General features: G+C 74.8%; 48 protein-coding genes, 1 tRNA gene and 1 pseudogene. 26 read left to right on the plus strand and 24 right to left on the minus strand.

Annotated features, from left to right (window positions below):
- Positions 1-223: 223 nt before the first annotated feature.
- Positions 224-373: a hypothetical protein gene (locus AB0F18_RS11540; RefSeq protein WP_362057808.1), complete on the minus strand. Its 150-nt coding sequence runs from the start codon at positions 371-373 to the stop codon at positions 224-226.
- A gap of 71 nt (positions 374-444) precedes the next feature.
- On the opposite strand from AB0F18_RS11540, the gene AB0F18_RS11545 reads away from it, so the two are divergent.
- Both AB0F18_RS11545 and AB0F18_RS11550 read left to right on the plus strand, forming a co-directional pair.
- Positions 445-915 carry a DUF5919 domain-containing protein gene (locus AB0F18_RS11545; protein WP_362057811.1) on the plus strand — a complete coding sequence of 157 codons (471 nt, stop codon included), beginning with the start codon at positions 445-447 and terminating at the stop codon, positions 913-915.
- Positions 902-1,057: pseudogene (locus AB0F18_RS11550) on the plus strand (NUDIX domain-containing protein); the annotation flags it as partial. The gene AB0F18_RS11545 and the pseudogene AB0F18_RS11550, both read left to right, overlap by 14 nt.
- Before the next feature lie 41 nt (positions 1,058-1,098).
- Here the strand turns inward: AB0F18_RS11550 and AB0F18_RS11555 are convergent.
- From AB0F18_RS11555 to AB0F18_RS11570, 4 genes are all read right to left on the minus strand, one after another.
- On the minus strand, positions 1,099-2,166 hold the full coding sequence (locus AB0F18_RS11555) for a MerR family transcriptional regulator (RefSeq protein WP_362057814.1): 1,068 nt from the start codon (positions 2,164-2,166) through the stop codon (positions 1,099-1,101).
- Positions 2,167-2,212: 46 nt separating this feature from the next.
- Complete coding sequence (locus tag AB0F18_RS11560) at positions 2,213-3,118, minus strand: LysR substrate-binding domain-containing protein (protein ID WP_362057817.1); 906 nt, start codon at positions 3,116-3,118, stop codon at positions 2,213-2,215.
- Between the two features lie 9 nt (positions 3,119-3,127).
- Positions 3,128-4,042, minus strand: coding sequence for a DMT family transporter (locus AB0F18_RS11565; RefSeq protein WP_362057967.1), 915 nt, complete (start codon positions 4,040-4,042; stop codon positions 3,128-3,130).
- Positions 4,043-4,240: 198 nt separating this feature from the next.
- On the minus strand, positions 4,241-5,170 hold the full coding sequence (locus tag AB0F18_RS11570) for an EamA family transporter (protein WP_362057820.1): 930 nt from the start codon (positions 5,168-5,170) through the stop codon (positions 4,241-4,243).
- A 166-nt stretch (positions 5,171-5,336) separates the two neighbouring features.
- On the opposite strand from AB0F18_RS11570, the gene AB0F18_RS11575 reads away from it, so the two are divergent.
- A complete protein-coding gene (locus AB0F18_RS11575; RefSeq protein WP_362057823.1) occupies positions 5,337-5,849 on the plus strand; it encodes a MarR family transcriptional regulator in 513 nt (170 codons plus the stop codon).
- Positions 5,850-5,979: 130 nt separating this feature from the next.
- Here AB0F18_RS11575 and AB0F18_RS11580 read toward each other — a convergent pair whose 3' ends face one another.
- Genes AB0F18_RS11580 through AB0F18_RS11590 form a run of 3 tightly spaced genes read right to left on the minus strand, consistent with a single transcriptional unit; the run spans position 5,980 to position 8,488 of the window.
- Positions 5,980-6,219, minus strand: a complete 240-nt coding sequence (locus tag AB0F18_RS11580; protein ID WP_362057826.1) for a hypothetical protein — start codon at positions 6,217-6,219, stop codon at positions 5,980-5,982.
- A gap of 20 nt (positions 6,220-6,239) precedes the next feature.
- Positions 6,240-8,240 carry a 4-alpha-glucanotransferase gene (locus AB0F18_RS11585; RefSeq protein WP_362057829.1) on the minus strand — a complete coding sequence of 667 codons (2,001 nt, stop codon included), beginning with the start codon at positions 8,238-8,240 and terminating at the stop codon, positions 6,240-6,242.
- Positions 8,241-8,257: 17 nt separating this feature from the next.
- Positions 8,258-8,488 (minus strand): hypothetical protein, encoded by a 231-nt coding sequence (locus AB0F18_RS11590; protein WP_362057991.1) that lies wholly within the window; start codon positions 8,486-8,488, stop codon positions 8,258-8,260.
- Between the two features lie 217 nt (positions 8,489-8,705).
- On the opposite strand from AB0F18_RS11590, the gene AB0F18_RS11595 reads away from it, so the two are divergent.
- Entirely contained in the window at positions 8,706-11,711 is a 3,006-nt protein-coding gene (locus AB0F18_RS11595) for a beta-N-acetylglucosaminidase domain-containing protein (RefSeq protein WP_362057832.1), read from the plus strand.
- 25 nt (positions 11,712-11,736) lie between these two features.
- On the opposite strand, the gene AB0F18_RS11600 is transcribed toward AB0F18_RS11595, so the two are convergent.
- Positions 11,737-12,285 (minus strand): HNH endonuclease, encoded by a 549-nt coding sequence (locus AB0F18_RS11600; protein WP_362057835.1) that lies wholly within the window; start codon positions 12,283-12,285, stop codon positions 11,737-11,739.
- 248 nt (positions 12,286-12,533) lie between these two features.
- On the opposite strand from AB0F18_RS11600, the gene AB0F18_RS11605 reads away from it, so the two are divergent.
- The 11 genes from AB0F18_RS11605 to AB0F18_RS11655 all read left to right on the plus strand — a co-directional run bounded on the left by AB0F18_RS11605 (position 12,534) and on the right by AB0F18_RS11655 (position 28,414).
- Positions 12,534-13,610: a mechanosensitive ion channel family protein gene (locus tag AB0F18_RS11605; protein WP_362057838.1), complete on the plus strand. Its 1,077-nt coding sequence runs from the start codon at positions 12,534-12,536 to the stop codon at positions 13,608-13,610.
- A gap of 119 nt (positions 13,611-13,729) precedes the next feature.
- Positions 13,730-14,932 (plus strand): ROK family protein, encoded by a 1,203-nt coding sequence (locus tag AB0F18_RS11610; protein WP_362057841.1) that lies wholly within the window; start codon positions 13,730-13,732, stop codon positions 14,930-14,932.
- Positions 14,933-15,005: 73 nt separating this feature from the next.
- A complete protein-coding gene (locus AB0F18_RS11615) occupies positions 15,006-16,271 on the plus strand; it encodes a 6-phospho-beta-glucosidase (RefSeq protein ID WP_362057844.1) in 1,266 nt (421 codons plus the stop codon).
- Positions 16,262-17,251 (plus strand): BadF/BadG/BcrA/BcrD ATPase family protein, encoded by a 990-nt coding sequence (locus AB0F18_RS11620; protein WP_362057847.1) that lies wholly within the window; start codon positions 16,262-16,264, stop codon positions 17,249-17,251. Before AB0F18_RS11615 ends, AB0F18_RS11620 begins: the two co-directional genes overlap by 10 nt.
- 215 nt (positions 17,252-17,466) lie before the next feature.
- A complete protein-coding gene (locus tag AB0F18_RS11625; protein ID WP_362057850.1) occupies positions 17,467-18,852 on the plus strand; it encodes a hypothetical protein in 1,386 nt (461 codons plus the stop codon).
- Between the two features lie 5 nt (positions 18,853-18,857).
- Positions 18,858-19,883: a glutamate ABC transporter substrate-binding protein gene (locus AB0F18_RS11630; protein ID WP_362057853.1), complete on the plus strand. Its 1,026-nt coding sequence runs from the start codon at positions 18,858-18,860 to the stop codon at positions 19,881-19,883.
- A 44-nt stretch (positions 19,884-19,927) separates the two neighbouring features.
- Positions 19,928-21,190, plus strand: a complete 1,263-nt coding sequence (locus tag AB0F18_RS11635) for a hypothetical protein (protein WP_362057970.1) — start codon at positions 19,928-19,930, stop codon at positions 21,188-21,190.
- A complete protein-coding gene (locus AB0F18_RS11640; RefSeq protein WP_362057856.1) occupies positions 21,187-24,087 on the plus strand; it encodes a tetratricopeptide repeat protein in 2,901 nt (966 codons plus the stop codon). The genes AB0F18_RS11635 and AB0F18_RS11640 overlap by 4 nt, the downstream gene beginning before the upstream one ends.
- 3 nt (positions 24,088-24,090) lie before the next feature.
- Positions 24,091-25,998, plus strand: a complete 1,908-nt coding sequence (locus AB0F18_RS11645) for a protein phosphatase 2C domain-containing protein (protein ID WP_362057859.1) — start codon at positions 24,091-24,093, stop codon at positions 25,996-25,998.
- Positions 25,999-26,058: 60 nt separating this feature from the next.
- On the plus strand, positions 26,059-27,384 hold the full coding sequence (locus tag AB0F18_RS11650) for a VWA domain-containing protein (protein WP_362057862.1): 1,326 nt from the start codon (positions 26,059-26,061) through the stop codon (positions 27,382-27,384).
- Between the two features lie 46 nt (positions 27,385-27,430).
- Positions 27,431-28,414, plus strand: coding sequence for an FHA domain-containing protein (locus AB0F18_RS11655; protein ID WP_362057973.1), 984 nt, complete (start codon positions 27,431-27,433; stop codon positions 28,412-28,414).
- 4 nt (positions 28,415-28,418) lie between these two features.
- On the opposite strand, the gene AB0F18_RS11660 is transcribed toward AB0F18_RS11655, so the two are convergent.
- Positions 28,419-29,381 carry a methyltransferase domain-containing protein gene (locus AB0F18_RS11660; RefSeq protein ID WP_362057976.1) on the minus strand — a complete coding sequence of 321 codons (963 nt, stop codon included), beginning with the start codon at positions 29,379-29,381 and terminating at the stop codon, positions 28,419-28,421.
- Between the two features lie 178 nt (positions 29,382-29,559).
- Here AB0F18_RS11660 and AB0F18_RS11665 point away from each other — a divergent pair, with 178 nt between their 5' ends.
- Positions 29,560-29,964: a globin gene (locus AB0F18_RS11665; protein WP_362057865.1), complete on the plus strand. Its 405-nt coding sequence runs from the start codon at positions 29,560-29,562 to the stop codon at positions 29,962-29,964.
- A 55-nt stretch (positions 29,965-30,019) separates the two neighbouring features.
- On the opposite strand, the gene AB0F18_RS11670 is transcribed toward AB0F18_RS11665, so the two are convergent.
- From AB0F18_RS11670 to AB0F18_RS11705, 8 genes are all read right to left on the minus strand, one after another.
- A complete protein-coding gene (locus AB0F18_RS11670; RefSeq protein WP_362057868.1) occupies positions 30,020-30,736 on the minus strand; it encodes a hypothetical protein in 717 nt (238 codons plus the stop codon).
- On the minus strand, positions 30,733-31,212 hold the full coding sequence (locus tag AB0F18_RS11675; RefSeq protein ID WP_362057871.1) for a thioesterase family protein: 480 nt from the start codon (positions 31,210-31,212) through the stop codon (positions 30,733-30,735). Before AB0F18_RS11675 ends, AB0F18_RS11670 begins: the two co-directional genes overlap by 4 nt.
- Before the next feature lie 8 nt (positions 31,213-31,220).
- On the minus strand, positions 31,221-32,885 hold the full coding sequence (gene ettA, locus AB0F18_RS11680; protein ID WP_362057874.1) for an energy-dependent translational throttle protein EttA: 1,665 nt from the start codon (positions 32,883-32,885) through the stop codon (positions 31,221-31,223).
- A gap of 178 nt (positions 32,886-33,063) precedes the next feature.
- Complete coding sequence (locus AB0F18_RS11685) at positions 33,064-34,581, minus strand: phosphatase PAP2 family protein (RefSeq protein WP_362057877.1); 1,518 nt, start codon at positions 34,579-34,581, stop codon at positions 33,064-33,066.
- Positions 34,582-34,640: 59 nt separating this feature from the next.
- Positions 34,641-36,065, minus strand: a complete 1,425-nt coding sequence (locus AB0F18_RS11690; RefSeq protein ID WP_362057880.1) for a thioester domain-containing protein — start codon at positions 36,063-36,065, stop codon at positions 34,641-34,643.
- A 68-nt stretch (positions 36,066-36,133) separates the two neighbouring features.
- The gene (locus AB0F18_RS11695; RefSeq protein ID WP_362057883.1) at positions 36,134-36,541 is read right to left on the minus strand and encodes a single-stranded DNA-binding protein; all 408 of its coding nucleotides are present in this window, start codon (positions 36,539-36,541) and stop codon (positions 36,134-36,136) included.
- 101 nt (positions 36,542-36,642) lie between these two features.
- On the minus strand, positions 36,643-38,703 hold the full coding sequence (locus AB0F18_RS11700) for a GTPase (RefSeq protein WP_362057886.1): 2,061 nt from the start codon (positions 38,701-38,703) through the stop codon (positions 36,643-36,645).
- Positions 38,704-38,707: 4 nt separating this feature from the next.
- Positions 38,708-40,330, minus strand: coding sequence for a dynamin family protein (locus AB0F18_RS11705; RefSeq protein WP_362057889.1), 1,623 nt, complete (start codon positions 40,328-40,330; stop codon positions 38,708-38,710).
- Between the two features lie 322 nt (positions 40,331-40,652).
- Between AB0F18_RS11705 and AB0F18_RS11710 the strand changes: the two genes are divergently transcribed.
- A tRNA-Arg gene (locus AB0F18_RS11710) sits at positions 40,653-40,725 on the plus strand.
- 154 nt (positions 40,726-40,879) lie between these two features.
- Here AB0F18_RS11710 and AB0F18_RS11715 read toward each other — a convergent pair.
- The gene (locus tag AB0F18_RS11715; protein ID WP_362057892.1) at positions 40,880-41,362 is read right to left on the minus strand and encodes a phospholipase; all 483 of its coding nucleotides are present in this window, start codon (positions 41,360-41,362) and stop codon (positions 40,880-40,882) included.
- Positions 41,363-41,607: 245 nt separating this feature from the next.
- Here AB0F18_RS11715 and AB0F18_RS11720 point away from each other — a divergent pair, with 245 nt between their 5' ends.
- Positions 41,608-42,150, plus strand: coding sequence for a hypothetical protein (locus tag AB0F18_RS11720; RefSeq protein ID WP_362057895.1), 543 nt, complete (start codon positions 41,608-41,610; stop codon positions 42,148-42,150).
- Positions 42,151-42,154: 4 nt separating this feature from the next.
- On the opposite strand, the gene AB0F18_RS11725 is transcribed toward AB0F18_RS11720, so the two are convergent.
- Positions 42,155-42,925 (minus strand): alpha/beta hydrolase, encoded by a 771-nt coding sequence (locus AB0F18_RS11725; protein WP_362057898.1) that lies wholly within the window; start codon positions 42,923-42,925, stop codon positions 42,155-42,157.
- An 82-nt stretch (positions 42,926-43,007) separates the two neighbouring features.
- Between AB0F18_RS11725 and AB0F18_RS11730 the strand changes: the two genes are divergently transcribed.
- The 5 genes from AB0F18_RS11730 to AB0F18_RS11750 all read left to right on the plus strand — a co-directional run bounded on the left by AB0F18_RS11730 (position 43,008) and on the right by AB0F18_RS11750 (position 48,895).
- Positions 43,008-43,709 carry a 4'-phosphopantetheinyl transferase superfamily protein gene (locus AB0F18_RS11730; protein ID WP_362057901.1) on the plus strand — a complete coding sequence of 234 codons (702 nt, stop codon included), beginning with the start codon at positions 43,008-43,010 and terminating at the stop codon, positions 43,707-43,709.
- A gap of 96 nt (positions 43,710-43,805) precedes the next feature.
- Positions 43,806-45,017 (plus strand): S8 family peptidase, encoded by a 1,212-nt coding sequence (locus tag AB0F18_RS11735; RefSeq protein WP_362057904.1) that lies wholly within the window; start codon positions 43,806-43,808, stop codon positions 45,015-45,017.
- 203 nt (positions 45,018-45,220) lie between these two features.
- Positions 45,221-46,516, plus strand: coding sequence for a hypothetical protein (locus tag AB0F18_RS11740; protein WP_362057907.1), 1,296 nt, complete (start codon positions 45,221-45,223; stop codon positions 46,514-46,516).
- An 89-nt stretch (positions 46,517-46,605) separates the two neighbouring features.
- The gene (locus AB0F18_RS11745; protein WP_362057910.1) at positions 46,606-47,631 is read left to right on the plus strand and encodes a DUF916 domain-containing protein; all 1,026 of its coding nucleotides are present in this window, start codon (positions 46,606-46,608) and stop codon (positions 47,629-47,631) included.
- 61 nt (positions 47,632-47,692) lie between these two features.
- Positions 47,693-48,895: a hypothetical protein gene (locus tag AB0F18_RS11750; RefSeq protein WP_362057913.1), complete on the plus strand. Its 1,203-nt coding sequence runs from the start codon at positions 47,693-47,695 to the stop codon at positions 48,893-48,895.
- A 66-nt stretch (positions 48,896-48,961) separates the two neighbouring features.
- Here the strand turns inward: AB0F18_RS11750 and AB0F18_RS11755 are convergent, their stop codons facing one another.
- Genes AB0F18_RS11755 through iolC form a run of 4 tightly spaced genes read right to left on the minus strand, consistent with a single transcriptional unit; the run spans position 48,962 to position 54,131 of the window.
- The gene (locus tag AB0F18_RS11755) at positions 48,962-50,461 is read right to left on the minus strand and encodes a CoA-acylating methylmalonate-semialdehyde dehydrogenase (RefSeq protein WP_362057916.1); all 1,500 of its coding nucleotides are present in this window, start codon (positions 50,459-50,461) and stop codon (positions 48,962-48,964) included.
- A gap of 10 nt (positions 50,462-50,471) precedes the next feature.
- A complete protein-coding gene (gene iolD / locus AB0F18_RS11760; protein WP_362057919.1) occupies positions 50,472-52,358 on the minus strand; it encodes a 3D-(3,5/4)-trihydroxycyclohexane-1,2-dione acylhydrolase (decyclizing) in 1,887 nt (628 codons plus the stop codon).
- Positions 52,355-53,197 carry a 5-deoxy-glucuronate isomerase gene (iolB, locus tag AB0F18_RS11765; protein ID WP_362057979.1) on the minus strand — a complete coding sequence of 281 codons (843 nt, stop codon included), beginning with the start codon at positions 53,195-53,197 and terminating at the stop codon, positions 52,355-52,357. The genes iolD and iolB overlap by 4 nt, the downstream gene beginning before the upstream one ends.
- A gap of 7 nt (positions 53,198-53,204) precedes the next feature.
- Positions 53,205-54,131: a 5-dehydro-2-deoxygluconokinase gene (gene iolC, locus AB0F18_RS11770; protein ID WP_362057982.1), complete on the minus strand. Its 927-nt coding sequence runs from the start codon at positions 54,129-54,131 to the stop codon at positions 53,205-53,207.
- A gap of 128 nt (positions 54,132-54,259) precedes the next feature.
- Here iolC and AB0F18_RS11775 point away from each other — a divergent pair, with 128 nt between their 5' ends.
- The 3 genes from AB0F18_RS11775 to AB0F18_RS11785 all read left to right on the plus strand — a co-directional run bounded on the left by AB0F18_RS11775 (position 54,260) and on the right by AB0F18_RS11785 (position 56,645).
- Complete coding sequence (locus tag AB0F18_RS11775) at positions 54,260-55,174, plus strand: sugar phosphate isomerase/epimerase (protein ID WP_362057922.1); 915 nt, start codon at positions 54,260-54,262, stop codon at positions 55,172-55,174.
- An 18-nt stretch (positions 55,175-55,192) separates the two neighbouring features.
- Positions 55,193-56,203 (plus strand): Gfo/Idh/MocA family oxidoreductase, encoded by a 1,011-nt coding sequence (locus AB0F18_RS11780; protein ID WP_362057925.1) that lies wholly within the window; start codon positions 55,193-55,195, stop codon positions 56,201-56,203.
- A 241-nt stretch (positions 56,204-56,444) separates the two neighbouring features.
- The gene (locus tag AB0F18_RS11785) at positions 56,445-56,645 is read left to right on the plus strand and encodes a MerR family transcriptional regulator (RefSeq protein ID WP_362057928.1); all 201 of its coding nucleotides are present in this window, start codon (positions 56,445-56,447) and stop codon (positions 56,643-56,645) included.
- Positions 56,646-56,819 lie beyond the last annotated feature (174 nt).

A 56,819-nucleotide genomic window follows, 5' to 3' on the forward strand; every position in this document is an offset into this window, starting at 1 on the left:
GCGCTCCCTTCGGTCGCGTCGCTTCGCGATGGCCTTCGGCCACCCTTGACAGCCCGACCCGCCCCGGAAAGACAAGGACTGCCGGGAAACCCCCAGAAGAACGGGCCGGTTCTTCCTTGGGCGTGCGGCTCCCTCCGCGAGCAGGCGAGGTGGTCGGGGGCTGCCGGGTCGGGCATCCGGCCCCCTTGGCCTGCCCAGCGGGGCCTTCGTACGCGTCAGATCGCTACGCGCTGCCCTCGTTGCGGCGTGTGCGGCCGGTCTGGGGCGGGTCATAGGCGGGCAGGACGTTGGCGGCGGCAGTGGTGAACTCGCGGCCCGAGGCGGCGCGAATGTAGGCCAGTTCCATCCAGGCCTCCGATTCAGTCGGCGTCAAGCCGATCGTGGGCCCCACGTGTGGGCGTTACCACTCCGTTTGTTGCTCCTTCCAGCCTGTGGCGCTCCCTGGTGACAAAGGCTCAGCACGATCTCGTGTTCGCCGGATACACCAATTACTTCCTGTGGCTGGAGCAGGCCAACTTCGCTGGCGCCCTGCGCCGGAAGGCCTTGAGCGGGTGCCGCGTCCGATTCCTCATCGGAGATCCTGCCAGCCCCGTGACCGCAGCCCGCGAAGCAGAGGAAGGAGTACCACTGACGCTCTCGACTCGCATCGCTGTGACCTTGGACGAGCTGGCGAAGCTGAGCGATGTCGCGGTAATCGAGAGCCGGTTTGAGACGGGTCATGTGAACCTCTCGGTGTTCAGGTTCGATGACGAGATGATCGTGACACCCATCCTGGCCCGCCACGTGGGGCACGATTCCCCCATGCTCCATCTGCGACGCCGCCAGGCGGACGGCATGTTCGACCGGTTCTCCGAACACGTCGAGGAACTCTGGGGCCGTGGCCGTGACATCAGGGAGGGCAATGCCCAGGCGTGATGACGAAGACGACCCCAGCGCACCGCCGGCCAACAGCCTCGTGCCCGCCGCCTCCGCTGTCGTGGTGGACGGCGACGGGCGAGTGTTGCTCCAGCGCCGCACCGACAACGGGATGTGGGCCCTTCCCGGCGGCAGGATCCGGTGAGGGCCGGCAGCGCCTGACGGTCCTGGGCCGGGTGGTGGTCAGTCCGTGAGGCGGACCGGCATCAGGAGGGAGAAGGCCGTCTCGTCGTCGGGGCGGCGGACGGCCAGGGGGGCCGTGGGGGTGCCGAGTTCCAGGAGCAGGCGGTCCGTGGCCCCGGCGGTGAGGGCCTCCAGGAGGTAGGCGCGGTTGACGGCGACCCGGTCCGGGTCGCCGTCACCGTCGCCGTCCTCGCAGAGGACCAGTTCTCCGTCGGCCACCGTGAGCAGGCTGAGGTCGCAGGGGCTGCCGGTGTGCGTCTCCCCCGCCACCACGGGCCCGTTCTCCAGGGCGGTGCGGAAGGCCGGTACGTCGACGAGGGCACGGCGGCCTTCGGGCAGCCGGACCAGGCGCCGGTAGTCGGGGAAGTCGTGGTCCGGGCACGTGCCGGCGGTCTGGCGGTCCCCGGCCTCCAGGGTCACCCGGTCGCCGTCCACGGTGAGGAGCGCGGTGGTGCCGTCGGTGAGCAGCGCCCGCATCGCGTCGGCGAGCGGGGAGGGGACGACGAACCGGGTGCGGGGCCCCTCGTGCCCGGCGGTGCGGAGCTGTGCGAGGGCCATGCGGTGGCGGTCGGTGGCCACCAGGTGCAGGGTCTCCCCGTCGAGGTCGAAGAGGACTCCGCCGAGGGCGGGCAGTTCGGGGTCGGTGCCGGCGGCGAAGCGGACGGAGTCGAAGGCGGCGGCCAGTGCGGGGGCCGGAACGGACACCTGGGCGTGCGGGGTCATGGGGTTCTCCTTGCGGTCGAAGAGCGAGCGGACCGTGGAGAACTCGCTGCGCGCCTCGGCCAGGCCGCGTTCGAGCCGGCGCAGGTGGGCCTCGAACAGCTGCCGTACGAGCCCGCTGTCCCGGCCGGGCCAGCCGGCCAGGACGAGCCGGATGTCGGCCAGCGGCATGCCCGCCCGGCGCAGCCGGGCCAGCAGGCGGGCCTCCTCCACCTGCTCGGGGCCGTACCAGCGGTAGCCGCTGACCGGGTCCACGCGGGCCGGAACGAGCACGCCGGCCCGGTCGTAGAACCGCAGGGCGCTCACGCCCAGGCCGCTGTCGCGGGCCGTCTCGCCGATACTGCGCATCGCGTTCTCCACGCCCGTCACTGTGGTCCCTGCACCAGGTCGAGGGTCAACATCCGCCCGGTCCGGCGGCCTCGCGCAGGGCGTCGAGGACGCGGGAGACGGCGGGGGCCGTGTCGCCGCCGCGGCGGGTGGCGGCGATGACGTGGCGGGTCGGGCGGTCGTGCGGGAGCGGGCGGACCGTGACTCCGGTGGCCCGGCCCACCGCCATGCGGGGGATCAGCGCGACGCCCATGCCCGCTTCGACGAGGGCCAGGATGGCGGTCCAGCCGGCGGCCGAGTGGGCCTGTTCGGGGACGAAGCCGGCCGCCTCGCACGCGGCCTGGGTGATCTCCGACCAGGGGCCGGAACCCCCGTAGATCCACGGTTCCGCGGAGAGGTCCGCCAGGCGCAGGCCGGGGGCCGCGGCCAGCCGGTGGTCCGGCGGGAGGGCCACGTCCAGCGGGTCGGCCAGCAGCGGGATCCGGGTGAAGCGCGGGTCCCGGGCCGTGGGGGCGTGCGCGGCCAGCGAGACGGCGAGGTCCACCGCCCCTGCGGACAGCAGCTCGTAGGACTCCGCCGCCTCGGCCTCCCGTACGCGCACCTCCACGCCGGGGTGGGTCCGTCGGAGGGCGGCCACGGCGGGGACGACGAGGGCGGGCACCGCGGTGGAGAAGGCACCGACCCGGACCTGCCCGGTCTCGCCCGCCCGGTACCCCGCCAGTTCGGCGCCGGCCCGCTCCAGCTGCGCGAAGACGGCCTCGGCGTGGCGCAGGACGAGGTGGGCCGCGTCGGTGAGGCGGACGCCCCGGCCCTGCGCCTCCAGCAGCACCACGCCCAGCTGCCGGGAGAGGTTGGTCAGTTGCTGCGAAACGGCCGAGGGCGTCATGTGCAGCGCCTCGGCCGTGGCGGTCACGGTGCCCCGGTCGGCCAGGGTCCGCAGGATCCGCAGCTTCTTGATGTCCCAGTCGGTCACACGGTGAAACTACCGGCGGACCGCGCTGCCCAGAGCGACCCCGCCCAGGATCAGGGCCATGCACAGGAGCTGGGTGGGGCTGGTGCGTTCGCCGAGGAGCAGGAGGCCCAGGGCGGCGACGCAGACCGGCTGGAGGTAGTAGACGACGCCGGCGCGGGCGGCGCCGATGACGGAGACGGCCTTGTTCCAGGCGAAGAAGGCGACGGCGGAGGAGAAGACGCCGACGTAGAGGAGCGGGCCGACGGTGCCGGCGGTGGCCTCGAAGCCGCCCTGGACGGTGAGGGAGACCGCGTAGGCGGGGGCCAGCATCAGTGCGCCGAGCACGAAGGTGGTGAGCAGGAACGCCAGTCCGCCGATCTCGGCGGGCTTGCGCTTGAGGAGCGCGCTGTAGGTGGCGAAGGAGAGGGCGGCGGCGAACATCCACAGGTCGCCGGCTCCGAAGTCGAGGCTCGGGGAGCCGTCGCCGACCAGCAGCAGGACGCCCAGGGCCGCGAGCAGCATTCCGAAGACGCGGCGGGCGCCGAGCCGTTCGCCGCCGAGGCGGGCGTACAGGGCCATGATGACCGGCGAAGCCGCCATGATCGTGCCCATGTTGGAGGCGGAGGTGGTCAGCCCGGCCTGGTGGACGAGGGTGTTGTAGAGGGTGACGCCGAAGAGGGTGGCGAGGCCGATGTAGCCGATGTGCCTGCGGATCAGTGTCCGCTGCTGCCAGGCCTGGCGGGCGGCGAAGGGGGTGACCGCGAGGGCGGCGATGATCCAGCGCCAGAAGACGGCCTGGACCGGGGGGACGGTCCCGGCCATACCGCGGGTGGCGACGAAGCTGCCCGACCAGACGACCGTGGCCAGCAGGGCGAGGAGGACGCCGAGTCCTACGGCCCCCTTCTTCCCGGTGCCGGCCGTGGGCTGCCGGTCCTGCTGTGACATGGTCCGGGCGCGGTCCGTGACGGCCACTTCTGGTGTCCCCCTCCGGGATTCGTCGGTTGTGGTGCGCTTACCGTCGCATCCCTCGACCTTCCAGGTCCATCGAAAGATTTCGATGGGTTGGTTCAGTAAAAACGAAAGGTCCTCGGGGTCGGATGTCCGACCTCCCGAGGACCGGGGGAGCTGAGGGGGCTGGGCGGCTCAGGCGAGCTTGACCTTGGGGGCCTCGACCGGCGGCAGCTCCGCGGGGGCCTCCGCCGCGGCCGGCTCCGTCTTCGCGGCCCGGCCCGGGAGCTGGCCGAAGACGGTGGCTCCGAAGGCGATCGCCATGCCCAGCACCTGGACGGGGGTCAGCGCCTGGCCGAGTGCGGCCCAGCCGATGACGGCGGCGGTGAGCGGGGAGAGCGGGCCGAGCAGGGTGACCGAGGTGGCCGAGAGCTTGCCGATGCCGCGGAACCAGAGGAAGTAGGCGGCGCCCGTGTTGATCAGCATCATGTAGCCGTAGCCGAGGAAGGCCTTGCCGTCGAGGGCGGGCGGGGCGCCCTCGACCAGGGCGGCGATCGGGATGATGACCAGTCCGCCCGCGGTGAGCTGCCAGCCGGTCACGGCCAGCGGGCCGACACCCTCGGGGCGTCCCCAGCGCTTGGTCATCACGGTGCCGGCGCCCATGGAGGCCGAGGAGACGATGCCGGCGATGACGCCGACGAGGTCGAGCCGGGCCTGGGAGGTCAGTACCACCATGCTCACGCCGAGGGCGGCGACGATCGCGGCGAGGACGTTGCGCAGCTTGGCCCGCTCCCCCAGCAGCAGGGCGGCCAGGCCGACGACGAACAGCGGGCCGGCGGCGCCGAGTACGGCGGCGACACCGCCGGGGAGGCGGTAGGCGGCGAGGAAGAGGAGGGGGAAGAAGGCGCCGATGTTGAGGGTGCCGAGGACCGCCGACTTCCACCACCAGGCGCCCTTGGGGAGCGTCCGGGAGAGCGCGACCAGCAGGAGACCCGCGGGCAGGGCCCGCATCGCGCCGGTGAAGAGCGGCCGGTCCGGCGGCAGCAGCTCACTGGCGACGAAGTAGGTCGAGCCCCAGGAGACGGGGGCGAGTGCGGTCAGGACGATCGTGGTGACACGGTTCACGGTCACTCCTCGGGCAGGTGAGGTAGGGCGGGCGGCGGGCTTTGAGCGCGACCTACCCGGGGATCTCGCCTCCCGAGTAGGTCGCTCGTAAGTAGCTTAGCACTAAGCTACTTGTTGGCAAGCTACTTTCTTGTGGGTGAGTAAACGGAAGCCGATACTTGTGGGTATGACCGCTCTGAAGAAGGACACCGACAAGGACGCCGTCGACGCGATCACCGACCAGTGGCACGCGGTGCGCCCCGACCTGGACACCACGCCGATGGCCGTCTTCGGCAGGATCTACCGGATCTCCAAGGCCATGGGCGACGCGGTGGAGCGGGCGTACAACCGCCACGGGGTGTCCCGCGGGGAGTTCGACGTCATCGCCACCCTGCGGCGATCCGGAAGCCCGTACACGCTCTCCCCCCGCGAGCTGTCGGCCACGCTGATGCTCACGACGGGCGGGATGACCGGGCGCCTGGACAAGCTGGAGAAGGCCGGGCTGCTGACCCGCAGCCCCGATCCGCACGACCGGCGCGGGCTCCAGGTGACCCTCACCGACCGGGGCCTCGCCCTCGTGGACGAGGCCGTCTCCGCCGGCATCGAGGTGAACCGGGCCGGCCTGGCGCACCTCGACCCCGAGGAGGTCGAGGCGCTCGGCGGGCTGCTCCGCAAGCTCCTGGCCGACATGCCCTCCTGAGGCCACCGGCCGGGCGCCCCGCCTGCGGGTACGCCAAGGCGCCGGAGGCCGCTACGGGACCGGCTCACGCCGGCTCCGCGGACCTCCGGCGCCCGGAAGTGCTGGAGTTGTGGGACCGCCCGGGGGCGGGTCAGCCCTGCTTCGGCTGCTTGCGCGACTTGTCGCCGACCATCACGAGACCCGCGATGACCAGGAAGATCACGATCGGCAGGGCCACGTACAGGCCGAGCGTCTCGCCGATGCCCAGTCCCTTGCCCGGGTCGTCGCCGTCGTCGCGCGTGAGCGCGAGGGCGGGAGACGTCATCAGCAGCATCATCAGCGTCGTTCCGGCCGAGACGGCGCCGGCGCGCAGAGCGTTCTTCTTGTCCACGGTGCAAACGTAGCGAACACCTAAAGCGGGCGCGCGCCCGGGGGTGCCGTACGGGTCCGCGCGCCCTCCCGCACCGCGCCCAGCAGGGCGTTCGCCCGGGGCGAGGCCGTCAGGGCCTCCAGGGTCAGCGGCCGGCCCGACGCGTCGGCCACCGGAAGCCGCCAGTTGGGGTACTGGTCCCAGGTGCCCGGCAGGTTCTGCGGCCGCCGGTCCCCCACCGCGTCCGGCAGCCACACCCCGACCAGCCGGGCGGGCGTGCGCAGCAGGAAGGCGTACAGGGCCCGTACGGCGCCCTCCTCGTCCTTGGCCTCCAGCCCCAGCCCGTCCAGCACCCGCAGCCACTGCGCGGTGTCGGCGGCGTCCTCGGCCCGCTCCTCCTCCACGGGGCGGGTCAGCAGGCCCAGCCGGTCGCGGAGTTCGACGTGGGTGCCGGCCAGCTTCGCGGCGGTGGGCGGCAGGTCGTGGGTGGTGGCGGTGGCCAGGCAGTCGGCCCGCCAGGCCCCGGGGGCGAGCGGCTGCCCGTCCCCGGACCAGTCGCGCTCGAACCAGAGCACGGAGGTGCCGAGGATCCCGCGCCGGGCCAGCGCGCGCCGGACCCGGGGCTCGACCGTCCCGAGGTCCTCGCCGACGACCAGGGCGCCCGCCCGGTGGGCCTCCAGGACCAGCACGGCGAGCATGGCCTCGCCGTCGTAGGAGACGTACGTGCCCTCGGCGGGCGGGGCCCCCTCCGGGATCCACCAGAGCCGGAACAGGCCCATGACGTGGTCGACGCGGACCGCGCCCGCGTACCGGAACACCCCGCGCAGCAGCGCCCGGAACGGGGCGTACGCGGCGGCCTCCAGGGCGTCGGGCCGCCAGGGCGGCAGCCCCCAGTCCTGGCCGCGCGCGTTGAAGGCGTCCGGCGGGGCGCCGACGGAGACCCGCCGGGCGTGGAAGGGGCCGGTACGGGCGTCCGAGCCCTCCGGATGCACGCCGACGGCCAGGTCGTGCACGATGCCCACCTCCATCCCGGCCTCCCGGGCGGCCCGCTGGGCGGCGGTCAGCTGGGTGTCCGTCAGCCAGACCAGCCAGGCGTGGAAGTCGGCCCGCTCCTCGGGGTCCTCCCCGACGGCGGCCGCGCACCAGGCGGCGTGCAGGTCGAGCCCCTGCCCCTGGGCGGCGCGGAACGCCCGGTACGCGGCCTCCCGGGCGGGGGTGCGCGGAACGGAGTACAGCAGCTCCAGGGCGGCCCGCTTGAGGGCCCACACGGCGTCCCGGTCGATCAGGGCGCCCTTCTCCAGCACCTCGCGGCGCAGCTCCCCGCCCCGCGCGGCCAGTTCGGCGAGGGCCTCGCGGTCCGGGCAGCCCTCCCACTCGGGCAGGTCCTCGACGCGCAGGTACACCGGGTCGGGGAAGCGGCGGGAGGACGGCCGGTACGGGGAGGGGTCGGTGGGGGTGCCGGGGACGGCCGAGTGCAGCGGGTTGACCTGGATGAACCCGGCGCCGTGGGTGTCGGCGGCCCAACGGGCCAGTTCCGCGAGGTCGCCGAGGTCTCCCATGCCCCAGGAGCGCTCCGAGAGCAGCGAGTACAGCTGGACGAGCAGCCCGTGGGCCCGGTCCGGGGCCGCCGGGGCCCGCTCCGGGGCCACGATCAGGGTGGCCCCGGCGGTGCGGCCGTCGGGCGTCTCGGCGGTCAGCCGGTGCACCCCGTAGGGCAGCCGGAGGTCCCACGCGGCCTCCCCCGCCCCGTCCTCCAGGGTCACCCGCAGCCGGGTCCCGGCCGGCAGCGCGGCCAGGGCCGCGGGCGCGGGCTCGTCCCGCCACTGGACCAGGGTCGGCGGGAGCAGCCGCCCGGCCGCCTCCCGTTCGGCGGAGGCGGCCGTCTGCCGTACGTCCTCGGGGGTGTCGACGGGGACGCCCATCAGGCCGAGCACGGCGCGGACCGTCGCCGGGGGCACCGGGACGGTGACGTCCTCGGCGGGCTGGTAGGAGGTGGCGACGCCGTAGAGGGCCGCGAGCCGGGCGAGGTCGTCCATCTGCATCCTTGGGGCTGAAGGGGCTAGGAAATCGCCTCGCTCGTGAGCGGGGCCTCGTGCACGAGCGGGGTCTCACTGGTCAGCGGGGCGTACGCCGCACCGGGCAGCGGGGTCTCACTGGTCAGCGGCGCGTCCGCGCACCCGGACAACGGGGATCCACCGGCGGGGGGCACGTCCGCCGGGCCCGACTGCACGGGCAGATGGGCGAGCGGGGCACGGCTACGGGCGGCGGGCGGGGCGGTGCGGGGGTTCATGGGGGCTCCCTCGTGCGGTGCTTCGGGCCTGGGGCTGCCGGTCGGATCCGCCCATGCAACACCTGCGTCGAACACCGCAGCCATACCCAGTCCGGGGCACCGCATTCCTGGCCGATCTTGGTCAGATCACCCCACCCGCATTGACACTTCAGCCGCACGGGTGGTGGGCTCGGGGTCATTCGTACGGGCGGGGGACGACTCGGGACGGGGAGGCTCCGTGCAGCTCAGGGGCAGGAAGCGGAGCACGGCCGCGGCGGTCGCCGTCATAGGCTCGCTGCTGGGCGGGGCGGTGGCCTCGGTCCCCGAGGGCATGCTGGCCGCCACGCCCAAGTCCCCGGCCGTGCCGCGCCCCGACGGCGGGTCGGCTCCGGTGGCCTCCGGTGGCTCCGGACCGCTCCTCGACCCCGCCTACGACGTTCCGCGAGCCCCCGCCGAGGGTCCGGCGGTGTGGCCCCGGCCGCAGTCGGCGTCGGCGGATCCGGCGCGCGAGGTGCCGGTGGCGGCGGAGGCGGTGCTGGTGGCGCCGGGCGGCGTGGACCCGTACGCCGTGGACGTCGTGCGCACCGCCCTGCGCGCGGCCGGCGTACGGACCCTGCACGACCGGCCGCCGGGGGCGGTGCTGCCCGAAGGGGCGCTGGTCGTACGGCTCCAGGGGCCGGACGCGGAGGTGGCGCTGCGGGCGCTCGGCGCGGCCCCGGCCGGGGACCTGCCCGAGGGCGGCTACCGGCTCGCGGTGGGCAGGACCGGCGGCCGGGACACGGTCGCGCTGGCCGGGGTGGGCGGGGACGGGCTGTTCCACGCCGCGCAGACGCTGCGTCAGCTGCTGGCGGCCGGGGGCGGCAAGGTGCCCGGGATGCTGGTGCGGGACTGGCCCATCGCGCCGGTGCGCGGGGTCACCGAGGGGTTCTACGGGCAGCCGTGGAGCCATGGGCAGCGGCTCGCGCAGCTGGACTTCCTGGGCCGCACCAAGCAGAACCGGCTGCTGCTGGCGCCCGGTGACGACCCGTACCGGACGACGGCCTGGCGCGAGGAGTACCCGGCGGCGGCCCGCGAGGAGTTCCGGGCGCTGGCCGAGCGGGCCCGCGCCAACCACGTGACGCTGGGCTGGGCGGTGTCCCCGGGGCAGTCCATGTGCCTGGCGTCGGCGGAGAACCGGGCGGCGCTGCTGCGCAAGGTGGACGCCATGTGGGAGCTGGGCTTCCGGGCGTTCCAGCTCCAGTTCCAGGACGTCAGCTACGCCGAGTGGGGCTGCCGGGCCGACCGGGTGCGGTACGGGACGGGGCCCGCGGCGGCCGCGAAGGCGCACGCGGAGGTCGCGGGCGAACTGGCGGTGCACCTGGCCGGGCTGCATCCGGGGGCGGCCCCGCTGTCGCTGCTGCCGACCGAGTACTTCCAGGACGGCGCCACCGCCTACCGGACGGCCCTGGCCGGGGCGCTGGACCCGCGGGTGGAGGTGGCCTGGACGGGCGTGGGCGTGGTGCCGCGCACCATCACCGGCAAGGAGCTGGCCGGGGCGCGGTCCGCGCTGGGGCACCCCCTGGTCACGATGGACAACTACCCGGTCAACGACTGGGACCCGGACCGCATCTTCCTCGGCCCGTACGCGGGGCGCGATCCGGCGGTGGCCGGCGGTTCGGCGGCGGTGCTGGCCAACGCGATGCCGCAGGGCACCCTGTCGCGGATTCCGCTGTTCACGGCCGCCGACTACGCCTGGAACCCGAGCGGGTACCGGCCCGGGGAGTCCTGGGCGGCGGCGGTGCGCGACCTGTCGGGCCCCGACCAGCGGACCCGGGCGGCGCTGGCCGCGCTGGCCGGGAACACGGCCTCCTCGGGGCTGAAGCTGGAGGAGTCGGCGTACCTGAAGCCGCTGATCGAGGAGTTCTGGCGGGCCCGCGCGGCCGGCGACAAGAACGCGGGGGACAAGCTGCGCGCGGCGTTCACCGTGCTGAAGGAGGCCCCGGCGCGGCTGCCGTCCCTCTCCGGGGAGGCGGGCCCGTGGCTGGAGCGGCTCTCCCGGTACGGGGCGGCGGGCGAGCTCGCGGTGGACCTGCTGCGGGCCGAGGCCCGGGGTGACGGGGCGGCCGCCTGGCAGGCCTCGCGGAACCTGGCGGCGGCGCGGAGCGCGCTGGCGGAGCAGGACGGGGTGCGGGTGGACACCTCGGTGCTGAACCCCTTCCTGGAGAAGGCCGCGGCGGAGTCGGACGCCTGGACGGGTGCGTCCCGGCCGGCCGGGACGGTGCGGCAGGATCCGGGGGCGTGGACCGTGTGGCTGGAGGAGCCGCGCCCGCTGGCGACGGTCACGGTGATGACCGACCCGCTGACGGCCGGCTCGCGGGGCGCGGCGGTGGAGGTGCACGTACCGGGCGAGGGCTGGCGGCGCGTCGGCGAGGCGGCGGGGTCCGGGTGGACCCAGGCCGACGCGGGCGGCGTACGGGCGGACGCGGTCCGGCTGTCGTGGGCCGGGGAGGCCCCGGTGGTCCACCAGGTGGTCCCGTGGTTCGCGGACGAGCCGCAGGCGGGGTTCGAACTGGCCGACGGGGGCCGGGTGGACGTGGAGATCGGCGGGGCCGCGCGGACGGTGTCGGCGCAGCTGTCGGCGCTCCGGCCCGGCGAGGTCCGCGGCACGCTCTCGCTGTCCGGGCCCCCTCCGGCGGGCGTCGAGCTGCGCCTCCCGGGCGAGGTCACGCTCCCGCGCGGGACGCGGCTGTCCCTCCCGGTGGAGGTCCGCCTCCCCGCCTCCACGCCGCCCGGCACCTACGCGATCCCCCTCGCCTTCGACGGCCAGGTGCGCACGCTCACGGTCCGGGCGGTCCCCCGCACCGGTGGCCCGGACCTGCTGCGCACGGCCCGGGCCACGTCCTCGGGGGACGAGTCGGCACGGTTCCCGGCGTCGGCGGCGGTGGACGGCTCGGACGCCACCCGATGGTCCTCGAAGCCGGTGGACGGGGCGTGGTGGCAGGCGGAGCTGGCCGCTCCGGCGCGGGTGGGACTGCTGAACCTGCACTGGCAGGAGGCGTACCCGTCGGCGTACCGGGTGGAGACCTCGGCGGACGGCGTCACCTGGCGGCCGGCCGCCTCGGTCTCCTCCCGGGGCGGCACGGACACCGTCCGTCTGGACCCGGCCGCCGCGGACACCCGTTTCCTCCGTGTCACCTGCGACCGGCGCGCGACGCGCTACGGCTGCAGCCTGTGGTCCGCGACGGCCTTCGCGGTGACGCCGTAGCCGGCGGACATCCAGGCCGCCCGCGTCAGGAGGCGGCGGCCGCGGCCGGGGCTCCGATCCGCTCCAGCGCGTCGTCCGCCCCGTACGGCTGCAGATACGGCATCCACCGCGGATCCCGGTGCCCCGTGCCGATGATCCGCCACGCCAGCCCCGACGGCGGGGCCGGCTGGTGCCGTAGCCGCCACCCCAGTTCCAGCAGGTGCCGGTCCGCCTTCACGTGGTTGCAGCGCCGGCACGCGGCGACCACGTTGTCCCAGACGTGCTGGCCCCCGCGGCTGCGCGGGATGACGTGGTCCACGCTGGTCGCGACGGCCCCGCAGTACATGCAGCGGCCGCCGTCGCGGGCGAACAGCGCGCGGCGGGTGAGTGGAACGGGCCCCCGGTAGGGGACCCGCACGAAGCGCTTGAGCCGGACCACGCTGGGAGCGGGGACGGCCTGCGTCGCGCTGTGCAGGAAGGCGCCGGATTCCTCCAGGGAGATGGCTTTGTTCTCCAGGACGAGGACGAGCGCGCGGCGGAGCGGTACGACGCCGAGGGGCTCGTACGACGCGTTGAGGACCAGGACGTGCGGCACGGACTGCCTCCTTGTACGCCGGCGGCGCGTGGCTCGCGCCGGGACGATCTGTTCTCCAGTCTCCCCTTACGGCTGGTCGAAACGCCACCACGCGCCGGTAACGGGCCCGAGGTGTTTTCAACCACACTCCCTTCATCCCCAGGTGAGCGCGGTCTCTCCCTCGAACACGGCAACGAGGTCGGGCCCGCGCCCCGTTAGTGTGGAAGGCCTGCCCGCACACCCCGTTCCGTTTCCGCGGGCAGGACGCTATGCCTGGAGGTTCCCCCGTGCCCTCGCCCGCCACCCTGCTCCCGTTGGCAGCGACGACAGACGACGCCGCCGAGAGCGTGACCAACGCCGCGAGCTTCATCGAGGAGAACTGGGCCACCTGGCTGAGCGTCGGCCTGCGGATCCTGCTGATCGTGGTGATCGCGGCCGCGCTCCGCTCGGTCGTCCGCAAGGCCCTGACCAAGCTGATAAGCAGGATGAACACCAGCGCGGAGGCCGTCGAGGGCACCGCGCTCGGCGGGCTCCTGGTCAATGCCGAACGGCGGCGCCAGCGCTCCGAGGCGATCGGCTCGGTGCTGCGTTCGGTGGCCTCGTTCCTGATCCTCGGCACGGCCGCGCTGATGGTGCTGGCGGCTCTGAAGATCGATCTGGCCCCGCTGCTGGCGAGTGCCGGTGTGGCCGGTGTGGCGATCGGTTTCGGTGCCCGCAACCTGGTGACGGACTTCCTGTCCGGCGTGTTCATGATCATGGAGGACCAGTACGGCGTCGGCGACAAGATCGACGCGGGCGTGGCCTCCGGCGAGGTGATCGAGGTCGGTCTGCGCGTGACCAAGCTGCGCGGCGACAACGGTGAGATCTGGTACGTCCGCAACGGCGAGATCAAGCGCATCGGCAACCTCAGCCAGGGCTGGGCGACCGCGGGCGTGGCCGTGCAGGTCAAGCCGGCCGAGGACCTGGCCCGGATCCGCGCGATCCTGCAGGAGGTGGCCGACACCTTCGCCAAGGAGTCCCCGTGGGACGAGCGCCTGTGGGGCCCGGTGGAGGTGCTGGGCCTGGACGAGGTGCTGCTGGCCTCGATGACCGTGAAGGTGTCGGCGAAGACGATGCCGGGCCAGCAGTTCGCCGTGGAGCGCGAGCTGCGCTGGCGGATCAAGGAGGCCTTCGACGCCGCCGGCATCCGGATCATCGGCGGTCTGCCGGCCGCCGACGAGGCGGAGTCCCCCGCCGACCCGTCGGCCTCGGTGGCCCCGATGTCGGCGCTGGCCAATCCCGCCTCGCCGCAGTCGCTGGCGACGACCCCGATCCCGCCGCCGGTCACGCCCCGGCTGCCCAAGTAGCCCCAGCGGTTCCCCGCTCCCGCCCCGCCGGTCTTCCGGCGGGGCGGCTTCATTGACAGGGCTCAGCCGATGATAGGAAACTTACCTAACAGTTCGCTTCGGTGAGGGAGAGCCCCGCCATGCCCGCCGCCACGCCCGGAACGCCCAGCCTGCTGCGCGCCATGAACGACCGCGCCGCCCTGGAGCTGCTGCTGACGCACGGCCCCCTGTCCCGGACCCGCATCGGACAGCTCACCGGTCTCTCCAAGCCCACCGCCTCCCAGCTGCTGGCCCGCCTGGAGGCCGCCGCGCTGGTCGTGGCCACCGGAACCGACCCCGGACGGCCCGGCCCGAACGCCCAGCTGTACGCGCTCAACGCCCGCGCCGCCCACGTCGGCGGCCTCGACGTGACCCCCGGCCGGGTGCTCGCCGCCGTCGCCGACCTCACCGGCACCGTCGTCGGCCGCTTCGAGCTCCCCTACACCGAGGGCGCCGACGCCGTCGGCCAGGTCACCGGCGCCCTGGCCGGAGCCGTCGCGGACGCCGGACTCCGCCCGGACGACCTGCACCGCCTGGTCATCGCCACCCCCGGCGCCTTCGACCCCCGCTCGGGCCGGCTGCGCTACGCCGGCCACCTCCCCGGCTGGCACTCCCCCACCCTCCTCGACGATCTGGCGGCGGCCCTGCCCGTACCGGTCGAGTACGAGAACGACGTCAACCTCGCCGCCGTCGCCGAGCAGCGCCTCGGCGCGGCCCGCGGCCACGAGGACTTCGTCCTGCTGTGGAACGAGGAGGGCCTGGGCGCCGCCCTGGTGCTCGGCGGCCGCCTGCACCGGGGCTGGACCGGCGGTGCGGGCGAGGTCGGCTTCCTCCCCGTGCCCGGCCACCCCCTGGTCCGGCAGGTCACCCGGGCCAACGCCGGCGGATACCAGGAGCTGGCCGGCGTACAGGTGCTGCCCGCGCTCGCCGCCGACGCCGGGGTCGACACGTCCGGCATCCCCGGCGACGCGCCGGTGGCCGCCGCCGTCGCGCTGCTGCGGCGCGCCGCCGCCGCGCCCGAGGGGGCCCGCCTGGACTTCCTGCGCTCGTACGCCACCGCCCTCGCGACCGGTCTGGCCTCGCTGGTCGCCGTACTGGACCCCGAGCTCGTGGTCCTGGCCGGGGAGGTGACCGCCGCGGGCGGCGAGCCCCTGCGCGCACTGCTGGAGGACGAGCTCGCCGAGCTGGCCCCCAACCGGCCCCGGCTGGTCTCCGGCGGGGTGCGCGAACGGCCCGTGCTGCGCGGCGCCCTGGAGAGCGCGCTGGCCGCCACCCGCGAGGAAGTCTTCGACACCTCCCGCTAGCCCCCTCTTCTTGTTCGCCGCAGAAGGCGTTCGTCGAGGGCGTCACCCTGACCGGAGTGAAAGGCTGAGCCCGATGAAACTCGCAGTGGTGGGCGGCGGTTCCACCTACACCCCCGAACTGGTCGACGGGTTCGCGCGGCTGCGCGACTCCCTGCCCGTCACCGAACTCGTCCTGATCGACCCCGCCGCCGAGCGGCTGGAGCTGGTCGGCGGGCTGGCCCGGCGGATCTTCGCCCGGCAGGGGCATCCCGGCCGGATCACCACCACCTCCGACCTGGACGCGGGCGTGGCCGGCGCCGGTGCGGTGCTGCTCCAGCTGCGGGTCGGCGGGCAGGCGGCCCGGCTCCAGGACGAGACCTGGCCGCTGGAGTGCGGCTGCGTCGGCCAGGAGACCACCGGCGCGGGCGGGCTGGCGAAGGCCCTGCGCACCGTCCCGGTGGTACTGGACATCGCCGAACGGGTGCGGCGGGCCGCCCCCGAGGCCTGGATCATCGACTTCACCAACCCCGTCGGGATCGTCACCCGGGCCCTGCTGCAGGCCGGGCACAAGGCCGTCGGGCTGTGCAACGTCGCCATCGGCCTGCAGCGGAAGTTCGCCGCGCTGCTGGGCAGGGCGCCCGCCGAGGTGCACCTCGACCACGTCGGCCTCAACCACCTGACCTGGGAGTTCGGCGTACGGCTCGGCGGCCCCGGCGGCGAGGACGTACTGCCGCGGCTGCTGGCGGAGCACGGGGAGGCCATCGCCGCGGACCTGCGCCTGCCGCGTACGGTGCTGGACCGGCTCGGCGTGGTGCCCTCGTACTACCTGCGCTACTTCTACTCCCACGACGAGGTGGTCCGGGAGCTGGGCGAGAAGCCCGCGCGGGCCGCCGAGGTCGCCGCGATGGAACGGGAACTCCTCGCCCTGTACGGGGACCCCGCGCTCGACGAGAAGCCCGCGCTGCTGGCCCGGCGCGGCGGGGCCTTCTACTCGGAGGCCGCCGTGGACCTCGCGGCGGCGCTGCTGGGCGGCGGCGGGCCGTCCGTCCAGGTGGTCAACACCCGCAACGGCGGGACCCTGCCCTTCCTCCCGGACGACGCGGTCGTGGAGGTCCAGGCGACCGTCGACGGCTCCGGACCGGTACCGCTGGCCGTGCCCCGCCCGGACCCCCTGTACGCGGGACTCGTCGCGCACGTGACGGCCTACGAGGACCTCGCGCTGGACGCGGCGCTGCGCGGCGGCCGCGCACGGGTCGCCAGGGCGCTCCTCGCGCACCCGCTGGTCGGGCAGTTCGACCTGGCCGAGGCGCTGACGGACCGGCTGCTGGCGCACAACAAGGAGCACCTGCCATGGGCGTGAACCGCCCCCGCCCCGCCGCGGTGCTCGCACTGGACGCGGGGAACAGCAAGACGGACGCGGCCCTGGTCGGCGCCGACGGAACGGTCCTGGGCACCGGCCGCTCCGGTGGCTTCCAGCCGGCCCGGACGGGGACCGGGGCCGCGGTGGACGTGCTCGGGGAGGCCGTCGCGGAGGCCGCCTCGGCCGCCGGCCTGGACGCGCCGCCCTTCGCGTCGGTGGTCTCGGCCTGTCTGGCCAACGCCGACCTGCCGGTGGAGGAGCGGCGGCTGGCGGAGGCGGTCGGCGCGCGGGGCTGGGGCGCGGCCACCGAGGTGCGCAACGACACCTTCGCGGTCCTGCGGGCGGGGGCGGACCGGCCGCGCGGGGTGGCCGTGGTGTGCGGGGCGGGCGTCAACTGCGTGGGGATGCTGCCCGACGGGCGCACCGCCCGCTTCCCCGCGCTCGGCCGGATCTCCGGTGACTGGGGCGGCGGGGCCGGCCTGGCGGAGGAGGCCGTGTGGTGGGCGGCGCGGGCCGAGGACGGGCGCGGCGGGCCCACCGCGCTGGCGAAGGCCCTGCCGGGGCACTTCGGGCTGGCGCGGATGGCGGGGCTGATCGAGGCGGTGCACCTGGGCGGGATTCCGCGGGGGCGGCTGCACGAGCTGGTGCCGGTGCTGTTCGAGGTGGCCGCGGCGGGGGACGCGGTGGCCTCGGCGATCGTGGAGCGGCAGGCCGAGGAGGTGGTGGCGCTGGTGTCGGTGGCGCTGGCGCGGCTCGGGCTGCTGGGGGAGGAGGTCCCGGTGCTGCTGGGCGGCGGGGTGCTCGCGGCCCGGCATCCGCAGCTCAACGGCCGCGTCGAGGAGCTGCTGGCCGTCCGGGCGCCGCGCGCCCGGGTGTCGGTGGTGACGGCGCCGCCGGTGCTGGGCGCGGCCCTGCTGGGGCTGGACGCGGTGGGCGCGCCTGCCGGGGCGTACGAGAGGCTCCGTGCCACGTTCGGGTGAAACGGCGTGGTGGGGGCGTGCGCGCGGAACCGTGGGGGCGGTCCCGGCGTATTCACGGTGAAGGGGTGGCGGGGGGAGCGGGCGGGGAGGCCGGGGGGGAGGGTGGTCGGCGCGGTCCGGGGAGGGGATCGTCCAAGATCGAGCACCGGGTGCTGTGGTCCGGCGCCACTACGGCCATACTGCTGCGGAGCAGAGGGACCGAGGGGGAGGTCAGGGTGGCCATCACGACACGCCCGTCCGCGCCCGGGGGCGGTGCCCCCGGGGCACCCGCCGGGCCGGCCGGGCGGGGTACGGCCTGGGCCGAGGGTGTGGAGCGGCTGCGCGCGGCGGCGACGACCGAGCCGGGCCGGCTGCGGATCATCGGCGCGGTACTGGCGGCGCTGGTGCTGCTGTTCGGCGCGGTGGCGGTGTGGGAGGTCTCGGTCCGGGTCACCGCCGCGCAGGACGTGGTGGGCCGCAGCCAGCCGCTGAGCGCGGACGCGGCGAGCATCTACCGTTCCCTGGCGGACGCCGACACGGCTTCCTCCAGCGGGTTCCTCGCGGGCGCCCAGGAGCCCCGCGAGGTCCGCCAGCGCTACGAGAAGGACATAGCCAACGCCTCCCGGCTGCTGGTGAGCGCCGCCGCCAACACCGGGGCGGGCGGGGAGTCGCGCAAGGAGATCGCACTGCTCGGCGAGCAGCTGCCCCGCTACACCGGCCTGATCGAGCAGGCCCGTGCCACCAACCGGCAGGGCCTGCCGCTCGGCGGCGCCTACCTGCGTTTCGCCAACGAGCAGATGAGCACGGTGCTGCTGCCCGCCGCCCAGCGGCTGTACGAGGCGGAGACGGGCCGGCTGTACACGGACTACGACGAGGCCCGGGGCTGGCCGCTGGCCGCGACCGGCGCGGGACTGCTGGCGCTCGCCGGCCTGGTGTGGGCGCAGCGACGCAACTACCTGCTCACCAACCGGGTGTTCAACCACGGTCTGCTGGCGGCGACGGCGGCGGCGGCCGTGGTGCTGCTGTGGCTGACGGTGGGGCAGACGGTGGCCCGGTCGGGGCTGGGCGAGGCCCGGGCGGACGGGCAGGAGTCGCTGAAGGTGCTCAACGACGCGCGGATCGCCTCGCTCCAGGCGCGGGCGAACGAGAACCTGACGCTGATCGCCCGGGGCGCCGTACTGGCCGAGGACAAGAAGTCCGACAAGTACGACGTGGACTACGCGAAGAACATGAAGCAGCTCGACGCGGGGCTGGCGCGGGCGCTGGAGCTGGCCGACGACGCGAGCGGCCGGGATCCGGTGTCGAAGGCCGTCGCGGGTGTGGCGCAGTGGAAGCAGCGGCACGCGGCGGCCCGGGACGCGGACGTGAAGGGCGACTACGAGCTCGCCCTGCCCCAGGTGATCGGGGGCAGGGGGCACGAGAACAGCAGCGGGGCCTCGTTCGACACAGTCGACGCCTCCCTGGAGCAGGCCGTGGCCCATGAGCAGAAGCAGTTCACCCTGGCCGCCCGGGACGGGCTCGGCGCGCTCGGCGGGCTGGTGACGGGCTCGGCGGCGCTGGCGGCGGTCGGCGCGGGCGCGGCCCTCCTCGGTATCGGTCGCAGGCTTTCGGAGTACAGGTGAGTGCGATGCGGATACGGCGGACACGGGCGGAGCGGCCCGGCCGGCTGCGGCGGGCGGCGGGGCGGCTGCGCGGCTGGGGCGGGGTGAGCGCGATGGCCGCCGCCTGTGCGGTGACGGCCGCGGCCGTGCTGCTGCCGCTGGGCCACTCCTCGCCGGGCACCGGGCACCCCGGCGGCGTGGTGCACGAGCCCGCCTCGGTGGCGGCGGCCCCGTTCACCCTCACCGACACCTGTCAGGACCCGGAGGCCAGCCTGCGGCCGTCCGCCCTGGACGGGCCGACGATCGAGCGGATCCGCAAGGCGGGCAAGCTGGTCGCGGGCGTGGACCAGAACAGCTTCAAGTGGGGCTACCGCAATCCGGACGGACACCTCGACGGCTTCGACATCGACCTGGTCAAGGCCATAGCCAAGGACATCCTGGGCAACGAGGACGCGGTCATCTACCGGGCCATCCCCACCAGCCAGCGCGTCCCCGCGCTCCAGGAGGGCCGTGTCGACATCGTCGTGCGGACCATGACGATCAACTGCAAGCGGCTGGAGGACGTGGCGTTCTCCACCGCCTACTTCGAGGCCGGCCAGCAGGTCCTGGCGCCCAAGGGCTCCCCGATCACCGGGTACGACGCCTCGCTGAAGGGCCGCCGCGTCTGCACGGCCGCCGGGTCCACCGGGGAGACGGCCCTCAGGTCCCAGGGGTACGGGTCGGTGGCGGTCTCGGTGCCGAACCAGCTGGACTGCCTGGTGCGCCTCCAGCTGGGCGAGGTCGACGGGATCATCACCGACAACGCGCTGGCCGCCGGGCAGGCGGCGCAGGACCCGTCGGTGCAGCTGGTCGGTGCGCCGTTCACCCGTGAGTTCTACGGTGTGGCGATGAACAAGGACGCCTCGGACCTGGTGCGCCGGGTCAACAAGGTGCTGGAGAACTACCGCGCGGGCGGTGACCAGAGCCCGTGGGCGACGTCCTACCGCAAGCACTTCGAGGACGTGCTGCCGAAGGCCGCCGTGCCGCCCGCGCCCAAGTACCGGGAGGGCTGAGGCCGGTGGCGGGATCGGAGCCGTACGTGAGCAGTGCGGGGCTGATGGACCGGGACGACGTCGACCGCGCGCTGGCGCGGCTCGGGGCCGAGCACGAGGCCGTCGAGACCTCACTGCTCGCGCTCCAGGACCACGCCGGGCGCCGGCTGCTGGAGGGCGCCGCGCTGAGCGGGGTCACCAAGGAGCGCTGGGCCGCCGCCGACGCGTCCGTGACCCGGCTGTGGACGTACTTCGACGCCTACAGCGGGGCACTGGCCGCCGCGCGGGAGATCCGTGAGCGGCGCCGCTGGCCGAGCCGCGAGGACCTGGCGGAGCTGACGGAGCGGCTGCGCGGGCCGGGCGTGACCATCGCCGGGGCCGGGGCGGAGGGTGCCGCGCTGGCGGAGCGGTTCTCGCTCGCCGAGCTGGTGGCCCGGATGAACGAGCTGTACGCCGCTTCCCTGGACGTGGTGGTCGCCGCCGACGCCGTGTGGTCGGCGCTGCCCGCGCGGATCGACCTGCTGGCGGCCGAGCTGCACCGGACGCGTTCGCTGGCGCACTCGGTGGGGGTCCGGCCGGGTGAGCACCCTTCGGGGGACGACCTGGAGGAGATCACCGCCGAGCTGGCGCAGCTGCGCGAGGCGGTGATCGCGGATCCGCTGGCCTTCTGGGTGCCGGCGGCGGGGAGTTCCGCCCCGGGCGGCGGCCGGCCCGACACCGCCCGCTACGACCGGGCGGCCCGCGCGCTGGACGACGTACGCCGTGAGGTGGAGGCGGTGCTGACCGTGCGGCAGGACGCGGAGGCCCGGCTGATCGCCCTGCGGGACGTGCTGTCGCGGGCCGACCGGACCCTGGCGGAGGCGCGTACGGCGCGCGGCGAGGTGCTGGCGAAGATCCTGGCGTCGGACGTCCCGGCCGTCAGCGGTCCGCCGACGGCCCTGCAGGAGCAGCTGGCGGCGGCGGCCGAGTACCGGCGGCAGTCCCAGTGGCACCGGCTGTCCCCGCTGCTGGACTCCCTGGAGGACCGGGCCGACGAGGAACTGCGGCGGGCCCGCGAATCGTTGACAGCGGTGACGGCCCCCCTGGCGGTACGGGCCGAGCTGCGGGGGCGGCTCGACGCGTACAAGGCGAAGGTGGCCCGGCTCGGCCTGGCGGAGGATCCGCTGCTGATCGAGCGCTACGACGTGGCCCGGCGGATGCTGTGGAGCGCGCCGTGCGACCTGCGGGCGGCGGAAGGGGCGGTGCTGCGCTACCAGCAGGCGGCGGCCGAGGCGCTGGCCCCGCCGGAGGACCACCGGCCCGCGGGGCCGGGGGAGGAGGACGCATGAGCCTGATCGGAACGGCCTGCCTGCGCTCCGGCTGCCCGGGCGCGTACGAGGACATGGGCGGCGGCGAGGTGTACTGCGACACCTGCGGGCTGGCCCCGGTGGGTGCGGTCGCGGCGGGTGCGGAGGAGCTGGTGTCCCCGCCGACGGGGATGACGAGCGCCGCCCGGCACGGCGACTCGCGGGGTTCGGCGGGCTCGCACGGTTCCGGCCGGTCCTCGGCGTCGGCCCGTTCGGCGTCCTCCCGGTCCTCGTCCTCGCGCCGCTCGGTCTCCGGGCGGCTGTCGCGGTCCCTGCAGGGGGCCGGGTCCAGCCGGTCGGTGTCGGTGCGCAGTTCGGGCTCGGCGCCCGCCTCCTCGGGGCGCAGCCGGCTGGGCGCGGGACTGGTCAGCGTGCCGGAGGTGCCGCGTCCGGATCCTTCGGCGGCGGTGCTGGAGAACCCGGAGGTGCCGGAGCGCAAGCGGTTCTGCTCGCGCTCCGACTGCGGGGCCCCGGTGGGCCGCGCGCGGGGGGACCGGCCGGGCCGCACGGAGGGGTTCTGCACCAAGTGCGGGCACCCGTACTCCTTCGTGCCGAAGCTGCGCGCGGGTGATGTGGTGCACGGCCAGTACGAGGTGGCGGGCTGCCTCGCGCACGGCGGTCTGGGCTGGGTCTACCTGGCGGTGGACCGGGCGGTCGCGGACCGGTGGGTGGTGCTCAAGGGCCTCCTGGACACCGGGGACCAGGACGCGATGGAGGCGGCGATCTCCGAGCGGCGGTTCCTGGCGGAGATCGAGCACTCGAACATCGTCCGCATCTACAACTTCGTGGAGCACCTGGACCAGCGGACGGGCTCGCTGGACGGGTACATCGTCATGGAGTACGTGGGCGGCAAGTCGCTGAAGGAGATCGCGAACGAGCGGCGGCGGCCGGACGGGCGGCGCGATCCGCTGCCGGTGGAGCAGGCGTGCGCGTACGGGATCGAGGCCCTGGAGGCGCTCGGGCACCTGCACAGCAGGAACCTCTTGTACTGCGACTTCAAGGTCGACAACGCGATCCAGCAGCAGGACCAGCTGAAGCTGATCGACATGGGCGCGGTGCGGCGGATGGACGACGAGGAGTCGGCCATCTACGGCACGGTGGGCTACCAGGCGCCGGAGGTCGCGGAGCTGGGGCCGTCGGTGGCCTCGGACCTGTACACGGTGGCGCGGACGCTGGCGGTGCTGACGTTCGACTTCCAGGGCTACACCAACGTGTTCGCGGACTCGCTGCCGGATCCGGAGCACATCGAGGTGTTCCAGCGGTACGAGTCCTTCTACCGGCTGCTGGTCCGGGCCACCGACCCGGATCCGGGGCGGCGGTTCGCGTCCGCGCAGGAGATGGCGGACCAGCTGACGGGCGTGCTGCGGGAGGTGGTCGCGCTCCAGACGGGCCGGCCGCGGCCGCAGCTGTCGACCCTGTTCGGCCCGGAACTGCGGGTCCCGGACACGGACCTGTACGAGGACGCCCCGGCGGAGGTCTCCCGCCTGGGCCCCCGCCCCCTCCCCCGCCGCGGCTTCGCCCTGGGCCACCGCCGCGGGGCTGCCGCCGGGGTCGGGCCGGCCGGTTCGGCGGCCGGCGTGCCCGGCAGCGGGGTTCCGGGAGCCCGGACCCACGACCCCTCGGGTACGGGACCCGGAGCCCCCGGACCTGCACCCTTCGCGCCTGCGGCCCCGGGGCCGGGCGTGCCGGGGGCGGGAACCTCGGCGGCGGCGGGCTTCGGCCCCGGAATGCCGGGGGCCGGCATGCCCGGGAGCGGGGTGCCGGGGGCCGGTGGAGTCGGGGGCTTCGGTGGCGGCGGGGTGCCCGCGGCGGGCGGGGGCGGGGTTTCCGTGCTCGGGACCACCGCCACGCGCGTGGGGCGCGCCGGCGTGCCCGGGCCCCGGCCGGCACCGGCGGCTCCCGCGGCCGGGACGGCCCCCGCCTCCCCCGTGCCCCTCCCCGCGGCAGCGGCGGGGCTGGCGGCGCTCGACGCGTGCGACTTCGCGCTGGCCCTGCCCGTACCGCTCGTGGACCCGGCCGACCCGAACGCCGGGTTCCTGGCCGGACTCCTCGCCTCCGCCCCCGCCGACCTGCTCGGCGCGCTGGGCGCGGCGCACACCGACTCCGCCGAGCTGCGGCTGCGGGAGCTGCGCGCCCGGCTGGAGCTGGGCGAACTGGCCGTGGCCGCCCGGGCCCTGGCCGAGCTGGAGGCCAAGTACCCCGACGACTGGCGGGTGGTGTGGGCGCGCGGGATCGCCTCACTGGCCACCGGGGACGACGAGATAGCGGCCCTGTCCTTCGACGCCATCTACGACGCCTTCCCGGGCGAGCCCGCGCCCAAGCTGGCGCTCGCGCTGTGCGCGGAGATCCTGGGCCAGCTGGACAACGCCGCCGAGTACTACCGGCTCGTCTGGATCACCGACCCGGGCTTCGTTAGCGCCGCCTTCGGGCTGGCCCGGGTCCAACTGGCGTCCGGCGACCGGGCGGCGGCCGTCCGCACGCTGGAGTCCGTACCGGAATCCTCGATCCACTACACCGCCGCCCGGGTGGCTGCCGTACGGGCACGCCTGCGCGACCGGTCCCCGCAGGAAGAGCTGCTGGCCGACCTCGGAGCGGCTTCCGACCAGGTGGAGGCCCTGCGGAGGTTCGGCCTGGATCCGGAGCGGCAGGAGCGGCTGGCGACGGAGGTTCTGGGCTCGGCCCTGGACTGGGTACTGTCGGGTAGTCGGGGTGCCGACCCCGGCCGGAGCTCGTTGCTCGGCAGTCAACTGGACGAGCGGGGGCTGCGCTTCGGCCTGGAGCGCTCCTACCGCGTCCTCGCCCGGCTGGCACAGCGGGGCGAGGAGAGGATCGAACTGGTGGAGCGGGCAAACCGTTTCCGTCCCCGGACGTGGGTGTGAGTGATGTCGATGCATCGGCTGTCGGGCTGCCCCAGCTGCGCGGAGCCCCTGGAGGAGGGTGACCGTTTCTGCGGCGTGTGCGGTTACGCCCTGTCCGCCCCGGCCCCTTCCCGGGACCGCACGCCGACCCTGCCGGACCCGACCCGGTCCGCGGACGGCGGGACCCCGGCGCCGCGGGCCGAGACGGCCGGTGTCCGGGCCGCCGGACGCGCAGCCGGTGCGGCGCCCGAGTACCCCGGCTACGGCGGCCCCGTGGGTGCGGCCCCGGCGTGGGCGGGCACCGCGGGCGGCGCCGCCGCCGGCCACGCGTCCGGGTACCCGGGCTCCGGCTCGGGGAGCGTCGCAGGCGACACCCCGGCCTGGCCGGGTACCCCGGAGGAGGGCTCCGACGCCCCTGCGGCCCGGCCCGCCGAAGGCCGCACCGCCCGGGGTGTCACGGGCGACCCCGCCCCGGAACCCGGCTACGGCGGCCCGGCCGGCACCGCGTACGGCACCGGGGGCCCGGGCCGGGCGGGCGACGCCGCCGCAACCGCGGGACCGGGCACGGGCACGGCCGCTCCCGGCGGCTTCGGCGCCCCGGCGGACGGCTACTCCGAAGCTCCCGCGCAGCAGGGGGCCCAGGGCTTCGGCTCCACCCCCGGGGTGCCGGCCCCCGGCTGGGAGGGCACCCCGGCCACCCCCGGCGCGGCGGCCGGCCCGACCCCGCCGGACTCCCCGGGCTCCGCGACCGCCGCCGGCACCCCGGCCACTCCCGCCCACCCCGCGACCGCCGCCGGCTCCCCCGGCCCGGGCTCCGGGGCGGCCTCGGGCTCCCCGAACCCCCCGGGCGCCCCCGCCACCCCCGGCCATCCCGTACCCGCACCGGCCGCCGGGGACCCGTACGGCGCCGCCCCGCAGGGGGACCCGTACGCCGGCGCCCCGCAGGGGAGCGGGGGTCGGACGTGCGTCGCCTGCCGGACCGGGTACGTGGACACCGACGGGTACTGCGAGCACTGCGGGCACGCGCAGCCCCGCGAGCGCGACCACCTGGAGGAGGAGCTGTGCAGCGTCGCCGCCGTCAGTGACCGGGGGCTGCGCCACCACCGCAACGAGGACTCCTTCGCCGTGGCGGCCACCGCCCTGCCCGACGGCTCCGCCGCCACCGTGGCCATCGTCTGCGACGGCGTCTCCTCCGCCAGCCGCCCCGACGACGCGTCAGCGGCCGCCGCCGGCGCGGCCAGCGAGGTGCTGCTGGACGCGCTGCCCCGGGGCGCGCACCCGGTGGACGCCATGCACGAGGCGATCCTCGCGGCGGGCGCGGCCGTGAGCGCCCTCGCCCCGCAGCCGCCCGGCGCGCAGAACGCCCCCGCCTGCACCCTGGTCGGAGCCGTCGTCAGCGGCGGCGTGCTGACCATCGGCTGGGTCGGCGACAGCCGTGCCTACTGGGTGCCCGACGACCGTGGCGCCCTCCCCCGCCGGCTCACCGAGGACGACTCCTGGGCCGCCCAGATGGTCGCGGCGGGCCTGATGGGCGAGGCCGAGGCCTACGCCGACGTCCGGGCGCACGCCATCACCGGCTGGCTCGGGGCCGACGCGTACGACCTCGACCCGCACACCGCCAGCTTCAGACCGGACCACGCCGGTGTGGTCGTCGTCTGCACCGACGGCCTGTGGAACTACGCCGAGTCGGCGACGGACATGGCCCGGATCCTGCCTCCGGACGCCGCCGAACGGCCCCTGCACTGCGCCCAGGTACTGGTCGGGCACGCCCTCGACGGGGGCGGGCACGACAACATCACCGTCGCCGTCGTGCCGTTCACGGCCGAGGCGCCGGCGGCCGAAGCGGAACAGGAAGCGGAATCCGTGGCGGAAGCGGCGGACCGGGGAGCGCCGGCCGCCGTCGCGGCCGGGGAGCCGCACCCCCTGGCCTGACGCCCGCCTGACCGGCCATCCGCCCGACGCCGCCCCGACAGCCCCCGAGGAGTCACCCCGATGGCGAACTTCGCCAAGCCGCGCGCCCCGCGCTTCAGCGTGGAGGTGTACCAGAACGAGTTCCTCCCCGAGGGCGGGCGGGACGTGCACGCCATCGTGACGGTCACCTCCACCGGCGGCGCCACCGCCACCGCCGCGCGGGCGCTCGGCCAGGACGCGGCCGTCGTGATCATGGTCGACTGCTCCGGCTCCATGGAGTACCCCCCGGAGAAGATGCGCGGCGCCCGCGAGGCCACCGCCGCCGCGATCGACACCCTGCGCGACGGCACGGCCTTCGCCGTCATCGCGGGCACCCACGAGGCCCGCGAGGTCTACCCCGGCCAGGGCCTCCTCGCCACCGCCGGACCGGCCACCCGCGCTCAGGCCAAGGAGGCCCTGCGTGGCCTGAGCGCCGGCGGCGGCACCGCCATCGGCACCTGGCTGCGGCTGGCCGACGGCCTGCTGCGCCGGTCCCCGGCCGCCATCCGGCACGGCATCCTGCTCACCGACGGCCGCAACGAGCACGAGGACCCGGCCGTGCTGCGCGCCACCCTCGACGCCTGCGCCGGCCGCTTCACCTGCGACGCGCGCGGCGTGGGCACCGACTGGGAGGTCAAGGAGGTGACGGGCATCGCGAGCGCCCTGCTCGGCTCCGCCGACATCGTCGCCGATCCGGCCCACCTCGCCGAGGACTTCACGCTCATGATGGAGAAGGTCATGGGCAAGGAGGTCGCGGACGTCGCGCTGCGCGTGTGGACCCCGATCGGGGCGGAGATCCAGTACGTCAAGCAGGTCTCGCCGTCCGTCCAGGACCTCACCGGCCGGCGCACGGAGGCGGGCCCCCGCGCCGGGGACTACCCGACGGGCTCCTGGGGCGACGAGTCCCGCGACTACCACCTGTGCGTACGGGTGCCGGACGCCTCCGTCGGCCAGGAGATGCTGGCCGCCCGCGCCTCGCTGGTCCTGCCGGGTCCGGACGGCGCGCCGCGGCCGCCGCTCGCCCAGGGGCTGGTCCGGGCGGTGTGGACGAACGACCTCGCCGCCTCGACCGCGATCAGCCCGCAGGTGGCGCACTACACGGGGCAGGCGGAGCTCGCGCAGGCTATCCAACAGGGCCTGGAAGCCCGCAAAATGGGCGATGTCGACGGTGCGACGGCCAAGCTCGGCCGTGCCGTGCAGTTGGCGAGCGCCTCCGGTAACGCCGACACCGCCAAACTGCTCGCCAAGGTGGTGGACGTCGTCGATGCGGCGGCGGGTACTGTGCGCCTGAAAGCCAAGGTCGCCGATGCCGACGAGATGACCCTTGAAACGCGTTCGACCCAGACCGTCCGAGTGAAGAAGACCTGAGAAGAAGCCTGCCGCGATGACGCAGGGAGAAGGGGGAAGCGCCGCGATGCCGACCTGCCCGAACGGGCACCAGTCCGCCTCCGACGACTGGTGCGAGGTCTGCGGCCACCGTATGGCTGCCCCTGTGAGCCCCCCTGCGGCGCCCTCCTACGGCTACGGCTACCCTCCCACCACCGGTGAGCCGACCGCCCAGGCGGAGCTGTGCCCGCAGTGCCGGACCCCGCGCGAGGCCATGGCCCCGTTCTGCGAGGAGTGCCGGTACAACTTCCTGACCCGGACGGCGACCCCGTACACCCCGCCGCCCGTCCCGGAGGCGGGCCCGGCGGGTCCGTCGGGTACGGGTGCGCAGCCCGTGGGGGGCCCGGCCGGCGGCGGAACCCCGCCGCCCCCGGCCCCGCCGCAGCCGGTGTACTCCCAGGACCACTTCGAGTACCAGGGCTCGCGGCCCTCCCGGGTCAACCGCCCGGCCGAGCCGCTCCAGGCCGACGACGACTGGCTGCTGCAGCCTCCCGTCCAGGCGGAGCCGCCCGCGCCGCCCGCCCCGCCGGTGCAGCCGCCGGTCCAGGCGGAGTACGTCCGGCAGCCGGAGCACCCGCAGGCGGTCCTCCCGGAGCAGCAGGGCAGTGCCTCCTGGACGGCGACGATCGGCCCCGACCGCTCGTACTTCATGGCGATGATGCAGCGCAGCGGCCCCGAGGCGGCCGGGCTCAACCTGCCCGCCTACTCCCCGGAGCTGCACCTTCCGCTCTCCGGCGGCCAGATCACCATCGGACGGCGCCGCGCCTCGACGGGCGAGTCCCCGGACATCGACCTGTCGGTGCCGCCGGAGGACCCGGGCGTCTCCCACAGCCACGCGGTGCTCGTCCAGCAGCCCGACCTCAGCTGGGCGGTGGTCGACCAGAACTCCACCAACGGCACCACCGTCAACATGGGCGAGGAACCGATCCAGCCCTACGTTCCGGTTCCGCTCGCCGACGGCGACCGGGTCCACCTGGGCGCCTGGACCACCATCACCATCCGGCGCGGCTGAGCGGCTAGCCGGCGGATTCCCCCAGGGGCCACACATAGGGTCCCTGGGGGTCGTCGAGCCAGGCCCACTGCCCCTCGGCGGTGACGGTGACGCCGAACCGCTCGCGCGGGGGCCGTCCCTCGCCGCGCCACAGGTCCAGCGCCTCCCGGGGGCGCAGTACGCCCGCGGTCAGGATCAGCAGGAACTGGAACCGCTCGTTCTCCACCAGCTCGTACGGGACCCCGTGCAGCGGGCCCCCCATGCCCGGGGGCGGCGGCCCGGCCGTGGCCCCGCGCAGCGGGACGAAGTAGGCGGAGGTGTGCAGGAATCGGCCCTCCGCGAAGTCGGCGTCGCGGACCGTGAGCGCGATCAGGCCGGTCGACAGCGGGGCCAGGATCCGCGCCCCGGGGTTGCACTGGCCGAGCCAGGCGTGCGGGATCAGCGGCAGGGTGCAGGTCACCAGGATCCGGTCGAAGGGGGCGCGGGAGGGGCAGCCGCGCGCCCCGTCCCCGGTGACGACGGCGGGCCGGTAGCCGAGCTGCGCCAGGTGCGCCCGCGCCGACTCGGTGATCTCCTCGTCCAGGTCCACCGTGGTGACGAGGTCCTCGCCGAGCCGGTGGCAGAGCAGGGCCGCGTTGTAGCCGGTGCCCGCGCCGATCTCCAGCACGTTGTCCCCGTCGCGTACGTCGAGCGCCTCCAGCATCCGAGCCATCAGGGAGGGCTGGCTGCTGGAGGAGACCAGTTCGCCGTCGCGCAGCCGGGTCGCTAGCGGGGCGTCGGTGTAGACCCCGCGCAGCCAGCGGGCGCGGCGCTCGGGGTCCGGGTCCTCGGCCCACAGCCGTTCGTGGCCGGCGCCGCGGCCGGTCCAGAAGTACGGCACGAAGACGTGCCGGGGCACGGCCGTGAAGGCGGCCCGCCAGGCCGGGTCGTCCAGCGCCCCGGCGGCGGTGAGCTCCCGCACCTGGGCGGCGTGCGCGATCTCCCGCAGATCGCGTGCCGGCTCCTTCGGTTCCCGCGGAGTGTGCGGGGCGTGTACGCCCCTGCCGCCCGTGCCCATGTCTCCACTGTGCGGCGGGCGGGCGTGAGGTGCGAGCCCTCCCGGACCTCCGCCGGAGAGTGGTCCTAGGACCGGGGTCCTCCGTCCGGGTGTCTGAGACGATGGTCGGGTGAATGACGATCCGCAGAGCAACGTCCAGGAGACGACCTTCTTCGAGCAGGTGGGCGGCGAGGAGACCTTCCGCCGTCTGGTCCACCGCTTCTACCAGGGTGTCGCGGAAGACCCGCTGCTGCGTCCGATGTACCCGGAGGGGGACCTCGGGCCCGCCGAGGAGCGGTTCGCGCTGTTCCTGATGCAGTACTGGGGCGGCCCGGGCACGTACAGCGAGAACCGGGGGCACCCGCGGCTGCGCATGCGGCACGCCCCGTTCCAGGTGGACTCCGCCGCGCACGACGCGTGGCTGAAGCACATGCGGGAGGCGCTGGACGAGCTGGGCCTGGCGCCGGAGCACGAGGCGCAGCTGTGGCGGTACCTGACGTACGCGGCCGCCTCGATGATCAACACCGCCGGCTAGGGCGGTGCGTGCCCGCAGCCCCGGGCGGGGCTGCGGGCCGCAGGACCAGCCGGTCCTAGAGCGGCCGTACCTGGAGGGCGCCGAGTCCGCCGCCCGGTCCGGGCAGGCGGGTCGCGACGGAGCCGTACGGGGTGCTGAGCCGCAGCCATCCGCCGGAGGCGAACAGGGAGGCCGGTGCGGGCGCCGCGGCGGACGCGGGGGCCGGCACGGTGGCCCGTACGGGCCGCAGGAAGCCCAGGGACTGCGCGGCGTGCACGGCGCGCAGCGGGAGCTCGGTGTCGCCCAGCGTCCGCGACCAGATCTCGCGGCCGATGCGGTCGCGTTCGGAGCGGGTCCGGTGCTGCGGGGGCAGGGCCTCGTCGCGGGCCCGGAACTCGGCGACGGCGTCGGCCAGGGCCGCCCGTACCGCCTCGGGGCCGGGCAGTCCCGGCACGGGGCGCCAGCCGCCCTGGGGCGGCAGGACGCCCGTCCAGGGCGGGCCGGTGACGGCGCCCGGCACACGGGCCGCGGCGCCGGTCTCGTCGACCGACTCCAGCAGCTCGCCCGCGGACACGGTCACGTCCAGCGGCGTCGCGAGGGGTGCGGCGAGCCGCACCGCGCGGACGGCCAGGACCTCGAAGGAAGGCGGCCGTCCGAAGACGGCGAGCGCGCCGCCGCCCGCCCGCGCCTGCAGGCGGACCGCGGCGGCGCGGTCGTAGTGCACCAGCCGGCCCAGGAAGGCGGCGAGGTCCGCCGCCTCCCCGGAGTCGGCGAAGTGCAGCTGGCCGGTCATGCCGCGAGGCGCCCTTCCGCACCCTTGGTGCGGTCCGTGACCCGGCCGGCGGGCTCCTCCAGGTACTCCTGGAGGAAGACCCGCTCCTCGTCCGTGATGCGGCGGGGCCGCCCCTCGGCGAGGTTGTAGGGCACGACGACCGTCTCGGCCCGGACGTAGACCGTCTCGGGCGCGTCCTCGGTCGCCTCGTCCTTGACCTCGTAGCGGATGGTCAGGGACGCGGCGCCTATCCGGGTGACCCAGGACTCGATGAGCACCGGCTCGTGCCGGTGCACCAGGGGCAGCTTGTAGTCGATCTCATGACGGGCCACGACGGAGCCGCCCGTGAAGGACTCGCTGCCCTCCCCGGGCGCCAGGCGGAACATGAAGTCGATGCGCGCCTCCTCCAGGTAGCGGAGGAAGACCACGTTGTTGACGTGGCCGAAGGCGTCCATGTCCGCCCAGCGGAGGGGGCACCGGTAGTGGTGTCTGGCCATGGTGCGACCTAGCCCCGCGTGAGCTTCTTGTAGGTGGCGCGGTGCGGACGGGTGGCGTCCGGGCCGAGCCGCTCGACCTTGTTCTTCTCGTAGGACTCGAAGTTGCCCTCGAACCAGAACCACTTCGAGTCGCCCTCGTAGGCCAGGATGTGCGTGGCCACCCGGTCCAGGAACCAGCGGTCGTGGGAGACGACCACGGCCGCACCGGGGAACTCCAGCAGCGCGTTCTCCAGGGAGCCCAGGGTCTCGACGTCGAGGTCGTTGGTGGGCTCGTCGAGGAGCAGCAGGTTGCCGCCCTGCTTGAGGGTGAGCGCGAGGTTCAGGCGGTTGCGCTCACCGCCGGAGAGCACGCCGGCCGGCTTCTGCTGGTCCGGGCCCTTGAAGCCGAAGGCGCTGACGTAGGCGCGGGACGGCATCTCGACGTTGCCGACGTTGATGTAGTCCAGCTCGTCCGACACGACCGCCCAGAGGGTCTTCTTGGGGTCGATGTTGGCGCGGCCCTGGTCGACGTAGGAGATCTTGACGGTCTCGCCGACCTTGATCTGGCCGGAGTCCGGCTGCTCCAGGCCCTGGATCATCTTGAAGAGCGTGGTCTTGCCGGCGCCGTTCGGGCCGATGATGCCGACGATGCCGTTGCGCGGCAGCGTGAAGGACAGGTCGTCGATGAGGACCTTGTCACCGAAGGCCTTCGAGAGGTTGTTGACCTCGACCACGATCGAGCCCAGGCGCGGGCCCGGCGGGATCTGGATCTCCTCGAAGTCCAGCTTGCGCATCTTGTCGGCCTCGGCCGCCATCTCCTCGTAGCGGGCGAGACGGGCCTTGGACTTGGCCTGGCGGCCCTTGGCGTTGGAGCGGACCCACTCCAGCTCTTCCTTGAGGCGCTTGGCGCGCTTCTCGTCCTTCTTGCCCTCGACCTTGAGGCGCTCGGACTTCTTCTCCAGGTAGGTGGAGTAGTTGCCCTCGTACGGGTGGGCGCGGCCGCGGTCGAGTTCGAGGATCCACTCGGCGACGTTGTCGAGGAAGTAGCGGTCGTGGGTGACGGCCACGACGGCGCCCTTGTACTGGGCCAGGTGCTGCTCCAGCCAGTTCACGGACTCGGCGTCGAGGTGGTTGGTGGGCTCGTCGAGGAGCAGCAGGTCGGGGGCCTCCAGCAGGAGCTTGCAGAGGGCCACGCGGCGCTTCTCACCACCGGAGAGGTTGGTGACCGGCCAGTCGCCGGGCGGGCAGCCCAGGGCGTCCATGGCCTGCTCCAGCTGGGCGTCGAGGTCCCACGCGTTGGCGTGGTCCAGGTCGTCCTGGAGCTTGCCCATCTCCTCCATCAGCTCATCGGTGTAGTTCGTCGCCATTTCCTCGGCGATCGCGTTGAACCGGTTGAGCTTCTGCTTGATCTCGCCGACGCCGTCCTCGACGTTCTCCAGGACGGTCTTGCTCTCGTCGAGCTTGGGCTCCTGCATGAGGATGCCGACGGAGTAGCCGGGCGAAAGGTAGGCGTCACCGTTGGACGGCTGCTCGATGCCCGCCATGATCTTCAGAACGGTGGACTTGCCGGCGCCGTTCGGGCCGACCACGCCGATCTTCGCTCCGGGCAGGAAGTTCAGGAAGACGTCGTCGAGGATCACCTTGTCGCCGTGCGCCTTGCGCGTCTTGCGCATGGTGTAGATGAACTCAGCCAAGAGAAACCGTCCGGCAGATCGATGGTGGGCAGATACACCCCATACTGCCGTACGTCCATAGCCCGGGGGAAACCCGAATGGTGAGGGCCTGGTCAGGGCCCTGATCTGCGCATCGTCGACACGGCGTGCGGCGAACCCCGGCGGGAGGGGGCGGAGGGGCGGCAGGATGGCGGCCGGTTCAGCGGGGGCGGTAGACGGAGAGGACGTCGGGGAGGGCGTCGAGGACGAGGGCGGGCGGGGACTGGGCGTACTCGCCGTCGTAGGCCAGGGGGGTGCCGGGCGGGATGTCGCCGATGTGCAGGCGGCGCAGGCGGGTGGCCACGTGGACCGGGGAGCGGGTCAGCGGTCCGGCGAGGGCGGCGGCGAGGAGGCTGGGTCCGGGGCGGCCGCCGCCGTGGACGAGCCGCAGGTCGAGCAGGCCCTCGCCGAGGCCGTCGCGGCGGCGCGGGGTGGGGCCGGTGCCCTGGTAGGTGCCGTTGCCGGCGAAGAGCAGCCAGGCGCTGCGGGGCCGCCCGGCCAGGGTCAGCCGCACGGGCCGCTCGGCGCGCAGCACCCGCCAGGCGGCGACGAGCGCGGCCGGCCCGCCCCCGATCCTCGGCGCCCACCGCAGGCGGTGCCGCAGCAGCTCGGGGTACACCCCGATGCTGAAGGTGTTCAGGAAGTACCCGCCCTCCCCGCCCTCCCCGCCCTCCCCGCCACCACCGGCCCCCGCCGGCCCGGGTGGGCTGAAGCGGCCCACCGCCACGCGGACCGCCTGGCCCGCGGTGATCGCCCGGCAGGTGTCCTCCGGGCCGGTGAGGCCGAGGTCGAGGGCGAAGTGGTTCAGGGTGCCCCCGGGGAACACCGCCAGCGGTACCCCGGCCCGTAGTGCGGCGGTCGCGGCGGCGTTGACGGTGCCGTCGCCCCCGCAGACGCCGAGCACGGCCGAGCGGGCCGCGGCCGCCTCCAGCTCGGCCTCCAGCTCGCCGCCCGCGCACGCCACGACCTCCGCCCGCGGCAGCCGGTCCAGCAGGACGTCGAGGACCGCGCCCCCGGCCGTGCCCGCGCCGGTGTTGACCACCACCGTCAGCCCGGCGCCGTCCGGCAGCGCGGGCACGCCGGCCGCCGGCCGTTCGTCGCCGGGGACGGCCCGGGCCTGCCGGGCGCCGCGCGCGAGCTCGCGTACGGCGAACCCCGCCGCCACCCCGATCAGCGCGCCCGCCGCCACGTCGGACGGGTAGTGCACGCCGGTGTAGACGCGGGAGAACGCCACCGACGCGGCCAGGGGCGCCACCGCGGCCCCCCAGACCGGGGACTCCAGCGCCATCCCCGCCGTGAAGGCGAAGGCCGAGGCCGAGTGCCCGGAGGGGAAGGAGGTGGTCCACGGCTGCACGGCCGGCTGCCGCACCAGGGGGACCCCTTCCAGCAGGGGCCGGGGCCTGCGTACCGTCCACTTGCCGACGGTGTTGACGGTCGCGGAGGCCAGCGCGAGGGAGGCGGCCGCCCGCAGCGCGGCCTTGCGGGTGCGCGGCGCGCCGAGGGCGGTGAGGGCCGCCGCGATCCCGCCCCACAGCACTCCGTGGTTGGCGGCCCGCCCGAGCGCGGGCAGTGCCCGCTCGGCCGCGGGCCAGTGCCGCCGGGCCACGGCGTCGAACAGCCACCGGTCCCAGTGCGCGGCCGTGCCCCGCCAGGTCAGTTGCGGATTCCGATCTGCCATTTCCCGCGCTTACCCGGGGCGTGGGGCCATGAAGCCCCTCGCCGCCCGATCAGCCCCGGTCAGCCCTCCATCTCCCCTTCCTCTCCCTCCTGCGGCCGCTTGCGCAGCAGGAGGACCACCATGCCGCCCAGCACCACCAGGCCCACCGCCAGCGAGGCGATCACCGGGGTGGCGGCGGAGCTGCCGCTGACCGCGAGCCGCTCCTCCTCCGGGGACTGCGCCTCCGGGCCGGCGTCGGGGGCGGGGGCCACCTCGGCGCTGCCCGCCAGCGTGCCCACCTTCCCGGCCGGGCCGGCCGGGGGCTGCGGCCAGACGGCCGTGGCGGTGGCGGCCGTCGCGGACTCGCTGGAGCCGGCCACGACCTGCGCCTCGGCCGGGATCCCGCTACTGAAGACCCGTCCGACCGGTACCTTCGTCGACCCCTGCACGATGACCGAGGCCGTCCCGTCGGGGGTGCCCGCGGGCACCTCGAAGTACAGCCGGCTGCCGTTGGCGGCGGAGTTCACGGGCTGCCCGTCGGCGTCGACCACCCGCACCCCCATGGCCACGGCCGCCGCGTCGGGGGTGACGGTCACGCTCTGCGCCCCCGTACGGACGGTGACCGGGCCGAGCCGGGTGCCGGTGGGCCCCGTCACCGGCCCGGACACCCGGCCGGGGTCCAGCCCCAGCGAGGCCGGCGGCTCCGGCAGCCGGCCCGCCTCCCGCTGGAGGTAGTCGGCCAGCTTCTCGGCCGCCTGGTCGGCGGCCTCGACCTGCACCCCGTCCGCCAGCCGCCAGATCGCCACCTGGGTCCCGGCGGCCGCGCTCTCCGCCGTCAGCGCCCCGGCCCCGGCCGCCTTCGCCAGCCCGGCCAGGTCGTTGTGCTGGGGGTAGGAGTGCTCCAGGATCCAGCGGATCCGGCCGCCCGCCTCGCTGTTCCCGGCGAGGGGGCTGCCGCCCCAGCCGCTCTCGGTGTAGCGGGCCTGGGGCTGCGCGTTCCCCGCGACCCCGACCCCGTACGTCTGGAGCATGCCGCCGCCGTCGACCCGCATCTCGTACAGCCCGGCCGGAATCTGGCGGACCGAGCCGTCCCGGGCGTGCAGGACCGCCTGGCCGTAGGTCTTCAGGCCGTCGAGCACGGCGCTCGCGCCCCCGGCCGGCGCGCTGGCCGGCGCCGGGCCGGAGTCGGCCGAGGCACGGGCCCCGGGTGCGGCGGTGAGGGCCGCGGCCAGCAGGGCCACCGCCAGCGGCCGCCGCGCGGAGCCCCGTACGGCACCCGCGGCAGCGGGGGCGGCGGGGGCGCCCACGGCGGCGGAGGCACCCGTACCGGGATCGGGATCGGAGCCCGGCGCAGGGCCCGCGGGGGCGGCGGGGACGCCCGGAAGCGGAACCGCATGCGGGGCCGCTCCGGCGGCCGCGGGGGCAGCCGGGGCGGAGGCCGGTCCGTCTGTGGACGCGGCGCGGGACTCGAAGGACGCGCAGGACGCGGGAACAGCAATCGACACAGTCTTCCCCTTCGGGCCATAGACCCAGGTGCCCGTGAGTACCGGGGAATCCTAGCCTCATCGAACACTCAGACCACCGCCGCCTTCTGAGGGCCCATCAGCGGGGTGTCCGTCTTGACCACCCTGCGGAAGGCAGCAGTTCCACGGTTCAGGTCGTGTCCGACGGCGATCGCGTCGATGTCCGCGGAGAACCAGCGGACCCCTTCGCCGTCGGGCGGCCCCTCCCGGACCCGCAACCGCCCGTGCACCACGAGCGGTTCCCCCACCGACACGGAACTGGCCAGGTTCACCGCCAGTACCCGACGCGCCCACACGGTGTAGAAGCTGGTGGCGCCGTCCGTCCAGGCTTCGGTCCGCCGGTCGAAGTACCGCGGGGTCACCGCGAAACGGAACCTCGCCGACGGACCGGTCACCGTCTCCTTGAAGTCGATCTGCGTCGCCACGTGCCCCACCAGCGTCACCAGGGTGTCGTTCATCCCGGCCGCCCTCCCCACGTTCCGTACGGCCCGTGCGGACCGTCCGCACGGGGTACGGCCATGCTGGCCCGGGCCCCCGGCCGCCCGCCGCGGCCTGTGGACTACTGGCGGGTTGTGGACAACCGCGTCCCCCCTGCGGAGACGGTCGCGTACTGTTCCCGGACCTCCCGGTAGCGCAGCAGCTCCGCCGCGACCGGCTCCAGCACCCGCGCCCGCCCGCAGCCGGCGGCCGCCTGCCGCAGGCGCCGCTCGGCGTCCTGCCCGTACCTGCGCGCGGGTCCCCGCGCCGCGATCGAACAGGCCCACTCCACCAGCGGCCCGCCGACGATGCCCGCCACCATGAACAGCACGGGCGGCAGCAGCCTCGGCTCCAGGACCCCGACGATCTGCCCGACCAGCCACAGTCCGCCGAAGATCTGCACCAGCGTCATGGCGGCCTGCGCGAGTACGGCCGCCGGCCACCACGCGGGCCTCGGCGGCTTCGTGCCGGGCACCGGGACGGCCGCGCCCAGGGTCACCGCCAGTTCGTCCAGCGCCTCCGGCAGCCGGGCGGCGCCGCGTACGGCCGTCTCCCGTACGGCCTGCGCCCAGGGTTCGGGCAGCCCGACGGCCGCCTCGTCGGCGACGGTCCGTACGGCCTGCTCCACCCGCTGCCGGGCGGTCACCTCCTCCTCGACCGGCGCGGGGGCGGCCGCCGCGGACCGGCCGATCACGGCCAGGGCGGACAGGCCCGCCAGCGAGCGGGGGGCGCGCCGGCTCTCGTACCAGCGCCACAGCCGCAGCCAGGGCGTCCCGCAGGCCTTGCCGGCGTTGCGCCGCCAGGCCCGTTCGGCGGCGAGCCCGGCCGCGTACGCACCGACCGCCTCGGCGAGCCGGTCCTCGAACTCGGCGCGCGCCGCCTCGCCGATCTCGGGTCCCGAGGGGCCGCCCCGCCCGTCGGCGACGTACAGCGGGCGCAGGCGGGCGGCGGCCCGGTCGACGTCGGCGGCGATCCGCCGGGTCGCGGCGCCCTTCTCCTGGGTGAACTGTCCGAGCAGCTCGCGCAGTTCCCCGACCCCTTCACCCGTCAGGGCGGACAGTCCGAGCACGGTGGCACCGGGCTCGCCGTGCTCGCCGAGCGCGATGCCGTCCTCGTCCAGGAGCCGGCGCAGGTCGTCCAGGACGAGGTCGGCGGCGTCGCCGGGCAGCCGGTCCACCTGGTTCAGCACGACGAACGTCACCTCCGCGTGCCCGGCCAGCGGCCGCAGGTAGCGCTCGTGCAGGACGGCGTCCGCGTACTTCTCCGGGTCCACGACCCAGATGACGGCGTCGACGAGCGCCAGCACCCGGTCGACGTGCTCGCGGTGCACTCCGAGCGCCGAGTCCAGGTCGGGCAGGTCGACGAGGACCATCCCGCGCAGCGCCTCGGCCTCGGGGGTCTCGCGGGGCCTGCGCCGCAGCCGGCCGGGGATCTCCAGCCGGTCCAGCAGGCCGGCGGCGCCGTCGGACCAGCTGCAGGCGATCGGCGCGGCGGTGGTCGGGCGGCGCAGTCCGGTCTCGGAGATCTGCACGCCGGCGAGTGAGTTGAAGAGCGTGGACTTGCCGCTTCCGGTGGCTCCGGCGACCGCGACGACCGTGTGCTGGGTGGACAGGCCCCGGCGCGCGGCCGCCTCGTCGAGGACCCGGCCGGCTTCGGCGAGGGTCTTGCCGTCGAGGCGGGTGCGGGAGAGGCCGACCAGCTGGCGGAGCGCGTCGAGGCGGGTGCGCAGGGCCTGGGCCTCGGGGCTGAGCGGGGGTGCGGGGGCCTTGCCGCCGTCGCTCCCGGCGCCGGACACGGCCCGGATGAGGGCCTCGTCGCCCTCGTCCGCCTCCTCGTCCGCCTCCGCGTCGAGCTCCTCGGCCAGGGGTTCGTCCTCGGTCCCGTGGGAACGGGCCCTGCCGAAGACCCCCTTGCGGGTGGTCCGGTGGCGCGAGCGGGCGATGAACCCGTCGTCCCAGCGGTCGGCCGCGCGGTCGGCGGCGCGTTCGCCCGTACGGCCGTCCGCACCGCCGTCCGTACGGCCCTGCGCGCCCTCGGCGGTCCGGCGAGCGGCCTCGCGGACCCGTGCCCCGTCCCCGGCCTGGTCGCGGACGTGGTCGCGGTCTCCGGCCTGATCGCGGTCGCGGTCGGTCAAGGCGGTCACCCCCTCACCTCTCCTTCTGCAGTACGGACAGGGCGGCGATCAGCTCGGCCTGGGGTTCCGGGGTCACTTCGAGCGCCTGGAGCGGGGCGAGGCGGCGGTCCCGTTCGGTGCGCAGCACCTCGTCGAGGTGGTCCCGGACCAGCTCTCCGCCCCGGTCGCGCAGGCGTACGGCGGCCTGTACGCCGATCCGTTCGGCGAGCTTCTCCCCCGCCGGGCGGGCGCGTCTGCCGCCCAGGAGGGCGGCGACGAGGAGGGCGGCGATGCCGTCGGGGTCGGGCGCCGGCTGTTTGCCGAGCTTGGCGACCTCCTCCTCGGCGAGTTCCTCCAGTACGCGCCGCCAGCGCCGTACGGCCATGCCGATACGTTCCGCCGCCTCCCGGTCGGGGCCGGGCAGCGGCACCGCCCCGGCGGCCGGCTCGCGCCGCCACACCTCGGCGATCCGCTCGTCGGCGGCGGCGACGGCGCACTGGAGCAGCGCGGCCAGCGATTCCGCGAGGGAGTCGAGGAGTTCGTCGGCGCTGGTGTCGAGGGGGTAGCCGCGCCAGCGGGTGAGGGCGTCACCGGCGAGGACGGCTCCGCCGTCGAGGCGGCCCTGCACCCGCTTGCCCTCCCTCCGGTACGCGTCCTCGACGGCGGAGGTCAGCCGGACGGCGGCGGCGTGCTGGGCGGCGACGGCGGAGGCGAGCTCCGGCATGCGGCGGCCGAGGGAGTCGAGCGCGCCCAGCGCGGTCCTTCCGACGGCGTACTGCCGGGCGGCCGGGTCCTGGACGTGGTGGCTGAGCCAGGCGAGCAGCGGTGCGACGGCGCTGGCCGGCAGCAGTCCGCCGCCGCCGGCCGACTCGGGCAGCTCGGGCACCGTGAACCGCGGTACGTCGCCGAGCCCGGCCCGGGTGAGCAGGGCCCCGTACTGCCGGGAGACCTCGGCGAGCACCTGGTGCGGGACCCGGTCGAGGACGATGATCAGGGTGGCCTTGTACTGCTTGGCGGTGCGCAGCAGGTGCCAGGGGATGGCGTCGGCGTACCGCGAGGCGGTGGTGACCATGACCCAGACGTCCGCGGCGCAGATCAGCTGGGCGGCGAGGGTCCGGTTCTCGACGACGAGGGAGTCGATGTCGGGGGCGTCGAGGAGGGCGAGGCCGCGCGGGAGGGTGGAGACGGTCTCGATCCGCAGTTCGCGGGGCGTGGGGCGGTGGTGCGCGCCGGGCGGGCGGCCCTTGCGGGAGGCGGGGAGCAGGTCGTCCTCGTCCTGGGGGGCCCAGACGCGCATGAGGTCGGGGAGCACGCGCATCCCGGCGAACCAGTGGTGGTCGTCGGGGTGGCAGACGAGCACCGGGGTGCGGGTGGTGGGGCGGAGCACTCCGGCTTCGCTGACCTGGCGGCCGACGAGGGAGTTGACGAGGGTGGACTTGCCGGCTCCGGTGGATCCGCCGATGACGGCGAGCATCGGCGCCTCGGGCGCCTTAAGCCGGGGTACGAGGTAGTCGTCGAGCTGCGCGAGCAGCTCGGCTCTGGTCTGGCGGGCGCGCGGGGCGCCGGGCAGGGGCAGCGGCAGACGCACGGACGCGACCCGGTCGCGCAGGGCGGACAGGGCATCGAGCAGCTGAGGCCGAACATCCAAGGTCACCACATGCGAAGAATGCCCAATTTGGGACCATTTTTGAAGCTTATACGCCCTCTGCGCGCCGACCGCGACTCCAGTGGGACATCATGGACACGGCGGACGAGTGGGACGCAGGCATAACGAGTGCACAACACCCAGGCCGCCGCGGCGCAAAAGCGGTGCGAGAATCGCACCTGCCTGCGATTATCGGGACCGCTTCACCGAACCTCCACAACGTGGCACGCGAGCGAAGCAACCGGGACAAGGCAACCGGAGCCCTATCCTTGACCCGGCACGGACCGCAGTCCCACCCCCACCAAGGGGCTCCAGGCCACCACGGTCACCACCGGCCCCCGTAGCTCAGTGGATAGAGCAGGCGCCTTCTAAGCGCTTGGCCGCAGGTTCGAGTCCTGCCGGGGGCACTCTTCCTTCCCCTTCCCGGGAGGTCCCGCGCGGCCGTCCGGAAGGGACGCCGTCCACCTCTGGCGGAAAATCACTCGACCGGACCCTTGCAGGCGCAAAAGGGCCGTCGCCCGGACGGGCGGCTTCGTCCCGTACGGGGCGCGTCGCGGCAGCTCAGGCCGGCGGGCGCGCCGGGGCGGGTTCCGCGGATGTGCCGAAGGCCCTGACCGCCTGGTAGTAGGTCCAGGCCGTGCCGTCGCAGGAGGTCTTCCTGCCGCCCGAGTACCGCGCGCAGACCCGCTTCAGATCCGCGTGGAAGGCTTCGTCCAGCCGGGACTTGTTGGCGCGGAAGGCGCCCGCCGCCCCGTAGTTGCGGTAGCCGAAGTCGTGCCGGGCGCAGGCCGCCTTGAAGGGGAAGCCGAAGGGGTTGTCCGGGGAGGACGTGCAGTGGTCCGTCGACCAGTCGAATCCGTACGCCGCCCAGTCGGCCGGGTGCGCGCGGGCCGCGAGCCAGGCGTCCTGACTGGCCGCGCTGGTCTGCGTCCAGCGGCCGAGCACCTGCGGCTTGTCCGCGGGGACCGCCGTCGCGGGGGCGGCGAGGACGAGCAGGACGGCGGCGGCCGTCGGCGCGAGGACGGCAAGGGGGCGTGGGCGCATGGGATTCCTGCGGGGCGGGGCGGCGGGCGGACGGCCGCTCCGGGGGTGAGGGTCCGTCGCCGTACCGGGAGTTGACCGGGACTGCCCCTATAACGCGGCCCGGGCGCGGGCGTTCCTGTCCGGAGCGGGTCGAGGGCGGCCGGGCACCCCTCTCAGGTATGACTCCGTGTGCGACTTCCGGCAGATTCGAAGTTCGTACCGGGGAGGGACGCGCCGACGGCCCCCCGCCGCGAACACTTGTCGGTATGAACCGCCGTCCGCTCGTCATCGCCGCCGCCATCGTGGGAGCCCTCGCCACCGCCGCCTTCGCCCTGCCCAACCTCCCGCCGAACCCGGTCACGAACGCCCTCAACGACCGGTTCTTCAAGGAGAAGGGCAGGCACTTCGCCACCGCCTCCACCGCCGAGGCGCACACGCGCGGGGACCGGACCCTCGCGCTGCCCAGCTGGATGCCGAAGGACGCCAAGGACATACGCATACAGGCGCGCACCGACGGCAAGGCCCGGCTCATCCGGTTCACCCTCGGCAAGACACCCCTCGACGGACCGCAGTGCGCCGCGCAGCCCCCGAAGAAGGCGGGCGGCCCCAGGCTGGGCGCCCGTTGGTGGCCGCGCGACACCCGGGGCGAGGAGCGGCCCGAGTGCCGGGACCGCTACCAGTACCAGGTGTCGGTGCGCGGCAAGAAGGTCTACGCCTGGACCGACGGGACGCCCTCCCCGGGGGCGCTCATACCGGAGGGCATACCGGCCGTCCCCCAGCCGGGGGCCGTCCCGACGGTGCGCCGCTGACAGGTCAGTCCCGTACGAGGGCCTCGGCCGCGGCCCGGGCGAAGCCCTCGGGGTTGTCCAGCATGATGTTGTGCCCGCAGTCCGCCACGGGGACCACGGCGACTCCGGCGGCCTCCAGGGCCTCCGCCCCGGGGACGGAGCCGTCCGCCTCCGGGTAGAGGAAGCTGCGCGGGACCTTCAGCTCCAGCAGCAGCTCCCGCATGGTGGGCGTCGTGCCCGCGGCGAGGTTCACGGCGCTGCGGTACAGGCCGGTACGGCCGGCCAGCCGCATGGTGGACCACCAGTGGGCGCCGGCCCGGTCGCGCACCTCGGCCCAGCCGCCGGCGAGGAACTCCTCCTCCGTGTAGGAGGCGATCCCGCTGCTGCCCGCCGTGCCCGGGGCGGGCGGCAGGGGGTCCAGGTTGGCGTCGACCAGGACGAGGCGGGAGACCAGGTGCGGGTGCCGGGCGGTCAGCACGATGGCCACCGCCCCGCCCATGCTGTGGGCGATCACCTCGGCCGCTTCGACGCGGGCGGCGGTGAGCGCCTCCGCAACGGTGTCGGCGTGCGCCTCAAGGGTGTACGGGAACGTCTCGGGCCGGTCGCTGTGCCCGTGTCCGAGGAAGTCGAGCAGCAGCGAGCGCCGCCCGGCCAGCGCGGGGTGCACGGCGCTCGCCGCGAAGTAGGCGGGGGCGGTGGAGCCCAGCCCGTGCAGGTAGACGCGGGCCGGCTCCTCCCCCGGCAGCTCGACCCAACGGATCCGGTCGCCTTCCGGCGTCACGACGGCACTGTGCACGGTGTGTTTCCCCCTGAGTTGTCCACGGTGAATCCGGCATGAGGTTAACCGGGACTCCAACCACCCCCACTACTCTCGTGAGGTGATCGATCAACTGAACCAACTGGACGGCGGGGAACCCGGCTTCGGGGCCCTCCCGACGGGATCCGACGTGGCGGTGTGGTCGCTGGACACCACCCTCGGGGTGATCGGCGGGCACGAGACCGGCGGGGCCACGGCACTGCTGGACGCCGACGAGCGCGAGCGGGCGGCCCGGCTGCTGCGCCCCGGCGACCGCCGCAGCTACCTGGCCTCCCACCTGGGGCTACGGGTGCTGCTCGGCGGGTACCTGGGGCTGGCGCCCGAGGAGGTCCGGTTCGTGCGCGAGGACTGCCTGCACTGCGCCGGCCCGCACGGGCGGCCCGCGGTGGCCGGGGGCGGGGTGCACTTCTCCCTGTCCCACAGCGACGGCCTGGCGTACTTCGCCTTCGCCGGGGTGCCGGTGGGCGTGGACGTGGAGGGCCTGCCGAGCGCGGCGGCGGTGGCCGACGTCCTGACCAGCCTGCACCCGGCGGAGACGGCCGAGATCACCGCCCTGCCCGAGGAAGCGCGCCGGGCGGCGCTGGCCCGGGTGTGGTGCCGCAAGGAGGCCTGCCTCAAGGCCACCGGCGCGGGCCTCGCCGAAGGCGTGGCCGAGCCCTACGTCGGCTCGGCGCCCACGCCCGCCCGGGTGCCCGGCTGGACCCTGGGCGACCTGCCGGCCCCGGCCGGCTACGCCGCCGCCCTGGCCGTCCGCGCCGCCTGACGGGCCGTCGCGCCACGCCCCGCGGGGCGGCGTGTCGTGGGGCCAGTCGGCGCACCCTCCGTGCGCCGTCGTCCCGTCCGGCCGAGCATCGGGCGCATGACCGCCATGACCACACTCCTCCCGGCCGCCGCCCTTCTGGCGGCGGCCACCGTCCTGCCGCCGCACCCCGCCGCGCACGCCGACAGCGCCGACGCCCCCACCGCCTCCTACGTCGTCGTCCTCAAGGACGCCACCACCCGCACCCCGGCCCGCGCCCTGGCCGCCGAGGCCGCGGAGGCCGGTGACCGGGTCGATACGGTCTACGACACCGCCGTCAACGGCTTCGCCGTACGCACCACCGCGGCTCGCGCCGCCGCGCTCGCCGCCGACCCCCGGGTGGCCTCCGTGGAACCGGACACGGTGTACCGGATCTCCGACGCCCCCCGAACCCCCGAGCGGCCGGCGGCCCCGGCGAGCCAGCCGCAGGCACCCTGGCACCTCGACCGCCTCGACCAGCGCGCGCTGCCGCTCGACGGCTCGTACACCTACCCCACCACCGGCGAGGGCGTCACCGTCTACGTGGTCGACACCGGGATCAACACCGCCCACCAGGAGTTCGGGGGCCGCGCCCGCACCGGCTACAACGCGCTCTGGATGGAAGGCTCCGCCGACTGCAACGGCCACGGCACGCATGTGGCGGGCACCATCGGCGGGGCCACGTACGGGGTCGCGAAGGAGGTCTCCCTCGTCGGGGTGAAGGTGGCCGACTGCCGGGGCGACGCGCGGCTGTCGCACATCCTGCGCGGCCTCGACTGGATGGTGAAGGACGCGTTCCGGGGCGGGCTGCCGCTGCGCCCCGCCGTCGCCAACCTGAGCCTGGGCGGCTCCCGCAGCCGCTCCATGGACGCGGCGGTCATCCGCGCCGTCGCCTACGGGATCACCGTCACCGTGGCGGCCGGCAACGAGGGCCGTGACGCCTGCTCCGGCTCCCCCTCCGGTGTCCCGCAGGTCCTCACCATCGCCGCCACCGACGCCGCCGACCGGCACCCCTCCTTCTCCAACCACGGCTCCTGCGTGGACCTCTCGGCGCCGGGCGTGGCCGTGGTCTCGGCCTGGAAGGGTTCGAAGACCGCACTCGCCCGGGCGACGGGCACCTCCATGGCGGCCCCGCACGTGGCGGGCGCCGCCGCCCTGCTCCTCGCGGGCGGCACGGCGCACAGCCCCGCACAGGTCCGCGCGGCCCTTGTCCGGGACGCGGCTCCGGACCTGATCACGGGCCTGCCCGCCCGCACCCCCAACCGGCTCCTGCACGTACCGGCGGCGGACTGACCCGGCCGCCCGCGCCGGTATCCGATGTCCCATCAGACCAGGTCTGATGGGACATCAATGTCTGTGTGCTTCACGCCCGGGTCATCCATTGACTTCTCATCACCGCGACGCGTCAATGACGGCCATCCGCACCGGCTCGGCCTCCCCCACACAGCGGGTGGGGGGAGGTTTCGTCATGACGAAGGAGTCGCGACCCAGTGAGAGTGAGTACGAGAACGCTCAGACGAAGAGTGCTGGCCGGGGCGGGCGCCCTTTCCCTGGCCCTGACGGGCGGCGTCGTGGCCCTGACGGGGCCGGCGCAGGCCGCGACCAAGACCACTCCCGTCCCCGTGAAGTGCGTCGCCCCCGCCCCGCAGCCGGGCGCCAACGGCAACCAGGACTACACGATCACGGTGCCGGACACCGCCAAGGCGGGCGAGACCGTACCGATCACCATCGACCCCGGCGAGACGCCGGTCGTCCCGATGTTCACGATCGACACGGTCAACACCATCAAGGCGAAGCTGCTCGTCGGAGGGGTCGCGCAGACGGTCACCAGCCCCGCCGTCCCCAGCCACCAGGAGGCCGGCAAGAAGTCCGACCCGCCCGCCTTCTCCGGCACGGTCAAGATCCCGGACGGCAGCGAGGGCAGCACCGTCCAGATCACCATCGACCAGGTGGTCACGGACGCCGACCTGGGCGGCACCGTCTACACCACGACCTGCACCCCCGACCCGCGCCCCAGCGCCTCCGTCGGCTCGATCGCCGTCGAGGCCCTCCCGAAGGACCCCGTCACCACCAGGCTGACGCCCAACAGCGGCGGGGCCGGCACGGCCGTCGTCGCCACCGGCGCCAACTTCCCGGCCGGCCCGGTCACCTGCTCCGCCCTCCTCGCGGGCGCGGCGACCGGTGACACCGGCACCGGCACGGCGGACGCCTCCGGCGCCGCCACCTGCACCCTCACCGTCACGAAGAAGGCCGACGCCATCAGGATCGACGGCTCGGTCCCGCCGGCCAAGCCCTTCGTGTTCGTCGAGGAACAGGCCGGTGTGAAGAACCCGGTGGACATCGAGGTACTGCCCGGGCCGCTGGCCCTGGGCCCCAAGGACGGCCAGCCGGCCGTCAGCTTCGGCTCGGTGACCATCAACGGCAAGGCCCAGTCGGTGTTCGGCGCGTTCAACGCCGCGACCGTCCAGGACTTCCGCGGCGGCACCCTCGGCTGGGACGTGACGGCGACCCGTACGCCGTTCCTGAACCAGACGACGGGCCACTCCATGGCCAAGGCGCAGCTCGGCATCCAGCCGTCCTGCACCGTGACCAACCCGGACAGCCCGAGCACCTGCACCGCGGGCGCACCGGGAGCGATCACGGAGACCCCGATGAAGGTCGCCTCGCAGGCGGCCGGCGGTGACGAGCTGACCGGCGGCGAGTTCGCCGTGGGCGGCGCGGCGGTGCTCCAGCTGCCGCCGTTCATGTTCGCCGACACCTACCAGTCGGTCGTGACCTTCTCGATCGCCTGACCGTCCCGCCCGCACCCGGGGTGGTGCGGCGCCCCGGCGCCGCACCACCCCTTCCCCCGCTCCCGCCGCGAACCCGGAGAAGACCGCCCATGCGCCTGCGCACGACCGTCCTCCGCACCCTCCTCCTCGGCCTGTGCGGGCTGCTGCTGCTCCCCGCCGGTCCCGCCGCGGCCGCGGACAACGGCACCTGGGGGGTGTTCCCGACGCCGCCGGCCGGTGCGGCGATGACCGGCCGGGCGTACTTCTTCCACCAGGGATCCGCCGGGGCCGCCGTCGACGACAGCGTGACGATCCTGAACTCCTCCGACAGGGAGTTGACCTTCCGGGTCTTCGCCACCGACGCGGTGAACACCCCCTCGGGCGGTGCCTTCGCCCTGCTCCCCGCCGAGACGAAGCCCCGGGACGTGGGGGCCTGGGTCGCGCTGGGCCCTGAGGCGGCGGGCACCGTCACCGTCCCGCCCAAGGGCCGCAAGGACATCCCGTTCACCGTGAAGGTCCCCCAGGACGCGGCCCCCGGCGACCACGTGGGCGGGATCGTCGCACTGAACACGCAGGTCGAGGGGATACAGCGGGAGGGCAAGGTCCAGGTCGGGGTCAAGCGCCAGGTGGGCGCACGGCTGTACCTGAGGGTTCCGGGCCCGCTGACCCCGGCGCTGAGCGTGGAGGACGTACGGGTCAGCCGCGGCGCCCCGCTGCTGCCCTGGACCAGGAATGCCCGCGCCACCCTCACGTACACCCTGGTCAACCGGGGCAATGTGGTGGTCGAGCCGAAGGTCGCGGTGTCCGCGCGGGGCCTGTTCGGGCGCCGGGTGCTGGACCGGCCCGCCCGCGACCCGAAGCCGGCCCTGCTGCCCGGCCAACGGATCACCCTGACCGAACCCTGGCCGGATTCCCCCCAGTTGGACCGCGTCGAGGTGAAGGTGAAGGCGACCGCCCCCGCGTACCCGGACCTGAACTCCGAGGCCGGTACGGAGTTCCTCGCCGTCCCCTGGCCCGCGGCGGGCGCCCTCCTCCTGCTCGCCGGGGCCGGCACCGCCCTCCTCGTGCGGCGCCGGAGCCGCCGGTCCGCCCCGCAAGGAGCGGAAGCCGTCCCGGACTTGGCGGGGGCGCGCTGACCGGGAAGGGTGTCCCCGGGGGATGGCATCCGGCCATCCCCGCGACGGGGAGGCATGACCGATGGAACGAGAACACCGCGAGCCCGGCCCCGGCCGGCCGGGGCACCGCCGACCGGAGCCCGCCCTCGCGGGGGTGGGCCTGCTGACCCGCGTCGAACGCGCCCTGACCAGCGGGACCGCCGCCTACCTGCCCGGCGACGGCTGGATACGCCTCACCCTCCCGATCGAGGACGGCGGCCCGGCCCCCCTCACGGTGGACGTGGTCGCGGACACCGCGCGGCCCCCGCACGGGATCGCGTACCTCCTGCCCGGCGGTGGCCTGAACTTCACCGCGGACTTCTTCACGTCCGGCGGCGACGGGACCCTCGCCGGCCACCTGCTCCGCCAGGGCCTGCTGGTCGTCGGGGTCACCCCGCGCGAGGACGCGGCCGCCGGCGCCGACGGGCTCCCCGCCGGCCTCGGCCTCGCCGCCCACCGCAGGGACCTGGCCGGGGTGGTGGCCGCGCTGGACTCCGTACTGGGCCTGCCCTACACGTACGCCGGCCACTCCGCCGGGGCCGCCCTGGCCCTCGACGCGGCCTCGCACGACACCTCGGAGCGGCTGCGCCGGGTGCTCGTCCTGGACACCACCGGCCCGTACACCGGGGAGGCGGCGCTGCGGGCGGCCGCGACCCGGGACGCGTACGAGGAGCAGCTCGCGCGGGGTGTCCACGCGACGGACCCGGGCCTGGCGGCGCTGGTCGCACGGGCGGTGGCCGACCCCTCGGGCCCCTCCGCCGTGCCCTGGCCCCCGGACCCCTCCCGGTACTTCACCCACGCCGGGCTGGCCCACTTCGCGCTGATCCGCACCGCCGACCTCCCCGGCCCCGCGAACTGGATCTACCGCCGGGGCCACAGCGCGGGAACCTACGCCTTCGGCACGGCCCCCGCCGAGGACCGCTTCACCCTCACCCACACCTCCCTGGCCACCTGGCACGCGGCCACCGCCGCGCTGGGCAGCGGGCTGGTCCCGACGGCCCTGATGCGCGACCTCGCGGCGGTCTGGGCGGACGACGGGAAGACGTACCGGATCGACTGGGGTCGGATCCGCGCCGAGGTGGTCTGGGTCAACACCGAACTGGGCAGAGGCGACGAGCCGTACGGGGCGGAGCTGATCCGCGCGGCGGGCAACGACCGGGTCCGCTTCTCCACCGTCCCCGGGTACGGCCACGGCGACGCCGTCTGGTCGGCGACGGCGGCGGCGGACGTCTGGTCCCGCTTCTGAACCCGGACGCCAGGAACCCCCGGCCGGTGCGGGTGGGCCGGGGGTTCCTGCTGTTCAGGGGGTGCGTCAGTGGTTGCGGGGGAAGCCGAGGTCGACGCCCGCGTGGCCCTCGGACGGGTCGGGCCAGCGGGTGGTGACGACCTTGCCGCGCGTGTAGAAGTGGATGCCGTCGTTCCCGTAGATGTGGTGGTCGCCGAAGAGCGAGTCCTTCCAGCCGCCGAAGGAGTGGTAGCCCACCGGCACCGGGATCGGCACGTTGACGCCGACCATGCCCGCCTGGACCTCCAGCTGGAAGCGGCGGGCCGCGCCGCCGTCCCGGGTGAAGATCGCGGTGCCGTTGCCGAACGGCGAGGCGTTGATGAGGGCGACGCCCTCCTCGTAGGTCTCGGCGCGCAGCACGCACAGCACCGGGCCGAAGATCTCGTCGCGGTAGGCGTCGGAGTCGGTCTTGACGTGGTCGAGGAGGGACAGGCCGATCCAGTGGCCGTTCTCGTGGCCGTCGACCGTGTAGCCGGTGCCGTCGAGGACGACCTCCGCGCCCTGGTCGGCGGCGCCCTTGACGTAGGAGGCGACCTTGTCGCGGTGGGCGGCGGTGATCAGCGGGCCCATCTCGGACACGGGGTCGTTGCCGGGGCCGATCTTGATCTTCTCGGCGCGCTCGCGGATCTTCTCGACGAGCTCGTCGCCGATGGCGCCGACGGCGACGACCGCCGAGATGGCCATGCAGCGCTCGCCCGCCGAGCCGTAGGCGGCGGAGACGGCCGCGTCGGCGGCGGCGTCCAGGTCGGCGTCCGGCAGCACCAGCATGTGGTTCTTGGCGCCGCCGAGCGCCTGGACGCGCTTGCCGTGGGCGGAGGCGGTGGTGTGGATGTGGCGGGCGATCGGCGTGGAGCCGACGAAGGAGACGGCGGCCACGTCGGGGTGGGCGAGGAGGGCGTCGACGGCGACCTTGTCACCGTGGACGACGTTCAGCACGCCCGCCGGCAGGCCGGCCTCGGTGGCCAGCTCGGCCAGCTTGTTCGCGGCCGACGGGTCCTTCTCGCTGGGCTTGAGGACGAAGGTGTTACCGCAGGCGACGGCCAGCGGGAACATCCACATCGGCACCATCGCCGGGAAGTTGAAGGGGGTGATGCCCGCGACCACGCCCAGCGGCTGGCGGATGGCGGCCACGTCCACGCGGTTCGAGACGGACGTGGACAGCTCGCCCTTGAGCTGCGTGGTGATCCCGCAGGCCAGCTCGACGATCTCCAGGCCGCGCGCGACCTCGCCCAGCGCGTCGGAGTGCACCTTGCCGTGCTCGGCGGTGATCAGCTCGGCGATCGCGTCGCGGTTGGCGTCCAGCAGGGCGCGGTAGGCGAACAGCACCTTGGTACGGGCGGCCAGCGAGGACTGGCCCCAGGACAGGAAGGCCTCCTTCGCCACCTGTACCGCCGCGTCGACCTCCTCGGCGGAGGCGAGGGCGACCTGCGTGGTGACCTCGCCGGTGGCCGGGTCGGTGACCGGGCCGTAGTTGCCCGACGCGCCCTCGACGGTCTTGCCACCGATCCAGTGGTTGACGGTCTTCATGCTTGCTCCTTCACAGATGGCGACGTCGCTGCGCGGCTTGCCGGTCGTACTCTTCGCGGGCCCGGGCCGCCGACGCACGGGTCGCGGTCTCGGCCACGGGAACATCCCACCACGCCTGTGCCGGGGGCGGGCCCGACACAGTGTCGGGTGTTCGGGTCTGTGCGTAGACACATGTGGGACGGTCGGACCCGCGCGCCTCGGCCAGGGCTTTTCGCAGGTCACCGATGGTGCGGGTGCGGATCACGGCCATTCCGAGGGAGGCGGCGTTGGCCGCGAGGTCCACCGGAAGGGGGTCCCCGGTGTATCCGCCGTCCGGCCCCCTGAAGCGGTACGCCGTGCCGAAGCCCTCGCCGCCGACGGCGCCCGAGAGGCCGCCGATGGAGGCGTAGCCGTGGTTGTCGAGGATGACCACCTTGAGCGGGACGCCCTCCTGGACTGCGGTGACGATCTCGGTGGGGTTCATCAGGTACGAGCCGTCGCCGACGAGCGCCCACACCGGCCGGCCGGGGGCCGCGAGGGCCGCCCCGAGGGCGCCCGGGATCTCGTAGCCCATGCAGGAGTAGCCGTACTCGACGTGGTACTGGTACGGGGAGCGGGCCCGCCAGAGCCGGTGCAGGTCGCCGGGGAGCGAGCCGGCCGCGTTGACGATCACGTCGGTGTCGTCGACGAGGGCGTCGAGGGCGCCCAGCACCTGGGCCTGGGTGGGGACGGCGGTCTCGTCGGGGGCGTGGAAGGCCTGGTCCACCAGGGCCTCCCAGTAGAGCTTGGCCTTGCGGTACGTCTGCTCGTACGCGGGGTCCACCCGGTGCCCCGCCAGCTCCGCGCGCAGGGCGTCCAGGCCCTCGCGGGCGTCCGCGACCAGCGGGAGCGCGGCCTGTTTGTGGGCGTCGAACGGGTCGAGGTTGAGGCCGACGAAGCGGACGCCGGGCTCCTGGAAGAGGGTCGAGGAGGCGGTGGTGAAGTCGGTGAGCCGGGTCCCGGCCGCGATGACCAGGTCGGCCGCGCGGGCCAGGTCGTCGGCGGTGGCGGTGCCGGTGTGGCCGACGGCGCCCACCTCGGCGGGGTGGTCGTGGCGCAGCGCGCCCTTGCCGGCCTGGGTGGCGGCGACGGGGATGCCGGTGGCCTCGGCGAAGGCCCGCAGCGCCTCCTCGGCCCCGCTGTGCCGGATGCCGCCACCGACGATCACGAGGGGCCGGCGGGCTTCCCGTACCGCCTCGGCGGCGGCCCGCAGCTCGTCCGCGTCGGGCCGGGGGCGGCGCACGCGCCACACCCGCTCCGCGAAGAACTCCTCGGGCCAGTCGTACGCCTCGGCCTGGACGTCCTGCGGCAGCGCGAGGGTGACGGCGCCGGTCTGCACCGGGTCGGTGAGCACCCGCGCCGCCTGGAGGGCCGCCGGGATCAGGGCCTCGGGCCGGGTGATCCGGTCGAAGTACCGCGAGACGGGCCGCAGGGTGTCGTTGACGGAGACGTCGCCCGCGTAGGGGACTTCCAGCTGCTGGAGCACCGGGTCGGCGGGCCGGGTCGCGAAGGTGTCCCCGGGCAGCAGGAGCACGGGGATCCGGTTGACGGTGGCGAGGGCGGCCCCGGTGACGAGGTTGGTCGCGCCGGGCCCGATGGAGGTGGTCACGGCGTGCGCCGACAGCCGCCCGCTCTGCCGGGCGTACCCGACGGCGGCGTGCACCATGGCCTGCTCGTTGCGTCCCTGGAGGAACGGCATGGCCTCGGGCCCGCTCTCCAGCAGGGCCTGCCCGACGCCGGCGACGTTGCCGTGCCCGAAGATCCCCCAGGTGACGGCGATCAGCCGGTGCCGGCGGCCGTCGCGCTCGGTGTACTGGCGGCTCAGGAACCGGACGAGTGCCTGGGCGGTGGTGAGCCGGACGCTGCGCGGCGCGGTCACGGGGTCTCCTCCTCGGGTCGGGCTGCGGGCCGGGGCCGCCCGTCGCGGTGCAGGGGCAGCCTGGGATCGACTTCCTGCCCCGGCCACGCCTCCCGAATCCACGCGTGGTCGGGATGGTCGCGGATCAGCCACTCCCGCTGGGCGTCCGGGCCGGCCATCACGTTCAGGTAGTACATGTCGTGGCCCGGCGCCGCGATGGACGGGCCGTGCCAGCCGTCGGGGATGAGGACGACGTCGCCCGACCGCACCTCCGCGAGGACGTCGGTCTTCCCGGCGGGCGAGGGCGTCACGCGCTGGTAGCCGACGCCGGGGGTGTCCCCGTGCGGGGCGATCTCGTAGAAGTAGATCTCCTCCAGGCGGGATTCCTCGCCGGGGTGGTGCTCGTCGTGCTTGTGGGGCGGGTAGGAGGACCAGTTCCCGCCCGGGGTGAGCACCTCGACGGCGATGAGCCGGTCGCAGGGGAAGGCGTCGGCGGCGGCGAAGTTGTGCACCTGGCGCGAGCAGTGGCCGGCTCCCCGCAGCTCGACGGGTACGGCGTCGGCGGGGCCGTACCGGGGTTCGAGGCGCCGCTCGCACCGCGCCCCGGCCAGCGCGAACCGGCCGCCTCCGGCGGAGGTCAGCTCGGCGTGCGCGTCCCGCGGGAGGTACGCGAAGTCGGTCGGCCCGTCGAACACCGAGTCCCGCCCGCGCAGCGCGAACCACCGTGCGGGGGAGGGCTCCGCGCAGCGGACCTCGCAGCTGCCCGTCAGCGGGAGGACGATCCACTCGGCCTCCCCGCACGCGTGCGCGTACACCTCCCCCGGAGCCAGCTCCAGCACCACCAGCCGGGTGAACTCCATCCCCGTCTCAGACCGCACCGGCACCGCCCAGCACCTCCTCCACCTCGTGCGGGAACGGCATCGCCGAAGAACACGCCAGCCGCGAGGCCACGATCGCCCCCGCCGCGTTCGCGTACCGCAGGACCCGCTCCAGCTCCCACCCCGCCAGCAGCCCATGGCACAGCGCGCCCCCGAAGGCGTCCCCGGCGCCGAGCCCGTTGACCACCGTCACCGGGACCGGAGGTACCTCCACCGCCGTCCCGTCCCGGTGGACGGCCAGGACCCCCTCCGGCCCCCGTTTGACCACCGCCAGCTCCACCCCGGCCGCGAGCAGCGCCCGCGCCGCCGCGTACGGCTCGCTCTCGCCGGTGGCGACCGCGCACTCCCCGGTGTTGCCGACGGCGACCGTCGCCAGCGCGAGCGCCCGCTCGTACCAGGGCTCCGGCGGCCCGTCGTCCCACAGCATCGGCCTCCAGTCGAGGTCGAACACGGTGGTGCCGGACTTCGAGCGGGCCTCCAGCGCGGCCAGGGTGGCGGACCGGCTCGGTTCGGCGCTGAGGCCCGTGCCGGTCATCCAGAACACCCGTGCGGCGCGCACCGCCTCCCGGTCGATCTCGCCGGGCTCGATCTCCAGGTCGGGCGCCTTGGGGAGCCGGTAGAAGTAGAGCGGAAAGTCGTCCGGCGGGAAGACCTCGCAGAAGGTGATCGGCGTCGGGTAGCGGTCCACCTCCCCCACCCACCGGTCGTCGACCCCGAACCCCCGCAGCTCACCGCGCAGATACGCCCCGAAGGGGTCCGCCCCGGTCCGGCTGATCATGGCCGTGCGCCGCCCCAGCCGGGCGGCCGCGACGGCTACGTTGGCCGGTGAGCCGCCGAGGAACTTCCCGAAGGTGTCGGCCTCCGCGAGCGGTACACCGGTCTTCAGCGGGTAGAGATCCACCCCGATCCGCCCCATCGTGATGAGGTCGTACGCGGTCCCGCCCCCGGCCCCGTCCGCTGCGTCCCCCGTGGTCACGTCGGGCGCTCCTCCCATTCCCACTCGTCCTCCCTTTCCCTCGGAACTCGCACCCTAAGGTGGCCGTCATGACCTCCTCCCCGCCCGCGTTGACCCGTATCCGTGTCGGTTCGGCTCCGGACTCCTGGGGTGTCTGGTTCCCGGAGGATCCGTTGCAGACCCCCTGGGACCGGTTCCTCGACGAGGTGGCCGACGCCGGGTACGAGTGGATCGAGCTCGGCCCGTACGGTTACCTGCCCACCGATCCGGCCCGGCTCGCCGACGAGACCGCGAAACGGGGTCTGCGGGTGTCCGCCGGCACCGTCTTCACCGGACTCCATCACGGTCCCGCCGTCTGGGAGCAGACCTGGGCGCACGTGTCGCGGATCGCCGCGCTCACCCGGGACATGGGCGCGGAGCACCTCGTGGTCATCCCGTCGTTCTGGCGGGACGACAAGACCGGCGGAATGCTGGAGGACCCGGTCCTGACGCCCGCTCAATGGCGTGAACTGACCTCCCAGACCGAGCGCCTGGCCCGGGAGGTCCGGGAGCGGTACGGGCTGCGGATCGTGGTGCACCCGCATGCGGACACGCACGTGGACACCCCGGAGAACGTGGCCCGGTTCCTGGACGCCACCGACCCGGAGCTGGTGTCCCTGTGCCTGGACACCGGGCACTACGCGTACTGCGGCGGGGACAGCGTCGAGGCGATCGAGACCTTCGGCGAGCGGATCGGGTACCTCCACCTCAAGCAGGTGGACCCGCGGATCCTCGCCGAAGTGGTGGCGGAACAGATGCCCTTCGGGCCGGCCGTGGAGCGCGGGGTGATGTGCGAGCCGCCGTCCGGGGTGCCCGCGCTGGAGCCCGTCCTGGCGGCGGCGCAGCGGCTCGGGGTGGAGCTGTTCGCGATCGTGGAGCAGGACATGTACCCGTGCGCGCCGGACCGTCCCCTGCCCGTCGCCCGGCGCACCCGTGCCTATCTGCGCTCCTGTGGCGCCCGCTGACCTGGAAGGAACACACGTATGAGCACCCTCGGCATCGCCGTCATCGGCACCGGGAAGATGGGCGCCGACCACGTCCGGCGGATCGGCGACACGGTCGGCGGGGCGCGGGTGGTGGCCGTCGCCGATCCGGACGGGGACCGGGTCAAGGCCGTCGCGGCCCGGCTGGAGGGCGCGGCCGCGTTCACGGACCCGGCCGCGGCGATAGCGGCCCCCGGGGTGGACGCCGTGCTGATCGCCTCCCCCGGGCCCGCCCATGAGGAAGCGGTCCTGCACGCCCTGGAGCGGGAGTTTCCGGTGCTGTGCGAGAAGCCGCTGACCCCGGATCCGGAGGGGGCGCTGCGGGTGCTGGAGGCGGAGCGGCGGCTGGGCCGGCGGCTGGTGCAGGTGGGGTTCATGAGGCGGTTCGACGCCGAGTACGAGCGGCTCAAGGAGCTGCTGGACGCGGGCGGGATCGGCCGGCCGCTCTTCCTGCACTGCCGCCACCGCAACGCCGCCTCGCCCTCCTTCTTCACCAGCGACATGCTGATCAGCGATTCCGTGGTGCACGAGGTGGACGCGGCCCGCTGGCTGCTGGGCCAGGAGGTGACGGCCGTGACCGTGCTCTCGCCGACGCCGTCCTCGGCCGCCCCCGAGGGGCTGCGCGACCCGCGGCTGGTGCTGCTGGAGACCTCGGGCGGGGCGATCGTGGACGTGGAGATCTTCGTCAACTGCGGGTTCGGCTACCAGGTGCGGTGCGAGGCGGTCGGGGAGTCAGGCAGTGCCCGCATCGGCGACGGCCACGCGATGGTGGTCGAGTCGGGCGGCCGGTGGGGCGGGGAGATCGCCCAGGACTTCACCACCCGGTTCGCCGACGCCTACGACCGCCAGGTGCGGCGGTGGGTGGCGGCGGCCGCGCGGGGCCGGGTGGACGGCCCCGACGCGTGGGACGGGTACGCGGCCGCCGCCGTCTCCGAGGCGGGGCTGGCGGCCGCGCGCAGCGGCGTACGGACCGAGGTGCGGCTGGCGGAGCGGCCGGACCTCTACCGCTGAGCCGCCGCCGGCGTCCCGGATTCACCGGGCGGCTCCTGTGCCGCGTCCGTCACAGGAGTCGCACCCGTGTCACGCATATCCGGATTACGCGGGTTTTCCGTCACAGGCGGTCGACAGCCCCTCCCCCGCCCTCACGAGGCGTCGTTCTCCGGGAACAACCCGAGTGATCGTCAGTGTCCGCGCGCCGGCTCCCCCGACGGCCTCCGGCCGGCCCCGGGGCGTGGACGAGGAGGTGTCGTGGATGAGCGACCGACAGCTGTGGTCCTACAAGGAGATCGCCGCCCATATCCGGGTCCAGCCGGACACCGTGCGCTCCTACCGGAAGCACGGACTGCTCCCCGCCCCCGACCACGTGGAGGGCGGCAAGCCCTACTGGTACGCCGAAACCATCCGGACCTGGGTGGCCCGCCGCCCCGGCAACCGGGGCCGCCGCGAGGAGTGACCCCTTCGTGGTGTTCGGCCGCCGCGCTCCCCCGCGCGGCTCCGCCGGGGCCGCGCAGCCGCAGCCCCAGCAGCGCCCGCCCGCCGGCGAGCAGCGGTGCGAGCACCGCGACGGCCATGATGAGAATGAGCGTCACCGAATGCACCACGTGCGTCATTTACATATGGTTCGCCG

This window comes from Streptomyces sp. NPDC029216, assembly GCF_040648015.1.
Lineage (GTDB): Bacteria > Actinomycetota > Actinomycetes > Streptomycetales > Streptomycetaceae > Streptomyces.

What these genes read in the sequence shown, in the direction of transcription:
- AB0F18_RS11555 (WP_362057814.1), bottom strand. Translation starts at nt 2,166, where the DNA reads ATGCGCAGTATCGGCGAGACGGCCCGCGACAGCGGCCTGGGCGTGAGC.
- AB0F18_RS11565 (WP_362057967.1), bottom strand. Translation starts at nt 4,042, where the DNA reads ATGTCACAGCAGGACCGGCAGCCCACGGCCGGCACCGGGAAGAAGGGG.
- AB0F18_RS11575 (WP_362057823.1), top strand. Translation starts at nt 5,337, where the DNA reads ATGACCGCTCTGAAGAAGGACACCGACAAGGACGCCGTCGACGCGATC.
- AB0F18_RS11585 (WP_362057829.1), bottom strand. Translation starts at nt 8,240, where the DNA reads ATGCAGATGGACGACCTCGCCCGGCTCGCGGCCCTCTACGGCGTCGCC.
- AB0F18_RS11590 (WP_362057991.1), bottom strand. Translation starts at nt 8,488, where the DNA reads ATGAACCCCCGCACCGCCCCGCCCGCCGCCCGTAGCCGTGCCCCGCTC.
- AB0F18_RS11605 (WP_362057838.1), top strand. Translation starts at nt 12,534, where the DNA reads ATGCCTGGAGGTTCCCCCGTGCCCTCGCCCGCCACCCTGCTCCCGTTG.
- AB0F18_RS11610 (WP_362057841.1), top strand. Translation starts at nt 13,730, where the DNA reads ATGCCCGCCGCCACGCCCGGAACGCCCAGCCTGCTGCGCGCCATGAAC.
- AB0F18_RS11615 (WP_362057844.1), top strand. Translation starts at nt 15,006, where the DNA reads ATGAAACTCGCAGTGGTGGGCGGCGGTTCCACCTACACCCCCGAACTG.
- AB0F18_RS11620 (WP_362057847.1), top strand. Translation starts at nt 16,262, where the DNA reads ATGGGCGTGAACCGCCCCCGCCCCGCCGCGGTGCTCGCACTGGACGCG.
- AB0F18_RS11630 (WP_362057853.1), top strand. Translation starts at nt 18,858, where the DNA reads ATGCGGATACGGCGGACACGGGCGGAGCGGCCCGGCCGGCTGCGGCGG.
- AB0F18_RS11635 (WP_362057970.1), top strand. Translation starts at nt 19,928, where the DNA reads ATGGACCGGGACGACGTCGACCGCGCGCTGGCGCGGCTCGGGGCCGAG.
- AB0F18_RS11640 (WP_362057856.1), top strand. Translation starts at nt 21,187, where the DNA reads ATGAGCCTGATCGGAACGGCCTGCCTGCGCTCCGGCTGCCCGGGCGCG.
- AB0F18_RS11645 (WP_362057859.1), top strand. Translation starts at nt 24,091, where the DNA reads ATGTCGATGCATCGGCTGTCGGGCTGCCCCAGCTGCGCGGAGCCCCTG.
- AB0F18_RS11650 (WP_362057862.1), top strand. Translation starts at nt 26,059, where the DNA reads ATGGCGAACTTCGCCAAGCCGCGCGCCCCGCGCTTCAGCGTGGAGGTG.
- AB0F18_RS11655 (WP_362057973.1), top strand. Translation starts at nt 27,431, where the DNA reads ATGCCGACCTGCCCGAACGGGCACCAGTCCGCCTCCGACGACTGGTGC.
- AB0F18_RS11670 (WP_362057868.1), bottom strand. Translation starts at nt 30,736, where the DNA reads ATGACCGGCCAGCTGCACTTCGCCGACTCCGGGGAGGCGGCGGACCTC.
- AB0F18_RS11675 (WP_362057871.1), bottom strand. Translation starts at nt 31,212, where the DNA reads ATGGCCAGACACCACTACCGGTGCCCCCTCCGCTGGGCGGACATGGAC.
- AB0F18_RS11685 (WP_362057877.1), bottom strand. Translation starts at nt 34,581, where the DNA reads ATGGCAGATCGGAATCCGCAACTGACCTGGCGGGGCACGGCCGCGCAC.
- AB0F18_RS11695 (WP_362057883.1), bottom strand. Translation starts at nt 36,541, where the DNA reads ATGAACGACACCCTGGTGACGCTGGTGGGGCACGTGGCGACGCAGATC.
- AB0F18_RS11715 (WP_362057892.1), bottom strand. Translation starts at nt 41,362, where the DNA reads ATGCGCCCACGCCCCCTTGCCGTCCTCGCGCCGACGGCCGCCGCCGTC.
- AB0F18_RS11720 (WP_362057895.1), top strand. Translation starts at nt 41,608, where the DNA reads ATGAACCGCCGTCCGCTCGTCATCGCCGCCGCCATCGTGGGAGCCCTC.
- AB0F18_RS11735 (WP_362057904.1), top strand. Translation starts at nt 43,806, where the DNA reads ATGACCGCCATGACCACACTCCTCCCGGCCGCCGCCCTTCTGGCGGCG.
- AB0F18_RS11745 (WP_362057910.1), top strand. Translation starts at nt 46,606, where the DNA reads ATGCGCCTGCGCACGACCGTCCTCCGCACCCTCCTCCTCGGCCTGTGC.
- AB0F18_RS11750 (WP_362057913.1), top strand. Translation starts at nt 47,693, where the DNA reads ATGGAACGAGAACACCGCGAGCCCGGCCCCGGCCGGCCGGGGCACCGC.
- AB0F18_RS11755 (WP_362057916.1), bottom strand. Translation starts at nt 50,461, where the DNA reads ATGAAGACCGTCAACCACTGGATCGGTGGCAAGACCGTCGAGGGCGCG.
- iolB (WP_362057979.1), bottom strand. Translation starts at nt 53,197, where the DNA reads ATGGAGTTCACCCGGCTGGTGGTGCTGGAGCTGGCTCCGGGGGAGGTG.
- iolC (WP_362057982.1), bottom strand. Translation starts at nt 54,131, where the DNA reads ATGGGGCGGATCGGGGTGGATCTCTACCCGCTGAAGACCGGTGTACCG.
- AB0F18_RS11775 (WP_362057922.1), top strand. Translation starts at nt 54,260, where the DNA reads ATGACCTCCTCCCCGCCCGCGTTGACCCGTATCCGTGTCGGTTCGGCT.
- AB0F18_RS11780 (WP_362057925.1), top strand. Translation starts at nt 55,193, where the DNA reads ATGAGCACCCTCGGCATCGCCGTCATCGGCACCGGGAAGATGGGCGCC.
- AB0F18_RS11785 (WP_362057928.1), top strand. Translation starts at nt 56,445, where the DNA reads ATGAGCGACCGACAGCTGTGGTCCTACAAGGAGATCGCCGCCCATATC.